Origin of the sequence: Paraglaciecola sp. 20A4 (assembly GCF_011378905.1) — a bacterium.
GTDB lineage: Bacteria > Pseudomonadota > Gammaproteobacteria > Enterobacterales > Alteromonadaceae > Paraglaciecola.
In genome coordinates, this window is the sequence record NZ_WTPY01000028.1 from 1 (window position 1) to 57,671 (window position 57,671).

41 protein-coding genes and 2 pseudogenes (1 of these 43 running past the window's edge) are annotated in these 57,671 nt (G+C 43.1%); 16 read left to right on the forward strand and 27 right to left on the reverse strand.

Features of this window, described 5'->3' with window-relative positions; all coding sequences use genetic code 11:
• Window positions 1-132 precede the first annotated feature (132 nt).
• A complete protein-coding gene (locus tag GQS54_RS18795; RefSeq protein ID WP_166425467.1) occupies window positions 133-846 on the reverse strand; it encodes a transposase in 714 nt (237 codons plus the stop codon).
• A gap of 393 nt (window positions 847-1,239) precedes the next feature.
• Between GQS54_RS18795 and GQS54_RS18800 the strand changes: the two genes are divergently transcribed.
• A complete protein-coding gene (locus tag GQS54_RS18800; RefSeq protein WP_205967833.1) occupies window positions 1,240-2,499 on the forward strand; it encodes a ferredoxin reductase family protein in 1,260 nt (419 codons plus the stop codon).
• Window positions 2,500-2,610: 111 nt separating this feature from the next.
• Here the strand turns inward: GQS54_RS18800 and selD are convergent, their stop codons facing one another.
• Together selD and mnmH are read right to left on the reverse strand one after the other, a co-directional pair.
• Window positions 2,611-4,755, reverse strand: coding sequence for a selenide, water dikinase SelD (gene selD, locus GQS54_RS18805; RefSeq protein WP_166425468.1), 2,145 nt, complete (start codon window positions 4,753-4,755; stop codon window positions 2,611-2,613).
• 219 nt (window positions 4,756-4,974) lie between these two features.
• Entirely contained in the window at window positions 4,975-6,069 is a 1,095-nt protein-coding gene (gene mnmH, locus GQS54_RS18810) for a tRNA 2-selenouridine(34) synthase MnmH (protein WP_166425469.1), read from the reverse strand.
• Between the two features lie 247 nt (window positions 6,070-6,316).
• Between mnmH and GQS54_RS18815 the strand changes: the two genes are divergently transcribed.
• The 6 genes and pseudogenes from GQS54_RS18815 to GQS54_RS18840 all read left to right on the forward strand — a co-directional run bounded on the left by GQS54_RS18815 (window position 6,317) and on the right by GQS54_RS18840 (window position 12,466).
• Window positions 6,317-6,796 (forward strand): peptidylprolyl isomerase, encoded by a 480-nt coding sequence (locus GQS54_RS18815; RefSeq protein WP_166425470.1) that lies wholly within the window; start codon window positions 6,317-6,319, stop codon window positions 6,794-6,796.
• A gap of 512 nt (window positions 6,797-7,308) precedes the next feature.
• Window positions 7,309-7,827, forward strand: coding sequence for a hypothetical protein (locus GQS54_RS18820; RefSeq protein ID WP_166425471.1), 519 nt, complete (start codon window positions 7,309-7,311; stop codon window positions 7,825-7,827).
• A gap of 8 nt (window positions 7,828-7,835) precedes the next feature.
• Window positions 7,836-8,039, forward strand: a pseudogene (locus GQS54_RS18825) (5-methyltetrahydrofolate--homocysteine methyltransferase); the annotation flags it as partial.
• A gap of 295 nt (window positions 8,040-8,334) precedes the next feature.
• Entirely contained in the window at window positions 8,335-10,011 is a 1,677-nt protein-coding gene (locus GQS54_RS18830; RefSeq protein WP_166425472.1) for an ABC transporter ATP-binding protein, read from the forward strand.
• Window positions 10,008-11,036: a biotin/lipoyl-binding protein gene (locus tag GQS54_RS18835; protein ID WP_166425473.1), complete on the forward strand. Its 1,029-nt coding sequence runs from the start codon at window positions 10,008-10,010 to the stop codon at window positions 11,034-11,036. Before GQS54_RS18830 ends, GQS54_RS18835 begins: the two co-directional genes overlap by 4 nt.
• Complete coding sequence (locus GQS54_RS18840) at window positions 11,036-12,466, forward strand: TolC family protein (RefSeq protein ID WP_166425474.1); 1,431 nt, start codon at window positions 11,036-11,038, stop codon at window positions 12,464-12,466. Before GQS54_RS18835 ends, GQS54_RS18840 begins: the two co-directional genes overlap by 1 nt.
• Before the next feature lie 99 nt (window positions 12,467-12,565).
• On the opposite strand, the gene GQS54_RS18845 is transcribed toward GQS54_RS18840, so the two are convergent.
• Window positions 12,566-13,012: a DUF2798 domain-containing protein gene (locus GQS54_RS18845; RefSeq protein ID WP_166425475.1), complete on the reverse strand. Its 447-nt coding sequence runs from the start codon at window positions 13,010-13,012 to the stop codon at window positions 12,566-12,568.
• Window positions 13,013-13,541: 529 nt separating this feature from the next.
• Between GQS54_RS18845 and GQS54_RS18850 the strand changes: the two genes are divergently transcribed.
• Window positions 13,542-15,140 (forward strand): flavin monoamine oxidase family protein, encoded by a 1,599-nt coding sequence (locus GQS54_RS18850; protein WP_205967834.1) that lies wholly within the window; start codon window positions 13,542-13,544, stop codon window positions 15,138-15,140.
• Complete coding sequence (locus GQS54_RS18855; protein WP_166425476.1) at window positions 15,140-15,565, forward strand: cytochrome c; 426 nt, start codon at window positions 15,140-15,142, stop codon at window positions 15,563-15,565. The genes GQS54_RS18850 and GQS54_RS18855 overlap by 1 nt, the downstream gene beginning before the upstream one ends.
• Before the next feature lie 220 nt (window positions 15,566-15,785).
• On the opposite strand, the gene gdhA is transcribed toward GQS54_RS18855, so the two are convergent.
• The 8 genes from gdhA to manD all read right to left on the reverse strand — a co-directional run bounded on the left by gdhA (window position 15,786) and on the right by manD (window position 23,641).
• Entirely contained in the window at window positions 15,786-17,138 is a 1,353-nt protein-coding gene (gene gdhA, locus GQS54_RS18860) for an NADP-specific glutamate dehydrogenase (protein ID WP_166425477.1), read from the reverse strand.
• A 39-nt stretch (window positions 17,139-17,177) separates the two neighbouring features.
• Window positions 17,178-17,564: a nucleoside diphosphate kinase regulator gene (rnk, locus tag GQS54_RS18865; RefSeq protein ID WP_166425478.1), complete on the reverse strand. Its 387-nt coding sequence runs from the start codon at window positions 17,562-17,564 to the stop codon at window positions 17,178-17,180.
• A 62-nt stretch (window positions 17,565-17,626) separates the two neighbouring features.
• On the reverse strand, window positions 17,627-17,749 hold the full coding sequence (locus GQS54_RS23455; protein WP_277344147.1) for a hypothetical protein: 123 nt from the start codon (window positions 17,747-17,749) through the stop codon (window positions 17,627-17,629).
• Between the two features lie 67 nt (window positions 17,750-17,816).
• Window positions 17,817-18,212: a GreA/GreB family elongation factor gene (locus tag GQS54_RS18870; protein WP_205967835.1), complete on the reverse strand. Its 396-nt coding sequence runs from the start codon at window positions 18,210-18,212 to the stop codon at window positions 17,817-17,819.
• A gap of 263 nt (window positions 18,213-18,475) precedes the next feature.
• Entirely contained in the window at window positions 18,476-19,264 is a 789-nt protein-coding gene (locus GQS54_RS18875; protein WP_240920008.1) for a hypothetical protein, read from the reverse strand.
• Window positions 19,265-19,445: 181 nt separating this feature from the next.
• Entirely contained in the window at window positions 19,446-21,221 is a 1,776-nt protein-coding gene (locus tag GQS54_RS18880) for a sodium:solute symporter family protein (RefSeq protein ID WP_166425480.1), read from the reverse strand.
• An 11-nt stretch (window positions 21,222-21,232) separates the two neighbouring features.
• Window positions 21,233-22,372, reverse strand: a complete 1,140-nt coding sequence (locus GQS54_RS18885) for a Gfo/Idh/MocA family oxidoreductase (RefSeq protein ID WP_166425481.1) — start codon at window positions 22,370-22,372, stop codon at window positions 21,233-21,235.
• 51 nt (window positions 22,373-22,423) lie between these two features.
• The gene (gene manD, locus GQS54_RS18890) at window positions 22,424-23,641 is read right to left on the reverse strand and encodes a D-mannonate dehydratase ManD (protein WP_166425482.1); all 1,218 of its coding nucleotides are present in this window, start codon (window positions 23,639-23,641) and stop codon (window positions 22,424-22,426) included.
• A gap of 191 nt (window positions 23,642-23,832) precedes the next feature.
• Between manD and GQS54_RS18895 the strand changes: the two genes are divergently transcribed.
• Both GQS54_RS18895 and GQS54_RS18900 read left to right on the forward strand, forming a co-directional pair.
• Window positions 23,833-24,858, forward strand: a complete 1,026-nt coding sequence (locus GQS54_RS18895; RefSeq protein ID WP_166425483.1) for a LacI family DNA-binding transcriptional regulator — start codon at window positions 23,833-23,835, stop codon at window positions 24,856-24,858.
• Between the two features lie 286 nt (window positions 24,859-25,144).
• Window positions 25,145-26,228 (forward strand): annotated as a pseudogene (locus GQS54_RS18900) (transposase).
• Window positions 26,229-26,567: 339 nt separating this feature from the next.
• Here the strand turns inward: GQS54_RS18900 and glyA are convergent.
• Entirely contained in the window at window positions 26,568-27,821 is a 1,254-nt protein-coding gene (gene glyA / locus GQS54_RS18905) for a serine hydroxymethyltransferase (protein WP_205967836.1), read from the reverse strand.
• 125 nt (window positions 27,822-27,946) lie between these two features.
• Between glyA and GQS54_RS18910 the strand changes: the two genes are divergently transcribed.
• The gene (locus GQS54_RS18910; RefSeq protein WP_166425484.1) at window positions 27,947-28,801 is read left to right on the forward strand and encodes a LysR family transcriptional regulator; all 855 of its coding nucleotides are present in this window, start codon (window positions 27,947-27,949) and stop codon (window positions 28,799-28,801) included.
• Window positions 28,802-28,884: 83 nt separating this feature from the next.
• Here the strand turns inward: GQS54_RS18910 and GQS54_RS18915 are convergent, their stop codons facing one another.
• From GQS54_RS18915 to betT, 5 genes are all read right to left on the reverse strand, one after another.
• Window positions 28,885-31,359, reverse strand: coding sequence for a zinc-dependent metalloprotease (locus tag GQS54_RS18915; protein WP_166425485.1), 2,475 nt, complete (start codon window positions 31,357-31,359; stop codon window positions 28,885-28,887).
• Between the two features lie 6 nt (window positions 31,360-31,365).
• Complete coding sequence (locus GQS54_RS18920) at window positions 31,366-32,964, reverse strand: amidohydrolase (RefSeq protein WP_166425486.1); 1,599 nt, start codon at window positions 32,962-32,964, stop codon at window positions 31,366-31,368.
• Between the two features lie 75 nt (window positions 32,965-33,039).
• Window positions 33,040-34,638, reverse strand: a complete 1,599-nt coding sequence (locus GQS54_RS18925) for an amidohydrolase (protein WP_166425487.1) — start codon at window positions 34,636-34,638, stop codon at window positions 33,040-33,042.
• Between the two features lie 35 nt (window positions 34,639-34,673).
• Complete coding sequence (locus tag GQS54_RS18930; protein WP_166425488.1) at window positions 34,674-37,499, reverse strand: TonB-dependent receptor; 2,826 nt, start codon at window positions 37,497-37,499, stop codon at window positions 34,674-34,676.
• 855 nt (window positions 37,500-38,354) lie between these two features.
• A complete protein-coding gene (gene betT / locus GQS54_RS18935) occupies window positions 38,355-40,328 on the reverse strand; it encodes a choline BCCT transporter BetT (protein WP_166425489.1) in 1,974 nt (657 codons plus the stop codon).
• A 411-nt stretch (window positions 40,329-40,739) separates the two neighbouring features.
• On the opposite strand from betT, the gene GQS54_RS18940 reads away from it, so the two are divergent.
• Window positions 40,740-41,939 carry a GGDEF domain-containing protein gene (locus tag GQS54_RS18940; RefSeq protein ID WP_166425490.1) on the forward strand — a complete coding sequence of 400 codons (1,200 nt, stop codon included), beginning with the start codon at window positions 40,740-40,742 and terminating at the stop codon, window positions 41,937-41,939.
• 51 nt (window positions 41,940-41,990) lie between these two features.
• Here the strand turns inward: GQS54_RS18940 and GQS54_RS18945 are convergent, their stop codons facing one another.
• The 6 genes from GQS54_RS18945 to GQS54_RS18965 all read right to left on the reverse strand — a co-directional run bounded on the left by GQS54_RS18945 (window position 41,991) and on the right by GQS54_RS18965 (window position 47,250).
• Window positions 41,991-42,407, reverse strand: a complete 417-nt coding sequence (locus GQS54_RS18945) for an MAPEG family protein (RefSeq protein WP_166425491.1) — start codon at window positions 42,405-42,407, stop codon at window positions 41,991-41,993.
• A gap of 584 nt (window positions 42,408-42,991) precedes the next feature.
• Complete coding sequence (locus tag GQS54_RS18950; protein ID WP_166425492.1) at window positions 42,992-43,294, reverse strand: hypothetical protein; 303 nt, start codon at window positions 43,292-43,294, stop codon at window positions 42,992-42,994.
• Entirely contained in the window at window positions 43,291-43,482 is a 192-nt protein-coding gene (locus tag GQS54_RS18955; RefSeq protein ID WP_166425493.1) for a hypothetical protein, read from the reverse strand. The genes GQS54_RS18950 and GQS54_RS18955 overlap by 4 nt, the downstream gene beginning before the upstream one ends.
• Window positions 43,479-43,601 carry a hypothetical protein gene (locus GQS54_RS23460; RefSeq protein ID WP_277344148.1) on the reverse strand — a complete coding sequence of 41 codons (123 nt, stop codon included), beginning with the start codon at window positions 43,599-43,601 and terminating at the stop codon, window positions 43,479-43,481. The genes GQS54_RS18955 and GQS54_RS23460 overlap by 4 nt, the downstream gene beginning before the upstream one ends.
• Window positions 43,598-46,168: a hypothetical protein gene (locus GQS54_RS18960; RefSeq protein WP_166425494.1), complete on the reverse strand. Its 2,571-nt coding sequence runs from the start codon at window positions 46,166-46,168 to the stop codon at window positions 43,598-43,600. Before GQS54_RS18960 ends, GQS54_RS23460 begins: the two co-directional genes overlap by 4 nt.
• Window positions 46,168-47,250 (reverse strand): hypothetical protein, encoded by a 1,083-nt coding sequence (locus GQS54_RS18965; protein ID WP_346766591.1) that lies wholly within the window; start codon window positions 47,248-47,250, stop codon window positions 46,168-46,170. The genes GQS54_RS18960 and GQS54_RS18965 overlap by 1 nt, the downstream gene beginning before the upstream one ends.
• A gap of 400 nt (window positions 47,251-47,650) precedes the next feature.
• Between GQS54_RS18965 and GQS54_RS18970 the strand changes: the two genes are divergently transcribed.
• From GQS54_RS18970 to GQS54_RS18980, 3 genes are all read left to right on the forward strand, one after another.
• Window positions 47,651-48,286, forward strand: coding sequence for a DUF642 domain-containing protein (locus tag GQS54_RS18970; protein ID WP_166425496.1), 636 nt, complete (start codon window positions 47,651-47,653; stop codon window positions 48,284-48,286).
• Between the two features lie 332 nt (window positions 48,287-48,618).
• A complete protein-coding gene (locus GQS54_RS18975; RefSeq protein ID WP_166425497.1) occupies window positions 48,619-50,568 on the forward strand; it encodes an adenine deaminase C-terminal domain-containing protein in 1,950 nt (649 codons plus the stop codon).
• Between the two features lie 131 nt (window positions 50,569-50,699).
• Window positions 50,700-51,767, forward strand: a complete 1,068-nt coding sequence (locus GQS54_RS18980) for a HupE/UreJ family protein (RefSeq protein ID WP_166425498.1) — start codon at window positions 50,700-50,702, stop codon at window positions 51,765-51,767.
• A gap of 52 nt (window positions 51,768-51,819) precedes the next feature.
• Here GQS54_RS18980 and GQS54_RS18985 read toward each other — a convergent pair whose 3' ends face one another.
• The 3 genes from GQS54_RS18985 to GQS54_RS18995 form a co-directional block, all read right to left on the reverse strand.
• Complete coding sequence (locus GQS54_RS18985; protein WP_166425499.1) at window positions 51,820-53,697, reverse strand: response regulator receiver domain; 1,878 nt, start codon at window positions 53,695-53,697, stop codon at window positions 51,820-51,822.
• Window positions 53,690-56,659 (reverse strand): sensor histidine kinase, encoded by a 2,970-nt coding sequence (locus GQS54_RS18990; protein ID WP_166425500.1) that lies wholly within the window; start codon window positions 56,657-56,659, stop codon window positions 53,690-53,692. Before GQS54_RS18990 ends, GQS54_RS18985 begins: the two co-directional genes overlap by 8 nt.
• 66 nt (window positions 56,660-56,725) lie before the next feature.
• Window positions 56,726-57,671: the 3' portion of a DNA cytosine methyltransferase gene (locus GQS54_RS18995; protein ID WP_166425501.1), read on the reverse strand. It continues 224 nt past the right edge of the window; the window shows 946 of its 1,170 coding nt (coding positions 225-1,170); its start codon lies off the right edge, out of view; its stop codon occupies window positions 56,726-56,728.

The window sequence follows — 57,671 nt, forward strand, 5'->3', positions numbered from 1 at the left end:
CACGACAAACCTAGCTCGTCAAATAACTCGTCAAATTTTTTTCAACTGGTTAAAAAACATTCACGATCTCGCCCTGGGGTCAGGGTCAACTTAAAACCCATCATCCGAGGAGTAATTGGGGTCAGGGCCAACTTAAAACCCATCATCCGTATTATTCTTCCTCCAACCAATTGGGCGACCTATTTTGCCTGGCCTCATCTTCCTGCCTGTTAGCGTTTCTATCTCCTGTTTAAAGTGCTCACTGCCCAAAGCCATCCCTTTGTTCGTCGCTAAACGAATATCCGTAAGAAGTTTACCTGCCATCCGAGACTTGAATAATGCTCTATAAGCGCTTTGTCTCTGCGCCTTATTATCTCCTAATGCCAAATACAACGCATGCGGTACGCATAACGCAGACTCTTTACCCAACGCATTAATCTGATAACTCGACCATTTGTACGCAGACGGCTCATCCACCATGCCAGCCCTAATCGGATTCAATTCGATATACCGGTATAGTTGCAATAAATAATTTTCTGTCTGCACCAAACAAGATCTAAACCGCCCTTCCCACAATGTGCCTGTGCGTTTATAGCTGAGGTTAAAATAACGAACATACTGTCTACCCAATGATTGCATCATAAGACTGACACCATTGCTCATTTGTGAGGTACATAATAAATGCACATGGTTGGTCATCAAAACCCAGGCATGAATATCGACTCTATATTTTTTCGAATACTCTATCAGCCATCCTACGTAGGCGACGAAGTCCTGCTCTTCGACAAAACAAACTTGTCGGTTATTACCCCGCTGAACAATATGTTGCGGCACACCTGCCGGACAGGCTCTGGGCAGTCTTGCCATCTGCTTGCTTCCAAGAAATTTTAGGAATTTACAGTATAGTTTAGTGCACGTTTATAAATGCAAATTAACCCTTTCCTCTTTTTAACACATTACATTTATTTTTCTATTGGCATCAGTTGACTTAAAAGTCGACCCATTTGACCAGTTTTAATTGACCCTGCCCCCAATAACCCCCCCCGTTTAAGCTCGCAAATTTTAAGTTGACCCTGACCCGTTTAAGCTCCATTAAGAATAGCGGGCTCTTGATGTGGATCAGCACCGCATGATTAGCCTATGGCATAGTGATATCGAAAGACTTGGCTTTGGGCTTTGAAACTGTGATTCGTGTGCAAGTTAACCTTGCTTCAAAGAATGCACTAACAGGTCCACAAAAAATGTAAATACAGGATTATCATGACCATTAAAGCTTGGCAAATTATCAGCGGCATCGTTTTCATCACGACCACCTGTGTGCTGTTTCAAGTCCCCATGGAAACCTGGACGACCGCAGCAACCGTCAGCCTGATAATGGGTGCTTCGGCTTTAGTGTGTATGGCGGCATCTTGTACCCTTTCTAGCCGTTGGCGTTATGTAGAACAGTTATTTGGCGGCTTAGATCAACTCTATCAAACCCACAAATGGCTTGGCATATGGGCTCTTGCCTTCGCTGTCTATCATTTCGTTTTTAAAGCTAATTTAGATTCTTGGGATGCCGCGCCTATTCTAGAGCTGCCTAAATATTGGACCCGGCTCGTACGCCAACTCAGTATCGTTGCGCTAGGCTTTATTGTGTTGCTAGCGTTAAACCGGAACATCCCTTATAGCCTTTGGCGTTGGTGGCACAAATTGTCAGGTCCGTTGTTTTTAATTGTCATCCTTCATTGGTTAAGCTTCAAATCACCCATCACCCTCGATAGTCCGGCTGGTGTTTGGTTAGCATTATTTTGTTCGACAGGCGTTATAGCTGCTTTGTACAAACTGGTTCTGTACCCTTTTATTGCCCCTGGTGGTGAATATAAAGTTGTCTCAGTGTCTCATGGCAATAAGGCAGTACACTTGGAGCTTGAACCAATTAGCCGCGGTTTTTCATTCGAAGCGGGCCAATTCGGTTTTCTGGCCATGAAAGAAACTGGCTTGCGAGAGCCCCACCCCTTTACCATCGCCAGTGCACATTCCGATACCGGCAATATACATTTTGTCATACGGGCTTTAGGTGATTACACACACCGGTTAAGTGAACAAGTCAAAGTTGGCATGTTGGCCGATGTATATGCGCCACACGGCCGTTTTAAACGCTTATCAGATGCACAAACCGAAATCTGGATTGGTGCAGGCATAGGCATATCACCCTTTATTTCTTGGTTAGATGATAAAAGTATTGGTCGTTTTGAATCCGCGACATTGGTGTATTGTTTCGATCCGGCGCGTGCTTTTCCTAGCCTTGAGCGTATGGAAGATATGGCCGCTGATTCAGGCGTACGGTTCGTACCGAATCCAAGTGATGGAGATGCACTAGCAGAGACCATCCGACGCGTGGCCACAGAAGTCAGTCCACAACAGGTTCAAATCAGTTTCTGTGGCCCAAAAGGGTTATTAAAGCGCGTTAAGGAATTGATGAAAGCCAATAATATTCCTGCAAAAAACATCCGTTATGAGTTTTTTGAATTCCGCTAGCCTCGATGATGGTTAAAACGGCGTAGGGCACAAGGTAGCAGGTTTATTCCCAGGAACCCGAGTGCCTATTCGCCTACCTACCCAACCCAAGGTTGGTCTATTTATTTATGCTTAATAAATAGCAATTTCCTTATCCCCCGTTTGCATGCGGCATGTAACGTGGCCGACCTTGACTACCCCATCAATAACTAACAGCTGCTCGGCCACCTCAGGTGAAACGGATACCAGTAGGCCGCCGTTCGTTTGTGGATCAAGCAGCAAATCGATAATCTGGCTTTGCGCATTTTCACTGACCATGCAACGGTTTTTCAAAGGTAATAACTGAGGGAGCAAACTAGAGGCTATGCCCACCTGCGACAAATCTAACACCCCGGGTAATAGGGGCACGTTTCGACTATCGATATTAATTTGTAAATCTGAGCCTTCGACCATCTCCAGACAATGACCGATTAAACCAAACCCGCTGACATCGGTTGCGCTATGCACTTCATGGTTTTGCACAGCCGTAAAAAAATTGCGATTAGACGTCAGCAAATGCGCCCAAAGTCCATCCACTATCTCCGCTTCAGCTTTACGCTGCATATCAGCCGCTAGAATAACCCCGGAGCCTAAAGGTCTGTTTAGCAATAGATAATCACCCGCTTTGAGGTTGTTCTTTGGCCATATGTGATGTTGTTGTCCGTTGACTACCATGGCGAGGTGGGTTTCTTTGCCTTGGGTGCTGTGACCACCCACTAGGGTGGTTTCGTGATGAATAAGTGCTTCGGTAATACCACTCATAAGTTGTTGAAAATCACGCTTGCTCAAACGAGGATGGGCAAAGCAAATGTTGGCCCATACTTGTGCGCTGGTCGGCTGAATGCCCATGGCGTATAGGTCATTCACCGCATGATGAGTGGTCACAATACCGAGACGGTAAAGATCATCGGTAAAGGCGCGAAAACCATCAATGCTTTGGTATACGCTTTGTTCTTTATTAACGATGGCAACCGCAGCGTCTTCAGTTTTAACTAAATGATGAGGGAAATTGTCTTGCTTATAAATAGGTAAATCTTTTAGTGACTCTTGTAACATCTGTGGGCCAAGCTTACTGCCACAACCAGCGCATTGCATGGGTTCCTCCATGTCGTTGTGCATATATGGTAAGTGCTTTTGAAATAAATCCATAAAGGTTAAGTCGATATGACCTTTCCACTTCCACACCCAGCCACCAGAAAAGCTAAAGCCCATTTTTTGCCCCGTCGCTGTTCGGTTTCCAAGTGAGATGAGTGATAAGAAACTTGTCTGCAATTTTGTTTTAGTAAACTTGGTATGTTGTAACGCTGCACGTAAGTTTTTTTCCAAAAAAGGAGCTGACCGGACCGCATATACACCTGCTTTAGGGCGCGGTGAGTAAGTCATGCTTGCCACATCGCCAGCGGCAAAAACATCAGGGTGCGAGGTACTTTGCAGGTACTCATTTACTTCAATAAAACCTAGTTCGTCCGTTGCTAAGCCTGCTTTTTTAGGCCATGTGGGGGCTGTTGCCGGGGTACACCAAATCGATTTATCGATAGCAAGCACCTGGTTATCGTCTGCAACTAACTGTTGCTGCTCAACCTTCGCAACACGAAAATGATTAACCAAGGTCACATTGTTGCGTTTTAGCGCTTTGAGGACAGCCTTTTGCACACCACGTTGATAATTTGACAGTAATTCTGAGCCTGACTGAACCAAAGACAATTGAATCGGTTTTTGTTGCTGGGCAAAGCGATGAGCAATCGCCAGTGCAATTTCAACACCCGCGGCACCAGCCCCAACAACCGCCCAGTGGGGGGTCTTACCTTGATAATCATGGGCCAGTAAATGGGCCCATGTAGCCGTTAACTGACTAACTGGTTTTACCCCAACGGCAAATTCTTTGGCTCCGGGTACAGTCAGATTGGGTGTCGAGCCCACATTGATCGACACCTTGTCGTATTCAATATCAGGGTGGTTATGTATGTGAATGCGCTTAAGATCAACATCAAGTCCCGTAACACGTCCATGAATAAAACGTACGTTAGCGGCTTGAGCCAGTTTATTCAGATCAATATGCGTTTGTGCTTTGGAATAATGTCCGCTGATAAAACCTGGCAGCATGCCTGAGTAGGGTGTCAAACGGGTGTCTGAAATAAGTGTGAGTCGTACATTAGGGATCGGTTTCATCGCCAACATTCTGAGCACCAATACATGAGTATGTCCGCCGCCAATAAATACCAGATCGCTTTCGTTCAAGAAACTTACCTTATTAAAATATGTGAGCCGATTTTTAACCGAGCCAAAGATATGCTTATAGATACGAGCTTATCTTTAAATAAAAATGGTGAATTAAGGTAATAGACCGCGCAAACTAACATCCATATTCAGTAAAAAGTGCGCGATTTAATCTAGCGACTCAATTACCCATAAAAGCGCCAGCAATAGCCAACAAAGACACAAAAAACACCGACCTCTTCAATTTACTTTTTTATTATCTGCTAACCATTCGAGTATTTCTTGATGATTACCTTTAAATATTGTTTGTTGCGCTTTCGCGGCCAATTGATACTCATACATAGGGTCGTAATAATCACTTAGTAACACCCCAATTATATCGTCAAATTTGGACCAACGCCCTTGATTGATTAGCTGCAAGACTGCGCTATCAAGTAAAAGGATGAGGTTTTTATAACGCTCACCACCGAGACGAGTTTTTATGCGGGCTAGTGCACTGCGAATAAATTCATCAAGGTAGGCAATGGCGGCCTCTTCCCCCTGACTAAGTTGTGACTGGTAAGCATGCACAAAGTAATCTTTACGAATTCGCTCGATACGCTCATGCAACGGTGTGTTCAGTAATACGATAGGCGCTTGCTTACTCAGTCCTAAATACTCTGGCAATAATGCAATGCGGCCAATCATGCGTGATTCATCTTCAAATAACACAGGGGTATCGTTTTGATTGCTCAGTTTTAACCATTTTATTGACCATGCATTTTCAAAATCAATTTGGCTTGGCTGTTTACTACCCGTACTACCGAATGCACTGCCTCTATGATTGGCTAACCCTTCAAAATCAATTGACTGAGGCCAATCGTGAATAACTTCAGTTTTGCCTGAACCAGTGGCACCTGAGAGAACATGAATATTTCCTTGAGCGATACGTGCATGTAATTGCGTCAATAAAAACTGCCGCATCGCCTTGTAACCGCCCACGACAAAAGGCATATCAACGCCCGCTTCAGCTAGCCATTGTTGTGTCAACTGAGACCGAAGACCACCGCGAAAACAATACAGAACGCCATTAGGATTTTGCCCGTAAAATAACTGCCATGCGCGAATACGCTGCTCTTTCAAGGCGCCTTTGACCAAACTATGGCCTAAAGCCAAAGCTGCCTCGTGGCCTTCGTTTTTGTAACATGTACCCACAGCTTCCCGCTCTTTATCAGTCATCAATGGATGGTTGACCGAATGGGGAAAGGCACCTTTGTTGAATTCAACTGGTGCTCTAACGTCCATCATCGGAATGTTGTTTAGAAACAAGCCCCTGTAGTCAGCATTAGATAGCAAGCGCAGTCCTTAAAGTTGAGTAATAACACTTAGCTTATCAGAATTGTCATCCAGTAAGTGTTTCTCAGCACCAAACCCTGCTCACAAAATCAGGCGTCAAGTTCGTAAGTTTGCCCTTGATTTGATTAAAAAGGTCTCCAAATATTATGGTAGAACATTGATAATGTGATGATGTTTATGCGACTTAAGTTTCGGTGGCATGCACCTCGCAACATAATTAACCGACTAAAGATGAAAGGATAAACAAATGATTGCAGATCAAAAAGTGGTATCGCTAAACTACACAGTGAAAGACGCAGAAGGCGAGATTATCGACAGCTCAGAAAATGCCAAACCATTAGTTTACCTACACGGTCAACACAATATTATTCCTGGTTTGGAAACAGCACTGGTGGGTAAAGCACCAGGTGATGAATTTGACGTTACCGTTGAACCAGAAAATGGTTACGGTGAATACAATGCAGACATTCTACAAGTTGTGCCTCGTGACGCGTTTAAAGGCGTAGAAGAAATCGAAAAAGGTATGGTTTTTAGTGCTGAAAGCCCCAATGGCCCGGTTCAATTAAGAGTCGCTAATATTGAAGGTGATGATATTACCGTCGACCCTAATCATCCCTTGGCAGGGAAAACGCTGACGTTTTCTGGCTCAGTGGTAGATGTTAGACAAGCCACTGAAGAAGAACTTGCCCATGGCCACGTTCATGGTGAAGGCGGACACCAACACTAAACATTTAATCTAACAATTAGGTGAGCAGTAAATTTTATATCTACTTACTGCGATCCTTTTTTAAGCAATTTTTGCTCATTTGCTCATGGGATCATTATCTTCTACCTAATATAAATTGATATGATCGAGCTCAACGGCAACGCCATATTCAGCGACAAAATCCCCGGGGATACTTCCTGCCTTTTGCCAGTCTCTGGTACTTGCACATCTATAAAGTCGATTATCTATGGTTGTGATCCACATTTTATATCAACCTATAAAATCGACATTACGCTAACCCCCCACCTACAACGATGAATCATTAACGGTTAGAGCCTTGTGTAGCTAAACCTCCGCCAACCCATCTAAATGAAATACGGTATAGCCCTTTAAAAACAATAAGATAGGTGGGTTTTCACGCCATATTGTGACTAACCTGATACCTGCGACGTCTATTATCTCAGTAAAGCGATGAACCTTAATTTATTTTTCGGTTCGAGAAGTATCGTCAATTAAAAAGTGAGAGCATTAATATGAAGAAAATATTCATAATGGGTTTATTGGTTACGTTAGTAGCAGCTTGTTCAAGCACACCAAAACTAGAGGATTACACAAATAATCCAGACGGTATGTGGCAAGAAGGTAAAAAACTGTCTGAAAAAGGCGAGAAGCTAATTAGCAAAGGTGAAAATACCTTAGAAGACGCCCGAGAAGAATTACGTGAAGGCGAGAAACTGATCCAGTCCGGTACTGATACGATTATACGCGCCAGACAAGACTACCAAAACGAAGCAACGGTAATTGGTCACTCTTCAACGCCTCAAGAGGTTGAATTTGAGGCAGAAAAGCTCAACGCCATAGGAGAGCGCTGGGAAGATGCTATCGATGACATCAAAAAAGGCAATGCCATGGTGGCCAAGTCGAAGAAGCTGCAGACCAAAGCCCAAGAACAAGTGAGCGAAGGGCGCCAACTCGTTGAAAAAGGCGCTGGTTTTATCCGTAACAGCCAGCGTTTACGATTAAACGTACCACTGTTACCTGACAGCCAATAAAGCTAGTCGTATCCACTATGCCCGAAGGCATGTCGTTTAGTATGTCTGTGGCGCAAAATGGCGATTACATTTATGTATCAGACCCCATCGCTCAGCATGTACTGCAAATCGATCTTGAGTCCCTAACGATAACAGGCGACATTGAACTAGACTTTGCCCCTGGCAATATCACTTGGTTGGGAATTGCTGAATCGGACCACGATCACGACTAAAGGCCGCCTAAAAAGTAAATAATAAAGATCGCCCGCATGGGCGATTTTTTTATATAATGAATGAACTAAATGACCACCTTTTACGTAAATTTCGCACCTAAACAATTGATTTAGTTGCTCAATAGCGATACAACCATTTAACTATCTGAAATAAATCATTACGCTTATTAAAGTAAAGCTGGTTTTGGTTTTAACCTGTAGTCACTCTAATAGAGTGCTTGTGATAGCTCAGTTTTTATAACGTTAACAACATTGAAATTGACCGTGTATTGACATATTAAAAGATGAGCCCGAAATGTCCTCCAAAAATATTGACCTAGTTAACTTGCGCCAAACGTTATTTGCTTTGTTAAAGCCAGAACGTTCATTTTTTGCTGTCGTCATCGCTTATAGCGTTGTTATCGGCCTGCTCACATTAGCCGTGCCTATTGCAGTGCAGACTCTAATAAACACCATCGCCAATATTGCTTCAACGCGCGCGGTGATCACCCTTGCTATTGTTCTGTTTAGTACCTTACTTCTGTCAGGTTGCTTTGCAGCCTTGCGCATGCGGGTCATGGAATATTACGAACGGCGTGTCTATGCGCGCTTAGTGGCTGATCTGAGTCTACGCACTATTTTAGCGCCCCATAGCTACTTTGAAGGCAATCAAAACACCTCAATTACCCATCGTTATTTCGACATCATGACATTGCAAAAGAATGTACCTAGCTTGATGGTTGATGGTATTGCGTTGATATTACAGATGATTGTCGGTTTCACCCTCGTATCCTTTTATCATCCGTTTTTACTCGCGTTCAATCTATGCGTAATTTTGATTATGTATATCATATGGCGACTATGGTCGACCCAAGCCAAGATTTCGGCGGTGCGCTTATCTGAATCAAAGTACTCAACCGCAAAGTGGTTGAGTAACTTAGCATCGGCCAACGACTTCTTAAAATCCTCTTCTCAATTCGATTATGCAGGCAAAAAAACCGAGCGCTACGTTTCAGAGTATGTAGATAACCATTCTCGTCATTTTTCATTCACCTTCAAACAAGTCGTTATGTTTTTGGTGCTGTATGCTTTAGCAAGCTCAGCATTGCTTGGCTTAGGTGGCTGGTTGGTCATTATCGGGCAATTGTCCATCGGGCAACTTGTTGCGGCAGAATTAATTATGGCCGCGGTATTTTTAGGGCTTTCCAACTTCAGTCATTACCTAAAATTGTATTACGAGTTGTATGGTACAGCAGATAAAATCGGTGGCGTTATTAGCATGCCACAAGAAGCATATGAGCAAACATCAAAACCCGCCCCTGTAGGCGGTTCACTGAATTTCAATAATGTTATTATTAAACGCAAGGACGAGTCCTGCCTTATTAACAAAAATATCGCTCAGGGCGATAAGTACTTTGTGACGACTCAGTCTAACTGGACCCAGCGCACCATAGTCAACTTGCTCAAGCGTTACGAGACGCCAGCTTCTGGCTGGATCAACCTGGATAATAACGACCTGTCCGATTACGACACCTACGACCTGCGCCAAGCCGTGTTTGTATTAGACCGCTCTTTAATCATCGAATGCACTATCGAAGAGTACATTAAGATGTGCGCGCCAGATGTATCGACGAATGAGATAAACGACACACTTGAAAAAGTCGGCCTTACGGAAATCATTAACGCCCTTCCGCTCAAACTAAAAAGTGCGATATCCGCCGTAGGTACTCCGTTACAACCTCTTGAATTTATCTTGCTTAAGTTAGTCGTGGTGATGCTTTCTAAACCCAAAGTACTGATTATAAATCAGCACTTTGATGCTATTCCTGCCTCAAGACGCGAGCGAATATTAGGTGTAATTGAAGCGACCGACCTGACTGTGTTGTATTTTTCAAATGCCACAACACCCGATTTCTTTAATGGGATTATTGCGCTAGAAAGTAAAAAAGAGCCTACAAACAACGGCTACAGCAGCACAGGAGATAAGCCATGAGCAACGCTCATAATGACTTTATGGGGGAAATGAAAACCTTACAACGTTTAAAGGTTCCAAAAACCCACAAAACGATTATCTGGCTGGTGGTGACCTTGGTTATTGCCGCTGTGCTGCTACTAACATTCACACCGTGGGTACAAACCGCCTATGGTACTGGCTCGGTTAATTCCCCTGACCCTCTGTACCGTATTCAGCCCATATCCGCTTTACTCAATGGCCAGATTGAAACGTGGCACGTAAGAGAGGGCGATAATGTCAAAAAAGGCCAACCTATTGTCACTTTGGTTGACGTAGACTCTGACAGGCTAGAAAAGCTGCGTTCGCAACAGGTCGCAGCCAATCAACGTTATGTATCAAACAAACTCTCAGTGCAAAACGCGCTTAGCAACCTTTCACGTCAGCGAAAGCTACTTCAAGAAGGATTGGTATCTCAAAGGGAAGTTGAAGCCGTTGAAATCGCCCTTGAAAAGCTGAAGGCCGAAGCGTCAAAAACCGAAGAAGATCTCGATACCCTTAAAATGACCTTGGCTCGTCAAGAAACGCGTACAAAATATGCGCCGATGGAAGGCACGGTAGTTAGATTACAATCAGGAGGCTCAGCGACGTACGTTACAGCAGGAAGCATATTAGGATGGTTTGTACCGGCGAACGTTGAACGGCAAATCAGTATAAAAATTAATGGCCTTGATGCAGCACTCGCCACAAAGGGTAAAAAAGTCAGAATACAATTTGAGGGTTGGCCAACTTTTCAGTTTAGTGGCTGGCCCGGTATGTCGGTGGGTACTTTTGAAGGTGTGGTTTCGTTTGTCGAGCCAGTCGCTGATCAGTTCGGTTCATTCACTGTCTGGATTGCACCGGTTAATACCACAGTAGCCTGGCCCGAACACGAAAGCGCACGTTTAGGCAGCCGCGTTAGAGCCTGGATACTCCTCGAAGAAGTTAGGCTAGGTTACGAGTTGTGGCGACAGTTAAATAACTTTCCTCCAGTTAGAGTGCAAGAAAGCCAAGAAGGCCCTGCCTAATGTATAAAGTTTTTGCTTATGCAGCATGTTTGCTTGGTTTGCTTGGTATGTCTGCATCATCCCAAGCATTAACGTTACAGAAATACCTATCGTTTGTTGCCAATAATCACCCTGAAATATTGGCACTTGATGCCACGACAGGCCAATACGGCGCAGATATTGAATACGCTGATGGGGCATATGACGCAAAACTAGATCACAACAGCTTTTCGCGAGTGGCCGGTTATTACGATGGTTTGCAAGCATCACAAACGTTCTCAAAACCCCTCGAAGCGTATAATGCAGAGATCTTCTCTGAGTACCGAATTTCACATGGTGACTTTCCGGTTTATGAACAAGAATACGCGACCCTGTCTGGTGGTGAGGCATCACTCGGCGTAAAGCTTTCATTGCTACAAGGACGCGATACCGACAAAAAGCGCACGGCCATGGCCAGTGCACGCCTTAAATATAAAATGTGGAGTGAAGAGGCAAAGCTTGCCCAAAGTGAGTTTTACTATTCTTCAATTCTAGCCTATCTCGACTGGATAGAATCCGTTAGCTATTATAAAAAAATAGAGCAACTGGTCGAAGCGGGTGTTAATAGGCAAGATGGTATAAAAAGACGAGTTACAGAGGGGGATATTGCCGAAATTGAGCTGTTAGAATACGAAACTCGACTACTTGAGCGTCAATCGACCTTGCTCTCGGCAGAGCGCAAGCTGCAGGCTAATATACAAAAACTACGTTACTACATGCATAGCAACACTTCACTTAATGACATCCAAAACGCGTCTTCAAACAATACAACAGACATGATCTGGCCAAGCGCTTTCAAAAGTGTCATTCACGGTGGCATATCAACACACCATCCAGCTTTAGCTGCCAAAACTTATGAGATGCAGGAGTTAAAACAAAAAATGCGTCTCGCAGAAGTATCGCTGTTACCCAAGTTAGATGTGGAAGCTAAATTGGCCCGGGATATAGGGTCTGGCCCGACGTCGTTACAAGACACTGAGGCCAAAATAGGTCTGTATTTCTCGGTACCCTTTGAGCGATCACAAGCGAAAGCCAAAAAGAGTAGAACACAGTTTGAAATGAATGCCCTAGAGCAGAAAACCAATGCCTTAAAACAATTACTTGATGCCAAATTACAAGAACGTCTCGTTAACCTTACCTATGCAAAAAAATTGCATGACATGCAAAAAAAACAAGTCGTTTTATCACGTAAATTATTTGAACAAGAGCAGCGGCAGTTTGAGTTTGGCTCAAGTGACTTCTTTATGCTTAATAACCGTGAGACAGATGCATTTCAAGCCGAGCTTAAAGCGCTAACAACCCGCATTAATGTATTTCGTGAAGAGCTAGCTATCATGAAATTACAAGCCCAGCTCGATCATGCGTTTATTCAACACACCGTGCTCTACACGCGCACATCGAGTAACAGATAAAACTCTGCCCCTTAGCACAATAGCTTAAAAAGGCGCGCTGCCCACTATGGATAAATGACGAGTTAAGAAGACAAAAATCACTTAATGAAAACCACTCAGCTAGCTTGCAAGAAACACTTCTAATTTAGGTTTGATCAATAGCGTCATCACAGTTGACAGAATTAATGCAACGGGCAATACCATTAAATAGCTGGCTAAAAACGCGTCACTAAATAGCGCTAAATCTTTTATTCCGATATTACTATAGGTAGTGCTTAGGGCCATAATGGCCTCCATGCAGATTGCCATTCCTAATCCAAAAATCAGGTTTTTGTGTACAGCGGAAAAGCCACTAAAAAACGCCTCTACAAGCTTATTCATGACCCACATCACACCTACGCCCATTGGAAAAAGCACACACACAGCCTGAACAAAAGAGAGCGCCCATTGGCGAATAAAAACATCAGTAAAGCCAATATTCGAATAGGTCAAGATCCCCGTTAACAGCCCACCAAGTACAGTAACTACAGTGATAATCACCAATATTTTTTTTATCGTGCTTTGCATAGTATCTAGCGACCAAAATTATTTATGTAGCAAAGCTTGATGATAACAATATGGTTGACGATATCAACTATAAACTTAATTAATCAATCGTATTTTAAAAAATAACACGTTGGCAAATCACCCACTGCTGTTATCAACGATAACCGCAGAAAAATGTAACTCTAGTCTCACAGACGCTTTAAATAGATGTAATTATAAAATGGTTAAAATTAACACAAATAAAACAATTAAATACGTAAACCTCTAATAAGTAACGATATTTTAACATTTTATTTTTATGATTATGTCATTTAACTGACATAATCGGCCATTCGTCGAACAGTAACTATACAGTTTTAAGCAGCTGGTTATTATCGAAGAGGAAGCAATTTTATGGTTAATATTTAATCTGTGTGTCAGGAGGCACTTTTCCCGTAAGCAATATCACCGTTAATGCTGAACTATCAACAAATCAGTTAAAGCCGAGTAGTTTTCGGTTAAAAAAAACAATAATTTCAACGATTTAAGTATAGTTACAGGTAAACAAGATATGAAGAAAACAACAATAACACGTAGAGAGTTACTTGGATGGATTGGCAAAACGGCGGGGGTTGCCGTTATGTATCAAGCAATGTCTTCTCTGAGCTTAGCAGCTGAATCTACTTTTAAACCCGGCTTTAAATTATCCCAAGCCCCAAAAGGCGCAAGTATTTTAGTTTTGGGTGCGGGCGTAGCGGGTATGACAGCCGCTTATGAATTACGTAAGGCAGGCTATAAGGTCCGAATTCTCGAGTACAATGAGCGAGCTGGCGGACGTTGCTGGACCATTCGTGGTGGCGACAGTTTTACCGAATTAGGTGGCGAAACACAGCACTGTAAGTTTGAAGACGGTGGCTATCTTAACCCCGGTCCTTGGCGTATACCCTATCATCATCACGGTATATTACATTACTGTCACGAATTCGGCGTCAAGTTGGAAGGCTTCGTTCAAGTGAATTACAACGCCATGGTGCACTCAACCGAGGCCTTTGGTGGTAAACCAAAACGTTACCGCGAAGTCCAAGCTGATTATCAGGGACATGTAGGAGAGTTACTCGCAAAATGTGTCGATCAAGGCTCTTTAGATCAAAGCATCACCCCCGAAGATAGACTCAAATTACTAGAGTCGCTGCGTAATTGGGCCGGGTTAGATAAGTCAGGGATATACCGTAAATCTCTTGAAAGCAGTTTAAAACGAGGTTTCGCCGTGCATGCCGGCGGTGCATTGATGCCCAAAGCCGTACCGTCCGACCCAATTGATTTTTCAGCACTACTTCAATCTGACCTGTGGAAGACGATTGCACAAGGCCAACAAACTGAGCATCAAACCCAAATATTTCAGCCTGTCGGTGGTATGGATGGCGTAGCAAAAGGCTTTGAGCGTCAGGTAAAAGATCTCATCACCTATCAGGCTAAGGTCACGCAAATTGATCAAGATGACAAAGGCATCGCCGTCAAATTTGTCGACTTAAGCACAGGTAAAGAACAAAGTGCCACTGCCGATTACTGCGTCTGTACTATTCCCTTGTCTGTACTTAGCCAAATACCCGTTAATGTCAGCGGTAAAATGCAACAAGGCATTCGTTCTGTTCCTTACAATGCGGCTGTTAAATTTGGACTGCAATTCAAACGTCGTTTTTGGGAGCAGGATGAAGCGATTTATGGTGGTATTTCCTACACAGATCAACCCATTAGAAATATTTCCTACCCTAGTGACAATTTTGGCAGTAAAGGCAAAGGCGTATTGCTTGGCGGTTACATGTGGGGCGCCCCGAATGCCTTCGAATTCACTTCAATGACACCTGCTGAACGGGTTAAAAAAGCAGTTGAAATGGGCGCAAAAATCCATCCTCAATATTTGCAAGAATTCGATAACGGCATTGCAGTGGGTTGGCACAGAGTACCGTGGACCCATGGCTGTTGCGGTGTTTGGACACCTGAAACACGTGAAACCCACTACGATAATTTATGCCAAATCGATGGGCGCATGGTGCTAGCCGGCGAGCATTTATCTTATTTAAACGCTTGGCAAGAAGGCGCCATTTTGTCAGCACGAGATGCGACCGAACGATTACATAAACATATTATATCCGCTGAGGTAGCTGCCTAATGAAATCAAGTATAAAAAGAGTAGCGGCCCTTACTGGCTTGCTGTTAATTGGCAACACCTTTTCTCTCAATACCTACGCAGCAAACGATGCGAGTGAACATCAGGATGTCACTGTATCAAATGCTCGACATTTTGAAGAACAAGGCGGTGAAGCAATATTTAAATCGGTATGCCAGGGCTGCCATATGTCAGACGCGAAAGGTGCCAAGGGTGTTGCCCAATACCCAGCACTGGCCAGCGACACCAATCTGGCCGGTGCGCCTTATCCGATATATATGGTACTAAAGGGCCAAGGTGCAATGCCCGGGTTTGCCTCCGTAATGTCTGATCAGCAGATAGCTGATGTTGTTAACTATGTACGAAGCCACTTTGGCAATCAATATGAAGACTTAGTAAAGGTGACAGACGTGAAAACTTTGCGTTAATAGCTTGAGCTGGCCTTTTATAGTGGCCAGCTCTGTCTTTTATTCTATTAATCCAGCTAACAAACCACTAAATGCTTTGACCGTAGTGACCATAGAAACATTAGCCAATATTTTTTAGCGTTTTGCACATAACACTCACCTAAAAGCTACTCAGTATATAACGCGAATACTATTCAACTAGCTGACAGTAAGCCTAAATTGAGTGGGCTTTTATTTTTGCCTAAACGACACCTTGCTGGATCATTGCATCAGCCACCCGACGAAACCCCGCAATATTGGCACCTAAAACGAGGTTGCCATCATGATTAAATTCCTTGGCTGTTTCACTGGCCGCTAAAAATATATTTTTCATAATCTGCTTGAGCCGCTGATCAACTTGCTCGAAAGTCCAGGTTTGCATACTGGCATTTTGTGCCATTTCTAATTGACTGGTTGCCACCCCTCCGGCATTAGCTGCCTTACCTGGCCCATAAGCAATACCTGCTGCTAAAAATGCATCAACGGCCTCTTGAGTTGAAGGCATATTTGCCCCTTCGCTAATCAATTGACAACCATTGACCAATAACGCCTTAGCATCAGCGAGAGTGAGTTCATTTTGAGTTGCACAAGGAAAAGCGGCATCTGCGGCGTAACGCCATACGCTATGACCATCATCAGGATACTTGCTCACCGGGGTATGCACTGCTTCGGGATAGGTACCAAGGTATTCCACCAGATCACAGCGTCGGCCCTCTTTCAGTCGTTTTATCAATTTTAGGTCTATTCCACTTTCATGATAAAGCGTGCCGGATGAGTCACTACAACTAATCGGCGTAGCGCCGAGTTGGTAAAGTTTCTCCATAGCATATATGGCCACATTGCCCGCCCCTGATACTAAGCAGCGCTTTCCTTGTAGGTTATCGCCTCTTTCCTCAAGCATATAATCTGCAAAGTACACCGCGCCATAGCCGGTGGCTTCCTTGCGCACTAACGAGCCCCCCCACAATAAACTCTTGCCGGTCAATACTCCCTCGTAGCGACCGGTTAGACGTTTGTATTGACCAAACATGTAACCAATTTCTCGCGCCCCCACACCAATATCTCCTGCAGGAACATCACAGGTGGGCCCTATATGTCGATAAAGCTCATTCATAAAGGATTGGCAAAAGCGCATAATTTCAGCATCCGAGCGACCCCTGGGATCAAAATTAGCTCCTCCTTTTGCACCACCAATAGGTAATCCGGTTAACGCATTTTTAAATATCTGTTCGAAACCGAGAAATTTTACAATCCCCGCATTCACTGAAGGGTGAAATCTTAATCCTCCTTTGTATGGACCAAGCGCAGAATTAAATTCTACCCGATAGCCTTTATTGACTTGAATGTCGCCCTTGTCATCTACCCAAGGAACGCGAAACATGATCTGCCGTTCAGGCTCAACAATACGTTGAATTATCGCTTGTTTTCTATAATGACTGTTCGCTTCTAAAAGTGGCTCCAACGAGCTCAGTACTTCTTCGACTGCTTGATAAAACTCCGCCTGCGCCGGACTACTACACTTTAAATCTGCTATCGTTTTTTGAATATAAGTCATTAATTTCCACTCTTATTTTGCTCGATTCAGTCAGTATTCCTAACGCTTCTTACTGTCTACATTGATAATTTCCACCGATTGCTGACCTCTTTGGGTTTGCCATTTAATGCACTGCCCTGTGCTCAAACCGATTAACGCCGAACCGATAGGAGCAAACACCGAGATACTGTCTTCGAACTTGATAGTGTCGGCCGGCAAACATAAGGTTTTGGTGAACGTTCGCTGGGTATCCAATATTTTGAAGGTCACCTGACTACCGATTGCTACCACATTTTCAGGTAAGTCTTTACAGGGAACGATTGTCGCTCGGTCTAGTTCATTCTCTATTGCACGAATCACCTCAGCTGGCAATTTTGAACGCTCAAGTTGAAACTCTAATTCAGCTAAATCAGCCGTTGAAATAATGATGTCTGGTTGTGTTTCCATAAACTATTCCTTACGTTTTACTATAAAAAAAGGGGCTTAAATAAGCCCCTTACGTTAATTGGCTACTTCTGTTTATCTTTACGCTTACGACGTTTTTCTTTTAACGTACTTTGCGGTTTTTTCTTGTCTTTACCTGTACTCATGAGCTTATTTTCCTCTAAAAAATTCAATACGTTTACGTGCATTAATAACCTTTAAAAGATTAATCACTCCAAGGTATTACCCTCCATTATCCTATCGACTAATAGGCAATTAAGTACTCAAATTCGTGGCACTGTGAACCACCGCAACAAGCTCCCACTCAAACTCCCCTTGCGCTGTTCTCACTTGCGCCACATCTCCACTGCGCAGCCCTAATAGTGCGACACCAATGATTGAGGTGAATGACACAATGCCCTCTGCTGGGCGGGCTTTTTCATCTTTCACTATTCGTAGCGTAAGCACCTCTTGGCTAAACACATTTCTTAATGTCACCGTGCTGCCAACTCGAACACGATTTTCCAAACGCGAAATTTCGCTATCGCAAAACGCCAGGCGATTGAGTAACAAACACAAGGCCACAGGATTCAGAAAAATCCGCTGGCTAGCGTCTTGGAACATAGAATTAGGTGGGCAAATTAAGGTTTTGCAAAGCCTGAAAATATGCATTAGCACGGCTAAATCTCCAACCGAACTGATAACTAAAAAAATGGACAAACAGGGGATATCTGCCGAGCGTAAGGACTACGCTCGGCTTAATTTGGTAAGGTGAGTAAGTTACTCTTTATGGCGGTGATGTTGCTATTTTTAAACATGATTCCCTCAAAGTATGCACTGATAATAGCTCGCTTAAAAATAAATACAATAGCCAAAATGCGCTAAATTTTTATACCCGTATATCACCTCAGCAAACACGGTTGAAAATCTACAGTTTAATAATTAACGATCTTTTTAACGATTCGTTCAACCGTCCTATATTCAGTTGACTCAACAAAGCCTAGTGAGAAAGTTTGCGGTGTATTCAGGAATTTATCTTTGTTGCTGCGCCCAAAACCGAGCACGGTCATATAGGGTCTACTGGCATAATCATCTGGATACTTATCGTCCTCATGATGTACTAAATAAAACATGCGTGGCAATTTTTCATCCCCAAAAGCATACCATTCAGGGCTAGGTAAATCGCCGCTGAATTCTTCATTGATGGGGTGTTTTTTGTTATCTGCGGAATTATACCAAAAATCTTCTTTATCCATTTGCCCACCAGGTACACCTTCATATTGAACCCAATAATGGTAGCCTTGGCTCACTTTTGACATGGTGAAATCACATCTGTCTGGATAAAAATCCCACTGGCCTTGCCACTTTCCATTGTCAGAGGTAAAAACGATTTGCACATGGTCGTTCGTCTCAATTGTGACACTTGAACTAGCAGGATCGGTACCGGCATTCATCGCATGAAAATAATTACCATCTTGTTTATGTACCGCATTAGGAAACCCCCGATACTCGCCCTTCCATCCTGAGCCTTTTGTATCGTTAAAACCGATCCAATCAATGCCTTCAGAGTCGAACATTGAAGACAGCCCACCGCCCTCTTTTTCTAAATAAAATGTCGCATTTGATATATTCACGATATAGCTAGCTAATCCACCAGCTGACTGGTCAATACCATGCGTTAGCAACACTGCACTTTTAGATTCAGGCTTTTTATCCGTTAACATATTACAGCCCGAGATTAATATTCCTAAGCACAAAAATTTAAAGGACTTAAGTAACGTTAACACTGTGAATTTCAGTACTCGTCGATTCAAAAACATGGCGGATTTGCCCTATAAAAAGAGGGCGGGTTTCCACCAGCCCAATGCGCTTAATTACGTTGTTATCTATCACTTAGTTATTCGTTCAGCGTGACTCAACAACCACTTCATTTTTACACTTCACCTTAGCACTGTTTCTCAATAAAAAGCCTATCAGTAATATCGTTATTGCACACAAACCAAAGACCATTCGCCCCCACATAGGGTTCGGTATTAGCATCATAACGAATACTCCTGAGCCCATATAAATCACCATAGATCCCAGTTTATGACGCTGTTGTTTGTCATATTCGTCTTGCTCGAAATCAGCAATAATAGGCGTTTCAAGATCGGCGAAAAAGCGATTTGTTTCCTCTTTATGTTCGTCTCGAGCTTCTTTATAGAAAAAGCCGGTTGAACAGAAGAACCCTGCGGTAATGATTAAGTGCGCGGCAATGGTTATCATCAAATTAACATCAATAGACTCGCGGCGAGTAAAGGCTTGCTCTAGGCCTATCCAATTGGCAAATACCTCAGGGGTAAATACGTTGGCAGCTAACCAAGACACGAACATACCAATAATAACCGTAACCCATGGGGCCCAGTTTGGCGTTTTCTTAATAAACAAACCAAAAATTAGCGGAACAAGTAATGGTACCTGGATCATCACGGACACACTCATCATCAATTCAAACAGGCTTAGTTCTTTCAACGATTTAAAAAACAAAGCCACCACGATAACCAATATACCGCTAATGAAGCTAACCCATCGACTGACGGTAAGTAGCTGTTTATCACTGACGTTTTTGTTCTTTTTAAGCAACAATGGCTGGTAAATACTACGAACAAAAATACCCGCATTTTTATTTAGCGCGGAATCCATAGAAGACATAGTCGCGGCGAACAAACCAGCCAACAATAACCCTACCGTACCTATCGGCATCGCATTTCGCGTAAACACTAAGTACACGGCATCGGCGGCTTTATTACCCAACTCAGGATAAGACGCGGCTGCATCAGGATATAAAATGGCTGACGCCCAAGGGGGAATAAACCACACTATGCTGCCCACCCCCATCAATACCATGGCGAGTAATGCAGCTTTACGGGCGTTGGCAGAGTCTTTCGCATTTAGAAATCGAAAGGCGTCGTGCATATTCATAATGGTGATCATTTGCTTGGCTAAGAAAAACACAAACGTGCCGACTAAAATCACGCCATAATTCATGTCAGGGCCCATAACAAAGTCGGTTGGAAAATTTTGTACCAGCGCCACAGGACCGCCCACCATGACTAGCGCAACGATGGCACATGCAACAGAAATAACCGCCACAATCAAAGTTTGCACAAAATCAGACGCTACCACGCCCCACGCACCAGACAACACAGAAACAAATACAACGGTTAAGCCCGTCACAATAATGGTAACAGTGATATCCGCTTCGAATACCGCGCTGGCAAATACGCCTAAGGCGTTAAGCCACACACCGGCATTGATAAAGCTAAATACGATCAACGCCCAAGAAAAAAACTGCTCATTTTGGCGCCCAAAACGTCGTTTTATCCCCTCAGTTGGCGTATCAACACGCATCTGACGAAAACGCGCTGAAAAATATGCCCAACCACAGAAATAGGCAACGGTATTAGCGAAAAATACCAAGCTAATAGCGAAGCCATCTGTGTATGCTTTTCCGGCTGCACCGGTAAAAGTCCAGGCTGAGAACTGCGCCATAAAGGCAGTCGAGCCAACCATCCACCACAGCATGCGGCCGCCGCCGCGAAAATAATCACTGGTAGAGTTTTTTGCCATATTCTTAAAGGCAAAACCGATACCAAGGATCAGCAAAAAATAACCCGCTATAACTAAATATTCATAAAACATGAGCGTACCTTCTATTGAAGATGACTAACGTCAACCCAATTATTATTTTCACGAATAAGATCAATTAGTTGCTGATACTGTGCGCCTTCTTTAAAGGTTTGATACGGCGCCACTTTTTCGCCGTTAATATCACTCAGTAGCTCCCTGATAAGATAACGCCAGTTTCGCTCGGTATCACCCTCAGCGATGGGCGTATTTTTGATTATGTCGTTTGGTAACGGCATGCGCGTCCAGTCGTTGTTTTGATCGTACAAATACAATGGCCCACTGCCGTAATGACCTTTAATGTAAATAGCACCTTTACTGCCATAAATAACAATGTGATCTTCATGAAATCGAGGATGCAAACCACCGTGTTTGAACAATACCGACACGGGCTTTTCAGCTAACGGACTCTCAAGCTGAGCAAGCACAGTGTATGACCACTCCACATTTGACTCTCCCCACTTTAAAGACGGGTCGTTCAAATTGTCAGGAATAAAGTCACGACGTTTTTTGAAGTTATGCACACCGTCAACTATGGGTGCTTTGACCAAGTCATCGCGTACCTCACCCATAACGGACAGTATTTTTTCGCCCACGATTGAGGTCACAATAGACAACTTATGGGTAAAGTTATTATTTAACCGCCCGCCGCCGTCTTCTTTACGGTGTGACCAACCAAAAGGAATATCCCGCTCCAAATTAAAATGCGATATACACTCAACCTCTAAAGGCTCCCCAATGACCCCGGCAGCGACCATTCTTTTGGCGTGTAATACATCAGGCATATACCTGAAGCTTGACGCAAAGGCCGTTTTCACTTTTTTTGCGAGGGCTAGGTCATATAGTTTTTTAGCCGACTCTCCAGTTGTTGTTAGTGGTTTATCACTAAATACATGGCAACCGAATTCAATTGCCTGAATGATGGCTTCTTCGTGCGCGCCCCCTGGCGTAGCAATTGACACTACATCCGGTTTACATTCAATCAGTGCTTGCTGCCAGTCCGTACCTGCATAAGGAATAGCTAGCTCTTTAGCAACCTGCTGCACAACAGTTTCTGTTCTACCGACAATGCCAACAACCTCCGCGCCCATATCTCGAAACGCTTCTGTGTGGCCCTGCCCTGCAAATCCGGTGCCCTGTACCAATACTCGTATTTTCTTACTCATGTTATTTATCTCGACTTATCAAAGACTAAATTCATAATTAAAAATGCTGAATTACCAATTCCAAACGGTTCCATCTTCTAACCTACTAACGGGAAGGTACGAACGTTTATAGGGATATTCTTTCGCGGCATCTTCGTCAAATTCGATACCTAAACCTGGCGCATCACTCAAGTATGCAACGCCATTCTTTACCTCTATCTCATGTTTAAAAATTCGGCTGGATGGCTCGTTACCAAACCCTACAAATTCTTGTATGCCGAAGTTAGGTGCCCATAGGTTCAAATGCATATGTGCAGCGAAGCAAACGGGAGAAAGATCAGGAGCACCATGGGGCGCGGTCTTAACGTTATAAATACTGGCAAAATCTGCTATTCGGCGCAGTGCGGTAATACCCCCAGCATGAGTAGCGGCCACTCTTATGTAATCGATAAGTTGATTTTGAATCAGATCTTTACAGTCCCAAATGGTGTTATACGTCTCACCTATGGCTAATGGTGTAGTGGTGTGCTGGCGAATAACCTTATAGCTGTCTTGATTTTCAGCGATTGAGGCATCCTCTAAAAATAATAGATTGTAGGGCTCTAATAACTTGCCCAGTCGTGCTGACTCGATAGGCGTTAATCGACTATGTACGTCATGTAGCAGGTGCACGTTATTACCAAAGCGCTCTCTTGCATGACGAAAAAGATCGACAATCATGTTGAAATACTTTTGCGTAGACCAGTCTTCTTCTGGTGGTAAAGGACGACTACCTTGAAGCTCAAAGTAATCTGCTTTGTCACCCAGCACGCCATATGTAACATTCAATCCAGGCACTGCACACTGCAATCTAATCGCTTTAAAACCTTGATTAATATGCTCTTCGGCTTTGTCTAAAGTGTCGTCTATTGTTTCGCCGCTTGCGTGAGCATACAAGGTTACGCCGCGTCGGCTTTTGCCACCAAGCAATTGATAAACAGGCATGCCTGCAGCCTTGCCTTTAATATCCCATAGCGCCATATCAATAGCGGCAATAGCAGCCATATTCACGGCCCCTTTACGCCAATACACTCCTTTGTATAGATACTGCCAAATATCCTCTATATCGTGGGCATTTCGTCCAATAAGACAGGGAGCAACATGCTCCTCCAGATAAGTCACCACAGCCATTTCACGACCGTTTAGCGTTGCGTCCCCGAAGCCATAAATACCGGCGTCCGTTATAACCTTAACGGTGACAAAATTTCTGCCAGGGCTGCAAACAAACACTTTAACCTCTGTAATTTTCAACTGATGTCCTCTCTTCGAGTATTAGCGCATAGGCTGTAATGAATTAACCATAGCGTCATTCACGCGTAATCTTTAAGTCTAGGTTTAGATAACAGACTAAACCTACTAAACCGGTTTAGTTGAACAAATTATCATAATCTTGCAGTATGTCAACATCCCGCTATTTAAATCATCAGCAGACAAACTCAACGATGGCAAAAGTAAAATTAATTGATGTGGCACAACTCGCATCAGTATCAAAAAGCACTGTATCTCAATATCTTAACGGCCGTTTTGACTATATGTCGAAGGAAACTCAGGTACGCATAAGGGCAGCAATCAAGGAGTTAGACTATGTGCCGAATCCTATTGCTAGAAATTTAAAAGCCGATAAAACCAAAACCATAGGCGTAATTGTAAGAGACATTACCGGCTTTGATACCAGTCGGACTATTCGTGGAGTAGACGATTACTGCAAGGCTATCGACTACAACGCTCTTATTTACAACACAGATTTTGATCCTGATATAGAAGCGAAATCCTTGGAAGCCTTATATCAACTGCGGGTGGATGGCATTATCATTGCGTCGTCGGGCAAAAATAATCAGTTGATATCTGATTACATAAAAAAAGGCATGCCCATTGTTCATTTTCAATTGGAGCATGACGGCAGTGAGAAGAACCTTATCTTGTCAGACTATCGCCAAGCCGCTTTCGATGCGACCGAGTATTTGATTCAACTAGGGCATAAACGAATATGCTTTGTTACCCAAGATTTTAAAAATGTTAAATCTAGAAACGAACGATACATCGGCTATGCATCAGCCCTTGAAAAACACCACATTCCATTAGATAAAAACCTAATTCAATATTGGCAACGAGAAACGGGATTTGAGCATTCACCTAAAAGCATTCTTAGCGCTAGCGCAGCACCAACGGCCTTCTTCACACAACATTTAGCAATAACCACTGAACTGCTAACGCATTTGAACCAAGAAAAGATATCAATACCTGATGATGTTTCACTCATCGGCTTCGATGAAATTCCTATGGCCGAATTCTTTAAAGTACCCATTACGGTGGTCAAACAAGAACCTTATATTATCGGTAAAGAAGCCGCCAAATTACTGCTAGAAAACATAAACGATAAAAACAGGCACTCGCAGAAAATCATGATTTCATGCTCAATCACGCAAAGGCAGTCCTGCGCATCACCCAGAGAAGACATATCCCTATAAAAGCCCGAATGACAAACAAATAAGATAAACCGGTTTATCTTATTTGTTTTATTTATCTTAGTTACCCCCTTAATGATATTGATTGAAAGATTAAATAGACACGAAGCAACAAAATATTGCCCAACTTACCTAAAATAACAAATAACGTCGCGATACTAATACCGACAAATTACAACGGACCACATCCCCACATCGAACAAAGTTACCCAGCTTCTAACTAAATATTTTAATCATGACACCCATAATAAAACTGGTTAATTCCACCCTCTAAACTGATAGGTGCGCCATGCCTCAGTCTCGTAAAAGTCAAATTAGCTTAATAGATACCCCTTTTTATCACTGCGTTTCTCGCTGTGTTCGTCGTTCCTTCTTGTGTGGTACGGCAGCCGCGCTGTTGATAAATACTCAGGTCAAAGTTACGAACACCGCCGAGGTTGGGTAGAGAGCCGATTACTATTCTTAGCATCGGTCTTTTCAATCGATAGCGCGGCTACCGTATTTGTGCCTACGCAGTGATGAGCAATCACACGCATATCGTATTGCATGTGGACAAAACGTTAGCAGAAGCTTGGGAAACCGAAGCGGTATTAACTCGTTACCATAAATTACATAGAGGTACCTTGTTAACCCAGAAATACGTGAAGGGCGACCCATTAACCCAAGGTGAGTTGATAAGCTTTGACGAAACCGTTGAGCTATACCGAAAGCGGTTGTACGACATTAGTTGGTTTATGCGCGATTTAAATGAATATATCGCTAGGGAGGCAAACAAAGAGGACGACTGCACAGGACGGTTTTATTCGCCGCCATCCTTGACGCTCTCCCTGCGGGCCAGCTAAAGCTGTTCTAATTTACTCCTGATAAATTAGTGGGAAGGTCGCTTTAAGTCCCAAGCCTTGCTAGATGAAAGCGCGGTATTAGCATGCATGGCTTACGTAGATTTAAACCCCATTCGAGCCAACGTGGCTTCAACACCTGAGGCTTCGAACAACACCAGCATTAAAAAGCGTACGAAGGCTTTGAAGAAAAAAAGGCCACAGCCTAAGACTCTTATGCCCTTTATAGGTAGTCATAAAAAGGATATGCCAAAAGGAATTACCTTCGATTTAAAAGATAATTGTGAATTAGTTGATACCACAGGGCGTTATATTCACGACCGTAAAAGCGGGGTTATTGATGATAAGCAAAACCCTATTTTAGAGCGCCTAGGGTTAAATTCAGCTCAGTGGTTAACCCTTACGACTGAGTTTGAAAAGCATTTTTATTATGCCGCTGGAGCAGAACAAATGATGCATGCGTTCAAGCGACACACTCAACATCAAAGACTGCGAGGGTTAGACAACGCAAGACAGCTCCTTAAAAGGGCATAAATAACGCGATAATCCTTCCAGATAACACTCAATTTGTGAGCGCCTTTGCTTGCGCCTTATTTGTAAAACTCAGCTTAAATTCATACTTAACCGCGTTAGTTAACAAATCGTCCTGACTAAAATCTATTAAACCGCTCACCAATGACTAAAAAATACTGCTAATCGTCCCGGTTATGTTTAATGAATTATTATGGATGTCATTATGTTATGCGTGGATATGTTTGAAAAACGGCAAACAAATTTGCCGTTTATAGAGAGACTGAAACACCTTTGTTTCGGAGACGAATCTACATTATAAATATCGATTTCGCTTTTGAAAAGAATGATATAGCAAACTATTTACCTATAAACTGGATACTTGGCCGTTAACGCAGCTACATCTTGACGCACGACGTTATACAAACTTTCTTCTTCTATATTATCTAACAAATCACACATCCAATGAGCGAGTTTTGCAGCATCTTCACTGCCAATACCTCGTGACGTTAACGCTGGCGTACCAATGCGTATGCCACTGGTTACAAATGGTGATTGAGGGTCATTGGGCACAGTGTTTTTATTGACGGTAATATTAACCGCTCCCAAGACTTCATCGGCCTGCTTACCCGTTAATCCCTTAGCAATTAAATCTACTAAAAACATATGGTTGTCAGTCCCGCCAGATACCACGCCAAAGCCCCGCTGCATAAATACCTTAGCCATAGCCTGCGCATTATCAATAACTTGCTGCTGATAAGTTACAAAAGAAGGCAACGATGCTTCTTTAAAGGCGACTGCTTTCGCTGCAATAACATGCATCAAAGGCCCACCTTGAATACCGGGAAAAATCAGTGAGTTGAACTTCTTCTCAAGACTCGGATTCGATTTACATAAAATCATACCGCCCCGGGGGCCGCGTAACGTTTTATGAGTTGTTGTTGTAACAACGTCGGCTATAGGAACTGGATTTGGATATAAACCTGCGGCAACAAGGCCTGCAACATGCGCCATATCAACAAACAAATACGCACCAACACTTTGTGCTATATCTTTAAATTTCTGCCAATCAACAATACGCGAGTACGCTGAAAAACCAGCAACAATCATTTTTGGTTGATGTTCTTTAGCCAGTTCAGCCACCTGCTCATAGTCGATTAAACCAGTAGAGGTATCTAGGCCATATTGAATAGCATTATACAATTTGCCAGAAAAGTTTGGTTTAGCGCCATGAGTCAGATGACCACCATGATCTAAGCTTAAACCTAAAATGGTATCTCCTGGATTTAACAGCGCCATATATACCGCCGCGTTTGCCTGAGAGCCAGAATGGGGCTGAACATTTGCATAATCAGAAGAGAATAATTTTTTAGCTCTTTCTATTGCTAACGTTTCAACCCCATCAGCAAACTCGCACCCACCGTAATATCGTTTCTTCGGGTATCCCTCGGCGTATTTATTTGTCAGTTTGCTTCCTTGCGCCTCCATCACTGCTTTGCTGGTGTAATTTTCTGAAGCAATCAATTCAATATGATTTTCTTGGCGATCATCTTCACCACTTAACAAGTTAAATAAATCAGGATCTGTTTCTTTTAATGACATATTTAGGTCAGACATAACGCTTCTCATTGATTGATTAGGATGATTATGCTAATTCTTACTGCACATAAAATAAAATCAATAATTACAATGATGTCATAAACTTTTCAAATAATAGCTAAAACAATAATGGAAGGAATCTTATGAAAAATTTGTCAGTCGATTTTTTACGTTCATTTGTGACAATCACACAAACGGGAAGTTACACACTTTGCGCTGAACAGCTAAAACGCACGCAACCAGCCATTAGCTTGCAAATTAAAAAGCTAGAAGACGTAATAGGCGAAAAGCTATTTATTCGAGAATCTAACCGACTCACATTAACGTTAGCTGGTAGTAAATTATTAGAATTTGGTATGAAGATCATATCATTGAATGATCAAGCCATGCGCGAGTTTGGACGCCCACAAGTCAGCGGGAACATAAGACTAGGTATCCCAAGTGAATTTTCTACGACGTTAATGCCAAAAATCATTCGGCGTTTTATCAATACTTATCCTGAAATATCACTAGAAGTACATTGCGCACTCAGTAAAGATCTTTTGTGTGAACCGCTCAAAAACAAATTTGATCTCATTTTATCATTACAAGAAGATGCTGACGCTACTCAAGAAGGGCACATTATCACTGACCAATTAGTTTGGGTCGGTAGCCAGAGATTCGTCAATAATATTCCTGAGAAATTACCTATTATTGCCGCACCATCTCCTTGCCTTTATAGAAAGCGGGTCACTTCAGTATTGAATACCCACAAAAAAAATTGGCAAATAATTTATACAATTGCCGACCTTAATGGTATTCAAACGGCGATCAATGAAGATTTAGGCATTACAGCCTTAGCCAGAAGTACTGTGCCTCCTGGGTTGTTTATACTTCCACCAAGCCCTCAGTTACCAGAATTAGGTCAGGTTGGTGTTTATCTAATGAATCCACAAAAAGTGCGCTCAGAGGCCATTGAACTGCTAGCAAAGACCATCGAAACCCAACTCGCGATCTAATAACGCAGAATTGCAGGATATAAATCAAAAAGGCAGCGTTTTAAGCTGCCTTCATTATTCCATAGTTTACTTATACTTCCTACTTACAAAGGTGGTCCTGGCGGTGCTGGATAGCGCGACATCGGCTGGTCACCCCATCTTAAAGACTCTCTAGAAGGCACATATTTAATAGGATCAGACAAATACAATTGAATGCTCCGATATGCTTGTTGGTAGTGCGCTTTTGTTAATGGATCTTGATGTCTTTTACCTTCAATCTCCTCGGCAAGATCTGATAACGTCATCATGATCATTGCGCTAACGTCAGGGCTAGATTTTGCATCAGCACCGGTGGTCATTAAGCTATTGAGCACCACGCTTTGTGTCACTCTTAATAGAGCTGAGCGACTAGAGGATGAACCAATTTTTTTACCCCACGTGTTTCGTACCAATGCCTGTATCAACTTGGGCAACGTCAATGTCGACGAGTCTCGCGCTTCAAACGCAACCATTCGGCTCAGCTTCTTGGGCTCCAACAAAGGAGTCACAATTAAATCAGCCAAGATACGTGCAGCTTTAAGCTGATCAAATGCATAATCATCCGACATATCCTCGCGGTTAAGACCCGGATGCACGGTTAATTGCACTAACAAGGCCTCAGGTAACGCCAACGCATCTGGCGATAAACTATGCATGAGTTTACTTAATAGTTGATCCTGAAGTGCCTTAGGCACTATTTGAGTTGGCGTTAGGCCGTCCCCCTTAATCGCCCATTCGTGATACATACCACCAATAAAGCGCTGCGCGGCTTCAATCGCCCATCTATGATGCAAATACACCATCCATAGCTTCATGTCGCGTAAATGACCCAATGGCTCTCCTTCCTGCAGCATATCGGGTCCATATTGCGCCAACATAATCTCCCGCGCTTCAAAGCTCTCATCCATATATTTACCTGGCGACGAAAGATCGTCATACCATGCCCAGCGAGGGTCTGTTGAAGGAACAAATAAAATACCTTCGTCATGCATTTCTTCAATAATGCTATTCAGACCTTCCGCCTCAGCACTTTTTGTCATTGGCGTATACGCATAACGCACCATGTATTTATCATACTCGCCAATACCAACGGCAAACGCTTCCGATAAATCCAGTTTTCCATCTTTAACCTTTACTCTAGGGGAAGGATATTCCATTACCGAAGCGCGATCATTAATGCTCGATGCCCAGTTATGGCCAAAACCTAATACATGGCCCAATTCATGAGCAACCAACACCCGCTGACGTGCTAAAGCAAATTCTATTTCTGCTGCCGCTAGTTTTTTACCGTCTGCTGTCGCCGCCTTTACATAACTTTTATAGTAACTGGCCACCGTTCGCATGCGGTGTGAATCAAGGCGACTTTTTGAGCCGAGAATCTCTCCTGTTCGTGGATCTCGATACGTTCCGCCCATAGAGAATCCCCGGCCATCTCGTTCAATCCACTGAACCCAAGCATAGCGAATATCCATGGGGTCCATGTCTGGTTCAGGGTCTTTTACCTGCACAGCATCTTTAAAACCCGCGGTTTCAAATGCTTCATTCCACCAAAGCGTACCTTCTTTCATCGCTTGACGAATATCATCAGGGATCGCCGGATCAAGATAAAAAACAATAGGCTTTACCGCTTCACTCATAGCAGCCTGTGGTTGCTTTTTCTCAAGGCGCCATCGTGTTACCCACGAAACTTCCGTGTCTTTGTTAATCGGATTGGCAAGGTTGCTGAATTTCAATTTACTCACCCCGATACGAGAATCGGCTTGGCGTGTTTCATAGCCCGTAGGAGCACGTAAAAAAGAGTGATGAATACGCATGGATAACACACGAGAATCCGGCAAAACGTTTTTCACGACAACATTAGGTTTACTCACATTGAAAGAAGCAATGGTTTCAATTTCAGTATTGTCAGTGAAATTTTTCATTCTAGCCGGATAAAAACCACTTTTTTTATTATCAAATTTAAACTGAGCATGCTTTGATGCTCTACCGTTTTCCACGTCAGCTGCATCACGGATAAATAAAGCCGTTGCGTCAACCAAATACGTTTTATCTAGTTTAGAAATAACAGGCAAAGATGCTAGAACTGAAGTCGCAAATGAAAGGTCGACATTGTTGACCCTTTCAGGTGTGCCCCCTTGCGCTCTAAAATCTAAATTCTGTTGAATAACCAAAACATTGGGACCACTTTTGTGAAAGTGAACCACCATGCTTTTTAAGATCCCTCTGTCCAAAGGTAATTCAACTGAACCTGCACCAGTAGCCGCGCTTACGTAGTACAAAACATCGCTGTCGAACTCTGTGAGCTCCATTAACACTTTGCCAGCGTCAGCATCCCAATAAAAAGGAATAAATCCTGACTGTTTTGTTAAAGATTTAGTCGCTTGAGTAAAATCTCGACTTTGCGCCTGACTTCCCTCTGAAAACGTGCTTAACACCAGCAAAATTAAAGCTGCAAAAACAACACGCAATAGCAGCCTATAGCTAAACGGGGGTACGCTCACCCCATCACTTTCTTCATACTTTGAAAATAGAGCAGTCATTAGCGGCTACTCAGATTTAATTGTAGGGTAGTCGATGCCCAACTGTTGCAAGTAAGTGTCGTATTTCTCAGCGTCGTAGTAGAACTCGCGCATTCTTTCGCGATACTGCCCCATAATATCTTCATTTAAATGAATTTGAGGGGTGTCTTTTTCACGCAATAACGATTCATATTTTAGATCTTTTGTTTGCGTATTGGTGAAGTAATCATCCATCTCTTCGAGTAATGAAGGGTCAGTAAATAGATCAATCATGGTCATCGCGTGCGCTTTCGCACCGGCAATAATGCCTTTGTGAGCAATAGGCGTCGCCATCGAAACAGCGTTCGACCAATTATGGCCTGGCAAATTAGGAATATTTGACGGATATAACATGAAGATAGTGGGTACCACCCAAGAAATATCACCCACATCATCTGAACCGCCTCCGGTTAATTTCTCTAAAGGAGGGGGGGCCACCATGGGCATAATTTCTTGCGGTAAACCGATTACCTCAGCGCCTATTTCTTTTTGCAGCGCTTTAGCGAGAGTTAAGTCATCCTCAGACCACTCAGGTAGGCCCACGGCTTTGATATTTTCGTACGCTCTATAAGCCAAAGGTTTGTTTGAATGTAGCGGCCATGCAGAGCCCATCACAACAGAATCCCAAGTCGTATTGGTCATCAACGCTGCGCCTTCAGCAACCTTGTCACCCACTTCCCACAACGCTTTAATATGCGGGTAATCAACTTCCCTAAAGAAATACCAAGAACTGGCTTTAGGCGGCACCACGTTGGGTTGATCACCACCGTCTACGATAACGGAATGAATGCGTTGCGATAGTCTTAAATGTTCTCGGCGATAGTTTAAACCTACGCTCATTAATTCAACGGCATCAAGCGCACTACGCCCCCGCCATGGCGAGCTCGCACTATGAGCAGATTCGCCGTAAAAGTTATATTTTACTGAGACTAGCCCAGACAGCCCAGGGTTACCGTAAAACGTGCCAAAACTGCTTCCTACATGCGAATAAAGCACTGCATCAACATCATTAAAGTACCCAGCACGAACATAGTAGGCCTTAGTGGCCAATTGCTCTTCTGCTACACCAGGCCACAATACAATCGTGCCTGATATATCGTTTTCTGCCATGTAGTCTTTGAGCGCTATGGCCGCAATAATATTCACTACCTGACCCGAGTTGTGCCCCTCCCCATGACCAGGCGCACCTTCAATAATGGGCTCGTGATACGCAACACCGGGTTTTTGTGACGCTTTAGGAATACCGTCTAAGTCTGTTCCTAGTGCGATAACTGGTTTGCCTGATCCCCACTTAGCAACCCAAGCAGTTGGAATACCTGCAATACCTTGCTCAATCTCAAAGCCTTCCTTTTTTAACATTTTGGTTAAATAGGCTGACGTTTCAAACTCTTGAAAACCAAGCTCACCGAATGAAAAGATGGTGTCATTCATAACCTGCGCAAGCTTTTTTTGCTTGTCTACGGCTGCAACTACCTGGGCTTTTGCATCAGCACGCTGCTCTGGTGTAAAGGTGGTGGCAGAGGTTTCAAAAGCCATGCTCATTGACAAGAACATTGCACTAAATTGCACTAATTTACTCAATCTCATAACGTGTATCCTTTAATTGGCATCATCACACAGCACAAAAAATACAGGCTGCAATTATGCAGCCTGTAAGTACATTTACTCTTTTACTGTTGGGTAAGTAATCCCTAACTGTTCTAGGTATGTGTCGTATTTTGAAGGGTCGTAGTAGAACGCCTTCATACGATCTTTGTACGTAGCCATTATTTGCTCGTTTAGATGAATAGCAGGCTTATCTTCTGCGCTTAATAAAGGCGTGTATTTATCCTCTTTGGTTTGCACATCTTTATAGTAATCCCAAGCTGATTCCATCAGTGCATCGCTTGTCATCAAATCAAACAAATTCAACGCCTGTACTTTGGCTCCGGCAAGTACACCTTTGTGCGCGATAGGAGTCGCCATTGCGACTGAATTAGACCAATTATGCCCTGGTAAATTAGGGATGTTCGCTGGATAGCGCAACGTTATCGTAGGTACCTGCCATGAAACATCACCGATATCATCTGAACCGCCACCCATATTTTTCTTTGGATCAATTGGGTCAGACAACACTTCAATCTCAGTTTTCAACCCGGTAGGTTCAACACCTATCTCTTTTTGCAGTGCTTTAGCCAATGTCATATCGTCATCTGACCATTTAGGCATGCCTATCAGCTTAATATTAGAATAGGCATTTTCGGCTATTGCCTTGTTCATATGCTGCGGCCAAGCTGAGCCTAATACTGTGGACTCCCAAGTAGTATTGGTCATCAACGCTGCGCCCTCAGCCATCTTGTCGCCAATCTCCCACAAGGATTTAATATGTGGATAATCCGTTTCGCGGAAGAAGTACCAAATACTCGCTTTTGGTGGCACTACATTCGGTTGGTCGCCACCATCCACAATAATTGAATGTGTTCTTTGCGATAAACGTAAATGTTCGCGACGATAATTCATTCCGACGTTCATTAACTCAGCAGCGTCAAGTGCACTGCGACCACGCCATGGTGACCCTGCACTGTGTGCCGATTCGCCAAAGAAGTCATACTGTACAGAGACCAATCCATTGCCTCGGCCTGCGCCCCAGCTAGTGCTAAAGGCATTAGACACATGAGAGAATAAAACCGCATCAACGTCTTTAAAATACCCGTCTCTAACATAATATGCTTTGGTACCTAATTGCTCTTCAGCAACACCTGGCCATATTTTAATGGTGCCTTTAAGACCGTTTTTCTCCATGTATTCTTTAACTGCTATAGCAGCAACAATATTGACTACCTGTCCTGAGTTATGACCTTCACCATGACCTGGTGCCCCTTCAATAACAGGATCATGATAAGCAACACCGGGTTTCTGTGATGCTTTAGGTATGCCATCAATATCAGAGCCTAGCGCGATTACGGGTTCCCCTTCGCCCCATGTCGCCATCCAACTGGTAGGAATACCAGAGATCCCAGTTTCAATTGAGAAACCATTATCATTTAATATTTTGGTCAAATATGCCGAGGTCTCAAACTCCTGAAAGCCAAGCTCACCGAAGCTGAAAATCATATCGTTCATAACCTGAACGTCTTTGGCTTTGCTCGCCACTGCATCGATAAGTTCTGCTTTTGCGTCCATGCGTTCATTTAACGTCATGTCTGCGCTGGCTAGCACGACAGTAGGAGCAACAACCAACGTCAATCCCAACAAACCTGTTACAAATTTTTGTTTTAACATACTGATTCCTTTTTAGAATTTAGCTGAATACCCAATTACATGTTTACGCGCACACCAAGCTTGAACTCACGCCCAAGTACGTCGTAAAGCCCGCGGTTAGTTTCTAGGTAACCAGGTCTATTTTCTGAACCTTGAAATGCAGGGAAAGCAACCATCGCAGGGTCAGCGTCAAAGACATTTCGAATAGAAAGGTAGAATTCCGCATCTGTGTCTTGGCCAAAACTAAAGGTTTTAGCCGCGTAGAAATCGAAGAAGACTTTGCCATCAACGCTGTTGTCATTAATGGTGTAGTTTGGTGCAGAGCTGACAGGGCAATTAGTGGTACATTCGATATATGAATTGTTGAGTACACCATCACTTACCCCGCGGGCAGTAATGTTGAATGTCATGTCATCAAGATCGTAACTAACCGATGCTCGGTATTTCCAATCAGGCGTACTACTGGTATTTGCACCAGCAGAATCAATTGCGGTAACGCCGTTATCAGTAATATTTTCTAAATAGTTAGTTGCCAAGAAACGCAACTTAACTCCCCCAATTCCACCATCAAAAGCATCGCCCATATCGAAGCTATAGGTAACGTCATAATCGACGCCTCTGGCAGTCATCGAATCAAGATTGTCGTACAACAAGTTTATCGTTTGCAGTGTTCCGCCAGCGTCATAAATCATGTTGTCACAATATTTTTGAACGCCAAACTCCACACAGTATTCAGCCGTATCGTCGGCTGTTACATAAGATATAACGCCGTCAATTTCAACTTCGTAGTAATCAATAGTGGCTGAAAAGTTTTCGATAAAGCTAGGTCTAAAAATAACACCCGCTCCCCATGAGTCAGCTTCTTCAGGTGCCACAGTCGGGTTACCTTCAAGGTTTTGAATCATAGGAACAGAAGCACCGTTTATCGTCACTGAGTTGCTTCGCGCTGTACCTGCAGCATACAATTCGCTCAAATTTGGAGCCCGAATATCTCGTGAGCGAGTTAGGCGAAAAGTTGCATCTTCAATGGGTCTATAGGTAAGACCCGTTTTCCATGTGGTCACTCCACCAGATGTGCTGTAATCGGTGTAACGCACCGCGCCATTGAAATCGAGCTCATCCATCAATGGGATCAAAGTCTCAATATAAGCCTCTTTTACATTGTATGAACCTTCGGTAACTTTATAATTCCCGTATTTCCAACCAGTAGAATATTGAGAATCAACATCGCCTTCCATTTTTTCGTGGCGATACTCAGCACCAAAAGCGACTGAAATTGGGCCAGCCCAGCCTTCAAAATCGCCAGTACTAAAATTGACTGCCGCAACATCTTGCACAAATTCTTGTATACGACGTGGCTGCCCTAACACATAGCTAAGCGCCTCATCACTACCAACACCGACGCCTAAGCGGTTCAGTGGCGCGCAACCATTTGCTGAGTCAGTTAACGACGAGCGACAAACAATCTCGCCTGAATCAGGGTCAACAACAGCGTCGGTTGCCAAATCTAGGCGTGAGGTATTATAGGTACCCGTCATATGTTCATCAGACTTGGTTTTACCGTATTGATAATAGGCGTCCCAAGTGAAGAACTTATCACTTAATCGAAATTCACCATTTCCACCGAGAACAATACGTGTGGTATCACGAACGTTATTTGCTCCCGAGGCCGGCATATCGACGTTACTCGTGTTTAAACTAAAGCTATCTAATCCAAGCTCAGCCATTTGTGAAGACACAGAAGAGGGTAAATAGGCATTATCAGAATAAATCGTAACGCCTTTAGAAGTAGGATTAATGTAGTAACTTAAGCCTTCGTATTCCGCATACGAGCCTTGCATATATAGTTCTGCGCCGCCCACCATATAGCTGAACCTAGCGAACAAATTTTTGCGTTCTTCATCAGCGGCTAATGAATTAGTGCCAAGCATGCCCGATGTTGTATATTCCCAGTCACCACCTTGCATCCATTGACCTGATACGGCGCCGTACGCGAGTTGATTTACCGCACCGTCAACGCCAAAATAAGTCCCTTCTAAAGGGCCTGAAGCAATTAAACCACCAGGGGTATAATTGGAAATACCAATACCTGTATCAACTAAATAGAACGGTGAACCTTCACTGGTATCTGGGTTAATCATGCCCACAAAGCCCTGCTCCGCCCAATCACGAGTGGTGCCATGAATGCCATTTGCTGAGTAATACTCACCACTGAGTAATAAATGTCCGTCACCACCAGCGAGCTCTGAACCATAGGTCAGAACTACTTTGCCGTTTTCACGATCGCCGTAAGTCGTTTCGCCATATTCAACTTGCGACTTAAAACCAACATATTCTTTATCTAGGATGAAGTTCACCACACCACTAACGGCATCTGAACCATACACAGAAGATGCGCCTCCCGTTACAATCTCTACATTTTTAATCAGAGACTGGGGGAATGTATTTGTGTCCACTTCGCCAGTCGAGGCTGACACAACATTTCGTTGTCCATCAAACAAAACAAGCGTTCTGCCAACACCCAAAGCACGTAAATTTAACGCTGCAATACCTGATGCTCCGCTACTTAAAGAGCCCGACGAGGTAGATGCCGTCGTGCTGCCCGTAACTGAAGGCATAGTATTAACAAATTCAGCCACGCTTCCAGGCGCATAAGCATTAATATCTTCTTGGGTCATCAAAGTGATTGGCGCTGGTGTGTCATAGCCATCACGAGCCACTCTTGAACCAGTCACTTGGATTGATTCCATTTTAATTTCGTCAAGATTCTCAGCTTCGCTGTCTAACGCTTGTGCAAAAGCATGACTACCCATTAAAGAAGAGGAAATCATTGCAGCTAAATAGGTCACTTTCATGGACTTAGTACTATTTTGGCCTTTCATGTGTGTATCTCCTGTTCAAAGAACATGTGCGTTTTTTTCGGCTTATATTAAACGGGCTTAGATCGGCTAATTCCCGCGTGCAATCTTGTTGCTGCCCTTGAACAAAAGCACAAGCCATACCTAAAACGTGAATTTAAAGATTATTAATGGGATTAAGTTTGAGTTGAATCAGACAGCAGAGATAAAAAATACTGATTGTTTATGTATTTCAATTAGTTGAAATGAATAACTTTTCTATTAACAAAGTGTAAACGTATAAAGTTTTCTTATGTCGTGAAGGGATAGTTATGAGTAAAAGGACTGTTTATTTTTTATCCTATTAAAAAAGCTTATGCGTAAATGATCCTTCTTTATACGGGAAAAAAATTCCGCACTATTTAAATGCAGTTCGCCCTATAAAGAGTCATCATCTAAAAACAATAGTTAAAACAGTCAGTTAACAATCTTAATGGATATCGCGATATTTTTGCCGTTAATGAGAATTAAAGCTCACTCGTGCATAGTGACGTCATCGTGTTGATGTAGTGATGTATTGAGGAATGTCGAAAATAGCTAGATTGGTTATTTTATGGTGTGTACGCCTTTAACATTATAAAGATGGAATGCGCCAATGGTTTTTGGTTTATGTATTTCGTATTTCGTATTTAGAAAGTAATTGTTATCTGCCTGCGTTACGTCATCAATATACGATTAACTATAGGGATGAATGGCATAACGCGTGACAACGCTATATACGCAAAAATACAACCTGGTTCCATCCGGATAAGCACAGCGGGCCAATATAAAGCCCGCGTTACTTATCAGTAGCGATGCCAAGCGAAAAGCTTTACATCGTCAAGCCGTTTTAACCTGCCTTTAACCCGCCAAATGTAAGAAGTGTAAATGGCGATGATACTGGTCGATAATATCGTTGATAACCGCTACTTTTGACCAGCCCATAATATCGTAGTTTTGCCCACCTTCGCTTAAGTGTACATCAGCGCGATAGTAGTTTTGTTCATCGTCAGAACTCGTGCCTTGCTGCTCCGTTGACTGACCATATTCGGGAAGATGGTGAATGGTTGGATAAACTGCGTAAATGAACTCGGCATCCTCGCCATGCTTAACCGTCAACGTTATTGCCCCAGCAGATTGGCTAATATCAGCGTCTATTTGCTTTAACGTTAGCTCTTTAGCGACTGAATCAAACGCCTGTTTTACTGTTTGCTCGACGAAGCGCTCTACAGTCGTTTTATTTGGAAAGTCGACAATCGTTTGTAAACGCTCTTTCCAACTGTCATTGCCCGCATTGACTTGCCCGGACGGAGCATGAAGGGTCATACTCGCGCGCTTAAATTCTTCGACTCTCAGCGCTTTTATCAGGCCATACATAGCAATCAGCAATATGACCGCAAACGGCAAGGCACTGGCGATGGTCATGGTTTGCAAGGCGCTTAAGCCCCCAGCCATCGACAAAATAGCCGCCACTAAACCAACGCCTCCCGCCCAGTAAATGCGTTGCCACACTGGCGTATCGTTTTGGCCATTAGAGCACAGCATATCCACCACCATCGCCCCGGAATCGCATGACGTCACGAAGAACACCACAATCATCAGCACCGCCACACCGGATATCACATCAGACCAAGGAAAGTGCTCAAGGAATAAGAACAGCGCCACCGGTGTGTTATCTGTGGCTAGCTTGGCCAACTCGGTACTGCCTTGATTCAGCACTAATTCGATAGCGCTGTTACCGAATATGGTCATCCAAGCGAGTGTGAACATTGAGGGTATCAAAAGCACACCAATCAAGAATTCGCGGATAGTACGGCCCTTTGATATACGCGCAATAAATACCCCGACAAACGGCGCCCATGCTAACCACCAGCCCCAGTAGAATATAGTCCAGCCGCCTAGCCAATCTTTTTTGTCGTAGGCGAACAGGTTAAACGTATTTCGTACCAAATCGGACAAATAAGCCCCAGTATTTTGCAGCATCGCTTGCAGCAAAAATACGGTTGGTCCAACAAATAAAATAAACAACAATAAGCCAACAGCCAGCAACATATTTAACTCAGACAATATGCGTATTCCCTTGTCTAAACCACTGACAACAGACACGATCGCTAGGCCCGTAATGGCGGCAATTAATATCAGTTGGTAGCCCTGTGAAACCGGAAATCCGAATAAATAATTAAGGCCAGAGCTAATTTGCGTGACACCTAAGCCCAACGATGTCGCCACACCAAAAATAGTACTGATAACCGCAAAAATATCGACTATGTTGCCCCGCCAGCCATAAATTTTCTCGCCAATAATGGGATAAAGAGCTGAGCGTAAAGTCAGCGGTAAATCATGACGATAGCTAAAATACGCCAGAATTAGCGCCACTACGGCGTATATAGCCCAAGCGTGCAATCCCCAATGGAAGAACGTCATTTTCATTGCTTCGCGTGCCGCTTCAATGGTGCTTGGTGTGGCCGTTGGCGGCGCTAAAAAATGCATTAAGGGTTCAGCGACACCAAAAAACATCAAGCCAATGCCCATGCCCGCAGCAAACAACATAGAAAGCCACGAAATATAGGAGTAATCAGGCTCTGCATGGTCTGGCCCGAGTTTAATTTGGCTATGCCTAGATATCGCTAAATACAACACAAAAATCAAAATACTAGCCACTGTCAGCACGTAAAACCAGCTACCGTTATCCACTATCGCTGTTTGCACCTGTGAAAAGGTTTGGTCTGCAAATTCAGGGGAGATCAAAGCAAAAAGGAGTAAAGCGACGATGACGCTAGAAGCGCCAATAAATACAATTTTATTTAGATGTTTAGAAGAAGCGATAGGATTCAATATGTTGTACCTTTTCATATGCTGCTATTTAGTGCGCAAACACACGACAGCTTATTTCGACTTTCATTTTATAGTACCACAAGCTAAAGCTAGATTTTAAAAGACAAAAATAAGAAATAAAACCAATGAAAAACATAAGCTTGGGTGTGTTCGAAAAACAAAATATAAAAATAACTTAAGTCAGGATAGTTGTCGCGCTCAATTGTTAAGCGGACTATCAGTTCCTAACTCGACCGTACCGAAGCTGTCCCGATAAAGAGCTTCAGCTTATATGTCTGAGTAAAGAGCTTTCGCTATTTAATAAGCAGTGATGTTGTTATAAACAGGCAAATAAAGTAACCTGCCTAACCACTGTTTTTTTATATTAAAACAGTACATTTAATGGATTAAATTAAGCTTTACAGGCAGCAAATGGACGCTCTCACTTTATTTATTTGTACGATTCTAGCCAGTTTTATTATGGCCTTAACCATGACGGTATTGCGCACAGCCAATCGCAAAGAGAAATACCTTGTAGACTGGGCAATGGCAGGCATATTCTTTATGTCGTCTAACCTATTGGCGATACTATCCCTTAATTTTGACCTTCCCACTATAGTGCACCCAGCGATGGGCAATGCATTTTACCTAGCTGGCCATTCGGCTATTTATAGCGGTGTTCAAAGGTGCCTGCATGGTCGTTCAGCTTGGCCACTCACATTAGCGATTTTTCTAATTCCTATTCCGCTGCATCACATTCCCGTCATTGCGGAATCAGTCGAGATACGAATATTGATATTCTACCCAATGATTTTAGCCCTCAATATTTCCGCATTAGCTGCACTATGGCGAAGAAGAAACGATAAAATAGGCCGGGCATATTGGCCAATAATGATCGTATTGTTTTTATTTATCACTCAATTGGTATTACGTGCAGGATTGATGCTAGCAGAAAACGTGAGAATGGAATTTATTGGAAATCAATTCATGCAAACGTCTGGCAATTTGGCAATTATCGGCTTCATATTTTTACTGACGATAAGCTTTGCAATTATTGTATCGTGGAAGAAAGAAGTCGCACTTCGAGAAGCTTCCATGACTGATTATCTAACGAAATGGTTGAACCGTGGCGCCCTATCAATAATCGCCCAAAAACAATATTCGATTTCCCAACGGAAGCGCAGACGCTTTGGGTTTGTCATGTTCGACATAGACCACTTCAAGCGGATAAATGATCACCACGGGCATGCCGCAGGCGATCAGGTCTTAGTAGAAATAAGTAAAGTCACTAAAGACCTAATGAGAAGTTTTGATGATTGCTTCAGGTTGGGCGGAGAAGAATTCGCGGTTTTAGTAACCGACACAACTACTCACGAACTGCATGCAATTGGCGAACGTATCCGTAAAACGGTTGAACAAACAACGTTCAAGGCGAATAACGTCACACTCGAAATAACGGTCAGTGTAGGTTATGCCTTATCAACACAAGCCGATAAATTCTGGGACGTGACACTAGAAAGAGCTGATAAAGCGCTATATCAGTCGAAAGAAGCTGGCAGAAATAGAGTATCCGGCGAAATGCAAAGATCAGGCTTCTGCTCTCCTGCGCTGGCACATTCACACTTCGCTTAACCTAATATCATGGGTGTCACGATATGAACGCTTCACCATAACGATGATGAATTAAATCAGTCTTATTCCTAGCATGACCAACATCACCACATTCGCCAATAGCCCAATTAAAAAGAAGTAGGTGCGAGGGCTCGGGTTCTTTTCCGTTGAAATTGCGTAGTACAACGCCATATGCACAACTCTTGCGGCTAGATATACCCACACACAAAGAGCAAATATTGGGCTTTGAAAGTTAAGCACAAATGCAAAGAGCACCGTGCCTACAAACAGGGCACTATTCTCTAAGGTATTTTGAAAAGTACGATGAGATCTGAAAACAAAACTATCGTGAGATAAGTTTTCATCTATTTTCCCAGGGATAGCATTCGGCTGCTTGGCCTTGCTAAACGTCGCAACTGCCCACTGCACGAGTAGCATCACTAAATATAAGTAAAACGCCGTGTAAGCCGAATAGGCGAGATCAGTCATTGTCACTTTCCTTTTGTAAATTAATGAATGTTACATTATCAAGTTAGCAAGCTTAATGCCCAATCTAAATTACTGATATACATACCATTAAGTGTTTCTTGTAGTAAGTGGCATGTAACGAGTACAGGGTTATTTATAATAATTACCACCCCATCACGTCAACAAAAAACAGCCTTTTTAGATGTTTTTTGTTGAGACAAATCAACGTTTAAAGCGATTCACCGATGAGTTTACACAACACTACGCAGTAAAGAGGAAAGAATACGCTGAATCCAGGCAAGCTATCAAATTAACGCAGTTGTCTTTTTAACAATCAAGAAATGTCCCAAACCGAGTGCCTTTTATCATGCCCGTCACGTAAAAAGCCCATGATAAAAATCCCTAAAGAACAGCTCCAAACCGCGAGCCTTTATCATGGCTGTCCTGATAAAAATCCCTAAAGAACAGCTCCAACCCGCGTGCCTTTTATCATGGGTGTCATGATAAAAATCCCTAAAGAGCAGTCCCAAACCGCGAGCCTTTATCATGGGTGTCATGATAAGGACGCTGATAAAAAACTCGCAAGTTGCTTGTTAAATCACAAGCTATCCGCCTTTGCCTTCTCGTTCTACTTTTAGCAGCGCTAGCATGAGTTCGCGTTCTTTGGGTGAGAGTGAGTCTAGGGTCTTTTTGATGTTATTCCGGTAGCGCTTGAGCGTGGCTTCGTCGCCGGCGATGGCGGCGTCGAGTGTTTGTTCGTATTTGCTTAACAATGAGCTGAGTTTTGCGGTGTTTTCCATGTTCGCACTATGGGCGGTGTACGCTAAGTACATCGCGCCGCATAGGGCGATAAACGTCATTACGTCGAACTTGAATGAGATAAAAGGGGTTTTGGTTTGCTCGGTCATTTTTGTTGTTCCATCGTCAATGATATTTTTAATTTGAGTACTTCAACCTGTTGCGCGGCTTTGCCTAGGGCTTGGCTTTCTTGGTAATACAAATATTGCATACCGAAGAACATGGCCACCATTAAAACCAGCAGTATCAGGTTGTCTGCTATCCACTCTTTTACGAAATCAGTTATTTTGGTTTTCATAGCGTGCCTTTCATCACCTTGGCTTGTATGCCATTGCTTTTTATTCCATTCGCTTTCGAAAGAGTCGCTTGAATAGTCTCGCTTTTGGTCGCATCAGCTTTCACATGCGTCGCCGTCATAGTCTGGCCTTACAATTTGGTAGTTCTTCGTAGGCAATATTATTGCTTTCAATCGATTCGCTGATCATCTGCGCCGTGACCGTGCCCAGCACAAAACAGCGGTATTTTTTACTGTGCTCAAGCTCGAGTAAAATCAAATTACTTTGGCCACGCTCGTTTAGGTTATTCAACAACGCTAGTGTACTTGGGGTGTCATTTAAGTAACTCGCCATATTGCGTTCAAGGCGCTGCATAACGCTTTCTTTGGCGATATCCCCTTGGGCCAGTTGCAACCAATATGAAGGGTCATCCACGTTTGAAATATACTCCAGCGCCAATGCCTGCCAATCTGGTTGATAAAACAAACGCTGCTCAGCAATTAGGCCTATATCCGTGCCCTGCATAAAGTTCGGCATGCTCACTTGTGCCACTTTTTTATCTTCTAAGCGCACGCCCAAATATGCCCCTACGTTCATGTCTTGCTTGAGCAGGGTAATATTGGTGTTAAATGGCGCCGTTACCTCGCCCATGCCTAGCATGTCAGGGGCGAAGCCGAGTAGTGAATAAGCGAAGTTGTCGTAGGCGCGCAGCGAAAAATCGCTCGGTGGCGGTAAATCAATTGGCTCACCGTTTTCATCACGGGGCAGCTTTTGATACACCACACTGGCTACCGCATCGACTACGGGTAGGTCGCGGTAGGTTTTGAAAATGCCATTTTCTAAATCCAATACATAACCAAAGCCTACGGTGAAGGTTTTGTCGAAGGTGTCTACGTCACTGAATTCTTCAGCAAAGGCGACCATCATGCCGTGATATGAGTTTTCGCCCATCACTGACTTGCCCACAGGTATGCCAAACGCGAATACGCCGAGGCCCATCGCCACCACCAAATACACTTTATTGCGCGCCCACAAATACATACCCAGCTTAATAAACAACAATAAAATCGCCAGCAAACTTGCAGCAATGCTGACTGGGGGAATAACCGCCAGCTTCACCGCGTCTTTACCCAGCTGAAACATACTGCCACCAGGTGCAAACGCAGCCGTTGCCGCAGTCGACGTCACCATTTGTATAAACGAAATATTGTCTTGGCTATCAAGCCACATCTTCTTGTAGCGGCTTTCAGCAATACTCGGCGTGAAGTCGTCCATGTAATAGGGGCCAAGCACTATTTTTGACAGTACTTTAATCTCATGCAAGCGGGCAAAATCGACCCTATCAAGGGTTTTCTCGGGCACGCCACCAAAGCTCGACCCGTTTTGATACGTCACCCACAACGCTTCTGCGCGGCCTTGGTACTTTTTTGTGATCGCCTGGCGCAGCGCCCGCATGTCTTGCATCGTCCAATCTTTTGGCACATGCACGTCCTGCTCTTTAAACAATGCAATCGCTAAATTCGTTGCCACCTGCGACTGACTATATTGTTCGTACTCCATTTCTTCTGAAATGCCATACGCTTGATACAAATACGCCCGGCGGCCACGGGTAAACATGCCCATCAACTGATATTTAGATTTAAGTAGTTTGGTTAAATTCGCATCAGCGGGCGTTAAGTACACCCCAAAACGCTCACCAGACTCAAAGGTTAAATTATTCAGATATTTAGCAAACTCGGCCTTATAAAAATCGCGGCACTGGCGGTCGCACTTCGAACTTTGGTATTTGCCGCGAATATCACGATACACCTTCACTATGTCTTCGTTCTCGGCGTAATCTCTACGAAAGTCGTCTGCCTTTAGCAGTTCGTCTGAAAAGGTTCGCCAGTGCTGGTTAATCCGCTCGTTCGCTTTGTTTAACAGCTCGGTTCGTTCTTGCTCAATCAAGGCAAAATTGTTTTCACGTCTGCTAGCCTGGGTATACTCCAAGCTGGCCTTTTGATAACTGCCCCACTCGCTTTTATAAATACCATCAAATTTACGAATGCGCGGTAACGCTTCTTTGCTGAAGGTTTCTTCTTGGCGATTAAGTAAGAACACATCGGCCATATTTTGCAGGTTTGACTCAATCAAATGATTAAACCCACCCGAGAAGAACGCTAGCGATGGAATAAGCGCCACCACCAAGTCTTTACGGTCGGCATCACTGACTATTTCATCAAATTCAGGGAAGCCCTCAATCGTCACCGACTCCGCCAAATACGCTTCTTTGTAAACTATCGCCCTAACCGCACTGAGCTTTTTCTCGTTCGAGGTATTGTCTACCGTGGCATCAATCGCAATGCGCAAAAACGGAATAATCAACGCCCACAGCAACACAAATGCAACGGGTCTAAATAACCACTTACCTTGTTTGCTGATCCCGTGTTCGTCGCCGGTTTGTGTGGCGGGGTTAGCCCCACCTAAAAAATTGAATATATGCCCAGGTACAAACGAAATAAACCCCAGCGCCAAACCAAAGCCTGACAAAGTACGGCCAAATAACTCCAAGCGTTCAGCGGTAAGTTGGTACTCACCAAACACGTCTTGTAATGGCTTGGCGTACATATCGATTAACAGCAAGTTCAACGACAATTCAAGGCACACATACACCACGAATAATCCAAGCAACAGCAGTATTTTTACCTGACCAGACACCCTAGTTGACATCAATTACCCTGCTTTCTCATGGTGGCCTTACGGCGTTTAAAATCAGCGCTAACGTCTTGTTTTCTGTCTTCGCAATATTTGAATAATGGGTCACTTGGGGTAAGGCGGCTGCAACGGCTACTGGCCTGCATTTTTTGATACGTCGAATACTTCAGCACATCACCGTTTATGGTTAGGTACTGGCCTAACGCAAACAGACGTTGTTGTTCATTTAATTGATTAAAATCGGCATTCCCTGGCAATACGTTTACCACGCTGGGTAAATCTGACTTTTTAGCGTTGCGCTTATAAACCTTACTGGGGGGCAATATAAAGTTGTGTGCTTGCACGCAGCCCATAAGGGGCTGCTGGCTAACGGCAAACGCCGCCAACTTAGCGTTGGTGTTGTAATCAATCGCAAAAAAGGTACGGTCTTGGGCAGCAGACGTACTCAAGGTTTCGCCCAAATACACATGGCCCGCCCCTGCATATTCAAGCACAGCGCCATAGCCTGCTTGCTCAACCTGCTTGGCAAATTTATTGGCAACCACAAAACGCGTGCGCGTTACCGGCAATACGCTTTGCACCGCAGTCATTAAATCAGTTAACGTCTTGGCGCTTATATTTGGCTGTGGGCGTATCGTAAATACGTCGCTGGGCATCACGCGCGGGGACAATACACTCGCCAGCAAGGCAAGGTCAAATTCGCTGCTAAACGACTCAAAGTCATTGTCAGTGCTGACGACCTGCCAGCTGCCTTTCACCAAGGCCACATCGAGGTAAAAGCCCGCAAACAAATCTTGATGCTGGCCAATATAAGGTGGCAAGTTGCTACTGGTCACGCGATACAGCATGTCAGCCTCGCACATGCCTTTCATCACGGGTAACACATCACCGTTATCGGCCATCAACAAATTACGACTCAGCAATGCAGTTTGCACACCCGCATATTGCGCTTGCGCACTGCCATGGGCAGGAAAGGCACTATTGATAACAATTGCATTCGAATACGCCTCCGGGCGCTTATCAACCGCACAACCAGACACAAACAAAACCGAAAACACAGCAAGTACAAAAAGCAGAGGGGAATGACGCGAAATCACCAAAAATTCCATTTTTATCGATATTTGCGAATAAACTATAACAAGTGAAAATGTATTGCAAATCAAAGTGTTAAATAATTATTTATGAGTTTTCGGCGTTTTAGAGAAGAATAAATGGCGAAGATTATGCCAAATTTAACGGGCTCACAGCAATGGTATCAGGCAAGAGATTAGGTATGTAAATTGAGTGGGAGGTATGAGGTTTCGAGCAACAAGGGCGAAGAACGTAAGTTGCGTGAAGACAGGCGCATTTTTCATGGACCTTATCATGGATGTCACTCTGACAAATGCTTGCAACTATAGTCGCGTAATCTAAAGGCTAATTTTTAACCTCGGTGTAACTCTTTATAATCTCGCGGAAATTTATTCACTAATACTTATAAGCCTGAGGTTGCCGTACATGCTTAAACTTAAATTTATCTTCTTATTGTTGTTCATCACGAGTACATCATCCCATGCAAATTTGATTTTAAATGGGGGCTTTGAAAACAATAATATTTCCTCAAATAGCTGGAAAGCCTTTAGCGCCAACTCAGTGACCGGCTGGGAGGGATCCGCCATGGAGTTATGGGATAATTTCAGTGGCTTACAAGCATTTGAAGGTGACCAATACGCAGAGCTAAATGCCAACGGTGAAAACGTCTATTCTATCTTTCAGTCAATCGATAGTCAGGCTGGCGAACTGTACGATGTTTCTTTTGCTTACGCTGCCAGAACAAAGAAAAATGAGAGCTTTCTTTTCGAAATTATAGACGCTAGCAACGGCTTCTTATTTAGCCAAATCATTGATGATCACATTCAAAAAGCATGGAGCACTTTTGAGACCACTTTCGAAGCACAATCTGACCTAACTTTGTTTCGATTCACATCCATCAGTAGCGGTACATTGGGCAATTTAATCGATGGTATAAGCGCTACAACGGCATCATTTTCAGCACAACAATCTGCGGCGGTTTCAGTATCTGAACCCAATTTAGGTTTGCTGTTCTCGTGTTCAATATTTTTATTGATCAGAAGAAAAGTAAGTTCCAAATAAATACATGTAGGTTTTTAACATTGCGCAAATCACTGCCCTTATCTTGGGTGCCTTCGTAATTCTTAAATCGTGGTTTATAGCAATAACTTGATACAGAGGTAAAATACCACCCTGTTCGATTAAACGTCATCCCCGCCTTAATTTAGTGCAATTCCCCCAAATCAATCGAACACGTCAGGTGCAGACCGCTGTTTAATCAGCCTTATTCCGCTGTATTCCCCGCTACGTCCCTTGTCCTATGGGAACCTGTCCAAATGGTCAACTTCTGGCATTTATGATGCATATTCGCCACTTCAGCCCGTTTCTAATGCGTTTTATTTAAGGACATAACCGTGACCCCTACTCTTCGTTTGGTTTTAACCGCGAGCCTTTTCGGCTTAGGCAGTTTGTTGCTCACCGCGTGCTCCCCTCCAACGCCAACCAATAAAACGGCATACGAAACACAGGATAAAACCCAAAGTGATATCGAATTCAGCCCTGAAATAAAAACCCGCCAATTTCTCACCCAAGTAGCCCTAGGGCGTGAATCAGCAGATTTAATCATCAGCGATACAACCCTGCTGAATGTATTCACCCAGGAATGGCTACCCAAGCAAGACATTGTTATCGCTAAAGGCCGCATCGCTTGGGTTGGCGATACCGGCACATGGCAAGGCCAAGCAACAGAACAATTTGATGCTAACGGACTATGGGCCGTACCTGGCTTTGGCGAGTCACACAAACACATTGAAAGTTCTTACTTAACCCCTGAATACGAAGCGGCCTTGGTCATTCCCCAAGGAAATACATGGACAGTAGAAGGCTCCCATGAAGTATCGAATGTCATTGGCACCCGCAATGTCGATTTTTGGCTAGCCGCCGAGCAAGCAGGCAGCCCGTTAAAAATATTCCCAGCCATAGGCTCAGCCACACCGCCTACCGTGTATGAGTCAGGCGGTGGCTATTACGGCTACCAAGAAATGAGTGACTTTATGCAGCAAGACTTACGCGTGGTTGCGTTAGGTGAAGTCATGGACTGGTCAGCGATTATCAATGCCGATAACGGTGGCCACCAACGTATTTGGGAGATGATCCAAGCCACCTACGATAACCGCGGCGTAGTAGAAGGCCACGGTATGAACCTTACCTCGCAAACTGATATCAGCGCCTTTGCCGCCGCTGGCCTAGCCTCTGACCATGAGGTTAGGCTAGCCAAAGAAGGCATTGAAAAGCTGCGGCGCGGCATATTTTTAGAAGTGAAACACGCCGCATTTGATACCTTGATCCCCAAATTGCTCGAAATGAACCTACAAGATTGGAGCAATGTCTCCGTCACCACAGACGACCGTGACGTGTTCGCCACCTTGCAATTAGGCTCGATGGATTACAACATTCGCAACGTTATTCAGCGCGGCGTACCCACCGAAATTGCCTACCAACTTGGCAGCTACAACACAGCGCGCCACTTTAATGTTGACCATTTGGTAGGCTCAATCGCCCCCGGTCGCTATGCCGATATCGTGTTACTGAGCAATCCCGAAACCGTGGCAATTGAACGAGTGTATGCCAATGGCTTATTAGCAGGCATCAAGGATGAATACCAACTGCCTATCGCTGCTATTGATTACCCACAATGGCTAACCGAAACCATGAATGTGGGCCGCGCCTTAACCCCAGAAGACTTCGCGATCCACGCCCCACAAGGCAAAGAAAGCGTGCAAGCTGCGGTGTTGCAGCCTTTCTGGTTTAAGCCAAACTTCATCACCAAAACCCTGCCCGTTTCGGCGCAAGGTACAATAGATGCAGATACCGCCAATAACCTTATAAAAGTCGCCGTGGTAGACCGCTACCATGGCACCGCCGCAGTATCTAAAATGATTTGGCAAAATGCTGGGCCCAAAACACCTAACTCAGCACTCGCTAGCTCTCAATCTCACGACTTACACAATATATGGAGTGTCGGCAATAACGACGCAGCCATGGCATTGGCCGCCAATACCGTCGCCGAACTTGGCGGAGGTTGGGCACTGGTCAAAGAAGGCAAAGTCGTGGCCACGGTAAAATTAGACATTGCAGGTTTGATGACCTCAAGGCCAGTCACCGAAGTCGCAGCAGAAATGGAGCACCTACAACAACAAGCTGACAACATGGAATGGATTGGCATGCCCGGCCTACCCGAACGTATGCGCTTTGCATTTTTAACTGCCGCACCGTGGAAGTGGCAACTCGTCGCCCCTTACGAAGGTAACCCAAGCGGATTAGTGAACGTCACGACCGGCGAAACCCACCCCGTTATTTGGTGATGATGCAGCGCAACACACCCAGCAACCCTGCACTGTGCCAGCTGAAAGGGCTCATCGGGCAAACAGGGCTAATAGCACTTTTATTGTTAGCAGCCCTAGTTGCGCCAACCGCGCAGGCGCATTTACTCAACATGACTCGCGTCTCCTTAAGCCAGGTTGACGAACACAGCGCATCCCTTGAGGTCACAGTCGACCTAACCAAAGAAACCGGCAGCAGTGAAGCCTACTACCAATTATCCCGCATCACAGTGCCGCTAAATGCCCCCGATATTCGCGCTCTGGCACAAAAGTTAATCTCCGCGAGTGACATCACCCTTGAGGGCCAACCGCTGAATTGGCAACTCACCCAAATAGACTTGCCTAGCGACATTTCACAAAATGAATTTATGTCTGACCTCAGCTGGCCTATGACCCAGTTTGTATTTACCGCAACTCTACCCAGCGTACCAAAGGGCTCAGCGGCACAGCTACGCGCCAAATTCACCGGCAAATTTAGTTTTGAAGAACCCATCGCTATCAGTATCAAACAAACATCAAGCGGCCGAAGCTTAAACCGCTGGCTGGTGCGCGACCAACAAAGCCCAACGTTCGCCTTACACCCAGAAAATCTGAAATCGCAACAACGCACCCAGCAAAGTGAAAACGCCAGCGAATGGCTACATTATGTGTGGCAAGGCATTATTCATATTATCCCCCAAGGCTGGGACCATGCCCTATTTGTACTCGGTTTATTTTTGGGGATCACCCAAGTGCGTTACCTGCTGATTTGGATCACCGGCTTTACCATTGCCCACACGGTAACACTTGGCTTAGCGGCGTTTGGCGCTATCGCGGTCCCGGCCAGTATCATCGAGCCAATCATCGCCTTATCAATACTTTGGGTAGCGGTTGAAAACATATTTTGGCGACCAAGCCCGTGGTGGCGACTCATCATCGTTATCGCGTTCGGCTTAATACACGGCCTAGGTTTCGCCTCAGCCTTAAGCCAACTCGGGCTCCCCTCACAAGGCCTAGTGTTAGCCCTCGTCAGCTTCAATATTGGTGTTGAACTCGCCCAACTGGCGATCATACTCGTCGCATTTGTATTGCTCGCTAGATGGCGCAATCATCCCAACTGGCAACGCCTAATAGTCACACCTGGCTCCGCAGCTATCGCGTTGATCGCAGGTATTATTCTATGCCAGCGTGTTTTGGGTTGAAGAAAGCCTAAGCACAACTTAAATATAGGTGTATTGGTAAGCGATTTTTAGATTAATTATTGATAAAATCCAGCCCAACTCTCGATTTTGCAAAACCGAGACGGCTCATTAAATTTAAAGCATATTCATACCTTAGCTCCGCCACCACGACTCCGTCATGAGGTTTAACCGTAAGTGATGTGCCTTTATCACATGGCTCAGACAAGTGTAATTTAATTTTTTTATCACAATCGAAGATTCCCTGATTTTCGATATAGTACTGCTTAGCTTTTGGGTTCGCTTTTCCGTCTAAACCAACGGTAAAACTTAAAATTCTTATATCCCCTTCTGGCCCATCTGGTTGTATGAAGAGTAAGTTATTTTGAGACGAATAATTAATTATTTGTTGTAAAATCTCAAGTTCGCTAAGCTCAGGAAGAGCCACTTCAACTTGCTTCAGACTTGACCACATGCTATCCCTAGTTAACTTTAATGCTTCCTTTGCATCGTACATCTGCACTAAAGTTACAGGCATTAGGGGTTTAATATCTTGCTCTCCATTAGTCTCTTCTCTATTTTTTTGATCAGGAACCAAGTCACATATCGGAGTTAAGCATAGCCAAAAATTATTGTTAATCTTTAAAACATGCCCCGTGATTATATGGTGTGTACTGATTTTTCGGCTACAGCTAAAACAATTTGCATGCTTTACTTGTTCTAATTCATCACCTTCATTTTTTTCAGGTACAAAATAACTTAATAGTTTGTTCTCATCTGTATCAGCCTGCTTCAGAGACTCCAATAAATTAACAGTGAAGTCACCTAAGTCATCCTTTATTTCTGTAGCTAGCTCTTCCCAAAGTTTTGAAACAGTTGACCAAGCAGCAGTTTTTGATTCGTATTTTGTTTTAGACTGTATTAACTCTTTAAGCCAAGCTGCTTGCAAATACCTTTTATTAAGAATATTACTCGATGCTGAAATGCCCTTACATTCGACTTCATTCCTCAACTTTGAAAGAATTAACTTGTGAGGATGTGGGCGCCAAAACTCCATAGCCTCTAACAATTTATCTGGTATATCATTAATTTTAGTCGTTTTTTTCCCGACGACTGTTAGAAACAAGTCTTCTGTTTTTAACCAGTTAATTTCACCATTGATCCCCCAATCGAAATGTTTGGCAGTTTTAACTGGTGCTATCGCATCTAAGCCCTTATATTTTTCAGATACCAACCATCTCATTAGCAGTTTTATACAGAGTTTGATGTCATCTGGTTTCTGCTGATATATAGAGTTAAAAACTTGTAATCTTTCGTCCTCACACAAACCTGAAAATAATGAATTAGAATTTTTATGTATTAAAGAAAGCAAATCAATTTTACTAATTGAATCGGTTAACTCTTGCCTAATATTTTCATTTTCATCTGACCAATCATCAAGTGCGCTCTCGACCATTTTACGGGGTTTTTCATGTAGATTAGCTTCTTTTGGCCTAGCTTGTAATGAAGCAACAATATCGCAATAAACGTCGTTTACACTACCTTTTTCGTTCGTATAACCTTTTGTATGAACTGCAACTATGTTGAAATGTCTATTATCAGCTAAGTGTTTAATTATATTTAATGATTTCTGACATAATCCATCGTCTTCACCATCTAGATGATAATCAAGAATTAGCAAATCACTGTGATAAAGGCGTCGCGATACGTTCTCAATCTCAAGAGCTTTCTCTTTCCCATCGTACACATCTAATAACCAATTAAAATTTTCCTCTCGGCTTACTTTGATAATTTCAGATAACCTGTCGATATCTTCGTCTTTATAACCTTCCCTACCTTGAGCAATTAAACATTCTAAAGTGGGATACTCGTCATCAATAACCGTCACAGTTCTTATTGGTTCTATATACGCTTCTTTTAAAAATGGTTTGTAATCAAAATTTCCATCAAGCATTTTTTATTCCTTTAAAATCAATTACAAAGTTGGCACCAGACAACACCTTTTTATCAGTATTTGTCTGGTAGAAAATTTTATGTCCTCCAGAAGCAAGATTACTCTTGCAAAGATACAAGCCAACTCCTCTCCCGCCACGTTGCTTTTTCGAAAAGAACAAAGTAAATAATTCGTTTACATCATCAATATCTACACCTGGACCATTATCAGCAATTATCACCAAGCCATCTTTTGTATCTAATGTAATTTTCCTTTGAGATTCATTAGTTTCCTTAACCCAATATCTGGCATTGTTGATTAAGTTGATGAATACAGGATAAATTTTTGATGGTTGTTCATAAATACTAAATTTATGAAAGGCATCAGTCTGCTCAAATTCTATTTTATTTTGTTCTAAACGCTTTTGAAAAAACTCGTTGACATAGTGAAATATGTCATCGCCAGATATTTGAATGCGCACCTTCTCACCAGCCAGTTTGAGTGGACTTAAAAATCTCCATGAATCACTTAAAGATTGGTGAGCTTGAGCTACACTACTTAATGCATCTTTCTGTTTATCATCTAAATTAGATTCGCCGAGTTTTTTTAAACCCCGTTCAATCGTCATATCTTGACCTTCGATTTCGTGGCCAATTATTTCTACTGAAATGCCCAGCTGGGCTAAAGCATGGAGTTGTTCATTCTGTTTTTGCAGACGGCTATTTTCATTTACAGACTGTATAGCTAAACCCTCTAAGTCAATCTGCTCTTTAAGGCTTTCCAAAGCATTAATATATGCACTTAATGACTGTGTTATTTCTATATCTTGCTTCTGATACTCAGTTTCAATAATAGAGTTTACATGTTGAAGTGTTGTGCGTTTAGCAGCAAGATCTTCTATATGTACTGCCAATTTATTATGAAAGGCTTTATTCGCAGTTTCAATCTGCTCTTCGAATCGTCGTAGTTCAGCTTTAATTAAGCTTCTGCCATTATTGGCAAGCTTACGGATTTTATGATGCAGAACACCTGCTTTACTACTGAAGTTTTTTTCTGCTATTTCAATATCTTTCTTAACAACTAACTTATTGATTGCGTTTTCGACAGAATGGCATAACGAATTAAAAGTAGTTTTTAAGTCACTTTCTATATCTCGATAATCACGATAATCGTCCTCTATGCTGCCTAGATTTCTTGGAACAGGACTAAGTGAAAAACCTTTTATTCTTCCATCTATTTCATTCAATTCATGTTTTAACTGTGTCAATTCATCTTGGTTATCTAATTTACATTCGTTACTCAAATAAATACTCAATTCGATAAGGTCTTGCTGAGTTTTCAACAAATTTGGGCGGTTTTTTGAAATTGAACCCTTTACTCTTTGCCTTTCTTTTTTCAGTAACGCCCTACGAGATATTGCTGCTTTTTCAGCCAAATTAATTGCGTTTATTTCATCTAATTTAATATGTCTGTTATCTGAGGTTCTACCAATCAAACGCTTTGCTACTTGTATAAGTATATTTTCAACTACTTCACGAAAAAGCTTTGAAGCTTTGTTATCAATAATACCTTCTCGTCCAGCTTTATCTCTTAAATTAGGATTTTCAGCTTTGGTTATATTGACTCCACCAAAACAAGCTCGGTTAGAAAATACAAACGTACCCGCATTATTAGTTCGTCTTTTTTCTATTTCAAAAAAGTCATTATCTTCACGGCCGTATGGCATTACTCTTAAGTCGTCACGGAATACCATTACACCGCCAAATAGCTTTCTCATTTCGATAAAATTTATATATTGTTCATCAGACAAAGAGCTGTTTTTTCGAATTACTTCAAAAGTACCTAACCTAACCTTAAACTCACCAAACCGAGTATCTTTGCGCGTTTTATAACGTGATTTTGGCTTAATCGATATATCATCGTGCCACTCGCCAAACGCCTTAACTTTACCATTAAAGTTACCTTCTTCATCAACCACTCCATCGATGATATGTTCAAGTTGTTCAAAATTATCTATATCAAAATTTCGCACTTCGTCTATGACAAATCGCTGTAACATACCATTCCAAGCCACTACTGATGTCTTGAAATCAGTAATCCCCACTTCATCCTCGCGATTAAAAGGGTTCACAAAACTATTTAACGTTTGAATAAATCGCTCTTTTGCTCTTACCTCAGTGCCATCAGCTTCAGAGCCTGAATCTGCCGATAGTTGAGCTGTTAAGTCTTCATGTATATCGGCAATAAACATTGCAGTACCGCTATTTGATTTACCAGTCCATACAGGCCAAGTATCAAAGTGACGCTCAGTAAAACATGTTTCGATTACTGTTTTTTCTATAGCTACTCTTGTTGAGTCTTTCTTTTCTCTGAGCTCTTGTTCATGGAATAAGGACCATGCTGATTCGATTCGGCTATTCCGACTTAAATCTTCTCCATCACCCCAAATATTCCCCATAAGGGAGTCAAACATCTTTGGTAAAATATCGTTTAACTCAATACGAACCGAGAATTCCACAATCGGTAACTTAATGTCATGTAGCATTAAGTAAGGATTCTCGAATAAACGCCAATCTAGAAGACAAGCAACAAACTGGTGATTTTTCTTTTTAGTTACAAGCAACATTAAGGAACCTAAAGCCGCACATGACAATCGACCAATACCTTTTTGTCCTTGCTTAACACGTATCTTTTCTAAGCCATTTCTATCAGATTCATCAACTTCAGCGCCAGTGGCTTTAGATTCTGTCCCAACGGTTAACCATTTTTCTCTTACATCATCAATGGACATGCCATGACCATCATCAACGAGTGAAGAAACCTGCAACTCCCCATCAAAAATATTTAAAGATACATTGCGCGCATATGCGTCGTATGCATTTTTCCAAAGTTCGGATATTGCAGTAGGGCAATCAGCGATTTGTTCACGACCAAGGTGATCTATTGTGCGGGCACGAGTTTGAAATGAAACTGAAGCAACCATACTATTCCAAATTAATTGTTCCTTTAATTAATCTAGAATAGTATGGTTTTATAGATGAAAAATAAACTATTTGTTTTTGTCTAAGACTTGAATTTTTATCTGATTTATTAAAGCTTTACCAAGTTCAACAGGCACTGCATTACCTATTTGTTTAGCGATAGACATTATCCCCCCTTCAAAAAAATAATCATCAGGAAAAGTTTGAAGTCTTGCCGCGTGCCTTAAAGATGTTCCATGATTTAGCCAAGGATGAACGAAACGCCCCTTTGATGGGTTGTTACATCCTGTTGTCATAGTATTAGAAGGTAAGTGTGGATATATTCTGCCATATACGTCTTTATGCCCTGCATAATTTTTGTGGCAAGCAAGCTCTCTACCTGATTCATCACGGCTACCTAGCAATGGAGTCTCTTTAAATAATGATGTCATTTTTTCAGAATGTTGCATATGCACATTGCATGGATCGTTAGCTTCTAAAGGTTTCCCCCAAACCAAATTATCTATACATTTATGCGCTGCATCTTGAGTGAAGTCGAATTTTTTAATTAGCCGCTTCCTAAAACCATCAAGGACTTCGACTGTTGGCTTCTCAAATACTGTTGACGCCGTTTTCCATTTATTATTACCAGCTTGACTGTGCGTTGCTTTCGGTGGCCAAATAAGTTCTTCAGCAGAAATGTCTCTTCTTAATGCTAAGATAAAAGCTCTTTTGCGGTTTTGAGGTACTCCATAATCCTTTGCATTTATAATAAGTGGTGCACCTGTAATAACTTGGTAATCATGTTCTTCAGCAAGTTTTAGAAACTTCGCAAGGTAATCTGCATGCCTTTGCCATAATAAACCGGGTACATTTTCCAACAAAAATACTTTGGGCTTTAGTCGTTCGACAAAATCAAAATAACGTATCAGCAAGGCATTACGTGGGTCATCTTTACCCGCATCCTTGATCCTGTGAGAAGAAAAACCTTGGCATGGAGGACCACCAAGCAATAAGTCTAATTCGCCTTGTTTT

Excerpts from the sequence above, each read along its gene's own strand:
- GQS54_RS18960 (WP_166425494.1), bottom strand. The coding sequence starts at position 46,168 with ATGTCAACTAGGGTGTCTGGTCAGGTAAAAATACTGCTGTTGCTTGGA.
- GQS54_RS18815 (WP_166425470.1), top strand. The coding sequence starts at position 6,317 with ATGATTGCAGATCAAAAAGTGGTATCGCTAAACTACACAGTGAAAGAC.
- GQS54_RS18870 (WP_205967835.1), bottom strand. The coding sequence starts at position 18,212 with ATGCATATTTTCAGGCTTTGCAAAACCTTAATTTGCCCACCTAATTCT.
- GQS54_RS18990 (WP_166425500.1), bottom strand. The coding sequence starts at position 56,659 with ATGGTTGCTTCAGTTTCATTTCAAACTCGTGCCCGCACAATAGATCAC.
- rnk (WP_166425478.1), bottom strand. The coding sequence starts at position 17,564 with ATGGAAACACAACCAGACATCATTATTTCAACGGCTGATTTAGCTGAA.
- GQS54_RS18820 (WP_166425471.1), top strand. The coding sequence starts at position 7,309 with ATGAAGAAAATATTCATAATGGGTTTATTGGTTACGTTAGTAGCAGCT.
- GQS54_RS18985 (WP_166425499.1), bottom strand. The coding sequence starts at position 53,697 with ATGCTTGATGGAAATTTTGATTACAAACCATTTTTAAAAGAAGCGTAT.
- GQS54_RS18950 (WP_166425492.1), bottom strand. The coding sequence starts at position 43,294 with ATGACCGAGCAAACCAAAACCCCTTTTATCTCATTCAAGTTCGACGTA.
- GQS54_RS18840 (WP_166425474.1), top strand. The coding sequence starts at position 11,036 with ATGTATAAAGTTTTTGCTTATGCAGCATGTTTGCTTGGTTTGCTTGGT.
- GQS54_RS18970 (WP_166425496.1), top strand. The coding sequence starts at position 47,651 with ATGCTTAAACTTAAATTTATCTTCTTATTGTTGTTCATCACGAGTACA.
- GQS54_RS18910 (WP_166425484.1), top strand. The coding sequence starts at position 27,947 with ATGAAAAATTTGTCAGTCGATTTTTTACGTTCATTTGTGACAATCACA.
- GQS54_RS23455 (WP_277344147.1), bottom strand. The coding sequence starts at position 17,749 with ATGCACGTAAACGTATTGAATTTTTTAGAGGAAAATAAGCTCATGAGT.
- GQS54_RS18880 (WP_166425480.1), bottom strand. The coding sequence starts at position 21,221 with ATGTTTTATGAATATTTAGTTATAGCGGGTTATTTTTTGCTGATCCTT.
- GQS54_RS18980 (WP_166425498.1), top strand. The coding sequence starts at position 50,700 with ATGACTCGCGTCTCCTTAAGCCAGGTTGACGAACACAGCGCATCCCTT.
- GQS54_RS23460 (WP_277344148.1), bottom strand. The coding sequence starts at position 43,601 with ATGACGGCGACGCATGTGAAAGCTGATGCGACCAAAAGCGAGACTATT.
- GQS54_RS18835 (WP_166425473.1), top strand. The coding sequence starts at position 10,008 with ATGAGCAACGCTCATAATGACTTTATGGGGGAAATGAAAACCTTACAA.
- GQS54_RS18855 (WP_166425476.1), top strand. The coding sequence starts at position 15,140 with ATGAAATCAAGTATAAAAAGAGTAGCGGCCCTTACTGGCTTGCTGTTA.
- GQS54_RS18845 (WP_166425475.1), bottom strand. The coding sequence starts at position 13,012 with ATGCAAAGCACGATAAAAAAAATATTGGTGATTATCACTGTAGTTACT.
- glyA (WP_205967836.1), bottom strand. The coding sequence starts at position 27,821 with ATGTCTGACCTAAATATGTCATTAAAAGAAACAGATCCTGATTTATTT.
- GQS54_RS18850 (WP_205967834.1), top strand. The coding sequence starts at position 13,542 with ATGAAGAAAACAACAATAACACGTAGAGAGTTACTTGGATGGATTGGC.
- GQS54_RS18885 (WP_166425481.1), bottom strand. The coding sequence starts at position 22,372 with ATGAGTAAGAAAATACGAGTATTGGTACAGGGCACCGGATTTGCAGGG.
- GQS54_RS18830 (WP_166425472.1), top strand. The coding sequence starts at position 8,335 with ATGTCCTCCAAAAATATTGACCTAGTTAACTTGCGCCAAACGTTATTT.
- gdhA (WP_166425477.1), bottom strand. The coding sequence starts at position 17,138 with ATGACTTATATTCAAAAAACGATAGCAGATTTAAAGTGTAGTAGTCCG.
- GQS54_RS18940 (WP_166425490.1), top strand. The coding sequence starts at position 40,740 with ATGGACGCTCTCACTTTATTTATTTGTACGATTCTAGCCAGTTTTATT.
- GQS54_RS18925 (WP_166425487.1), bottom strand. The coding sequence starts at position 34,638 with ATGTTAAAACAAAAATTTGTAACAGGTTTGTTGGGATTGACGTTGGTT.
- GQS54_RS18875 (WP_240920008.1), bottom strand. The coding sequence starts at position 19,264 with ATGTTAACGGATAAAAAGCCTGAATCTAAAAGTGCAGTGTTGCTAACG.
- GQS54_RS18945 (WP_166425491.1), bottom strand. The coding sequence starts at position 42,407 with ATGACTGATCTCGCCTATTCGGCTTACACGGCGTTTTACTTATATTTA.
- GQS54_RS18895 (WP_166425483.1), top strand. The coding sequence starts at position 23,833 with ATGGCAAAAGTAAAATTAATTGATGTGGCACAACTCGCATCAGTATCA.
- GQS54_RS18795 (WP_166425467.1), bottom strand. The coding sequence starts at position 846 with ATGGCAAGACTGCCCAGAGCCTGTCCGGCAGGTGTGCCGCAACATATT.
- GQS54_RS18800 (WP_205967833.1), top strand. The coding sequence starts at position 1,240 with ATGACCATTAAAGCTTGGCAAATTATCAGCGGCATCGTTTTCATCACG.
- GQS54_RS18930 (WP_166425488.1), bottom strand. The coding sequence starts at position 37,499 with ATGAAAGGCCAAAATAGTACTAAGTCCATGAAAGTGACCTATTTAGCT.
- GQS54_RS18955 (WP_166425493.1), bottom strand. The coding sequence starts at position 43,482 with ATGAAAACCAAAATAACTGATTTCGTAAAAGAGTGGATAGCAGACAAC.
- GQS54_RS18920 (WP_166425486.1), bottom strand. The coding sequence starts at position 32,964 with ATGAGATTGAGTAAATTAGTGCAATTTAGTGCAATGTTCTTGTCAATG.
- GQS54_RS18915 (WP_166425485.1), bottom strand. The coding sequence starts at position 31,359 with ATGACTGCTCTATTTTCAAAGTATGAAGAAAGTGATGGGGTGAGCGTA.